At 69.1% G+C, this 56473-nt stretch carries 54 protein-coding genes (2 of these 54 running past the window's edge); 21 read left to right on the top strand and 33 right to left on the bottom strand.

The window, feature by feature from the left end; all coding sequences use genetic code 11:
* The 6 genes from IEY60_RS25885 to hrcA all read right to left on the bottom strand — a co-directional run.
* Positions 1-275, bottom strand: partial view of a hemolysin family protein gene (locus tag IEY60_RS25885; RefSeq protein WP_189033071.1) — the start only. 1057 nt of this gene lie to the left of the window's left edge; only the first 275 of its 1332 coding nucleotides appear in the window; its start codon is at positions 273-275; the stop codon falls past the left edge of the window.
* The gene (gene ybeY / locus IEY60_RS25880; RefSeq protein ID WP_189033070.1) at positions 272-826 is read right to left on the bottom strand and encodes an rRNA maturation RNase YbeY; all 555 of its coding nucleotides are present in this window, start codon (positions 824-826) and stop codon (positions 272-274) included. Before ybeY ends, IEY60_RS25885 begins: the two co-directional genes overlap by 4 nt.
* 118 nt (positions 827-944) lie before the next feature.
* Positions 945-2006 carry a PhoH family protein gene (locus tag IEY60_RS25875; RefSeq protein WP_189033293.1) on the bottom strand — a complete coding sequence of 354 codons (1062 nt, stop codon included), beginning with the start codon at positions 2004-2006 and terminating at the stop codon, positions 945-947.
* A gap of 197 nt (positions 2007-2203) precedes the next feature.
* Entirely contained in the window at positions 2204-2944 is a 741-nt protein-coding gene (locus IEY60_RS25870; protein ID WP_189033069.1) for a 16S rRNA (uracil(1498)-N(3))-methyltransferase, read from the bottom strand.
* A 4-nt stretch (positions 2945-2948) separates the two neighbouring features.
* The gene (gene dnaJ, locus IEY60_RS25865; RefSeq protein WP_189033068.1) at positions 2949-4103 is read right to left on the bottom strand and encodes a molecular chaperone DnaJ; all 1155 of its coding nucleotides are present in this window, start codon (positions 4101-4103) and stop codon (positions 2949-2951) included.
* A gap of 129 nt (positions 4104-4232) precedes the next feature.
* Entirely contained in the window at positions 4233-5267 is a 1035-nt protein-coding gene (gene hrcA, locus IEY60_RS25860; protein WP_189033067.1) for a heat-inducible transcriptional repressor HrcA, read from the bottom strand.
* Positions 5268-5412: 145 nt separating this feature from the next.
* Between hrcA and IEY60_RS25855 the strand changes: the two genes are divergently transcribed.
* Together IEY60_RS25855 and IEY60_RS25850 are read left to right on the top strand one after the other, a co-directional pair.
* Complete coding sequence (locus IEY60_RS25855) at positions 5413-5958, top strand: hypothetical protein (RefSeq protein WP_189033066.1); 546 nt, start codon at positions 5413-5415, stop codon at positions 5956-5958.
* Positions 5955-7526: a hypothetical protein gene (locus tag IEY60_RS25850; protein ID WP_189033065.1), complete on the top strand. Its 1572-nt coding sequence runs from the start codon at positions 5955-5957 to the stop codon at positions 7524-7526. Before IEY60_RS25855 ends, IEY60_RS25850 begins: the two co-directional genes overlap by 4 nt.
* 124 nt (positions 7527-7650) lie before the next feature.
* On the opposite strand, the gene IEY60_RS25845 is transcribed toward IEY60_RS25850, so the two are convergent.
* The 4 genes from IEY60_RS25845 to IEY60_RS25830 all read right to left on the bottom strand — a co-directional run bounded on the left by IEY60_RS25845 (position 7651) and on the right by IEY60_RS25830 (position 10377).
* Entirely contained in the window at positions 7651-7875 is a 225-nt protein-coding gene (locus IEY60_RS25845) for a hypothetical protein (RefSeq protein WP_189033064.1), read from the bottom strand.
* A 201-nt stretch (positions 7876-8076) separates the two neighbouring features.
* Positions 8077-8619 carry a DinB family protein gene (locus tag IEY60_RS25840; protein ID WP_189033063.1) on the bottom strand — a complete coding sequence of 181 codons (543 nt, stop codon included), beginning with the start codon at positions 8617-8619 and terminating at the stop codon, positions 8077-8079.
* A gap of 42 nt (positions 8620-8661) precedes the next feature.
* A complete protein-coding gene (gene hemW, locus IEY60_RS25835; protein ID WP_189033062.1) occupies positions 8662-9882 on the bottom strand; it encodes a radical SAM family heme chaperone HemW in 1221 nt (406 codons plus the stop codon).
* A 66-nt stretch (positions 9883-9948) separates the two neighbouring features.
* Positions 9949-10377: an SgcJ/EcaC family oxidoreductase gene (locus tag IEY60_RS25830; RefSeq protein ID WP_189033061.1), complete on the bottom strand. Its 429-nt coding sequence runs from the start codon at positions 10375-10377 to the stop codon at positions 9949-9951.
* A 435-nt stretch (positions 10378-10812) separates the two neighbouring features.
* On the opposite strand from IEY60_RS25830, the gene IEY60_RS25825 reads away from it, so the two are divergent.
* From IEY60_RS25825 to IEY60_RS25795, 7 genes are all read left to right on the top strand, one after another.
* Positions 10813-12606, top strand: coding sequence for a nitrite/sulfite reductase (locus IEY60_RS25825; protein WP_229740120.1), 1794 nt, complete (start codon positions 10813-10815; stop codon positions 12604-12606).
* 20 nt (positions 12607-12626) lie between these two features.
* A complete protein-coding gene (locus tag IEY60_RS25820) occupies positions 12627-13346 on the top strand; it encodes a phosphoadenylyl-sulfate reductase (protein WP_189033060.1) in 720 nt (239 codons plus the stop codon).
* Entirely contained in the window at positions 13325-14302 is a 978-nt protein-coding gene (cysD, locus tag IEY60_RS25815; protein ID WP_229740119.1) for a sulfate adenylyltransferase subunit CysD, read from the top strand. Before IEY60_RS25820 ends, cysD begins: the two co-directional genes overlap by 22 nt.
* Positions 14303-14384: 82 nt before the next feature.
* Complete coding sequence (locus IEY60_RS25810) at positions 14385-15680, top strand: sulfate adenylyltransferase subunit 1 (RefSeq protein ID WP_189033058.1); 1296 nt, start codon at positions 14385-14387, stop codon at positions 15678-15680.
* Positions 15680-16540 carry a sirohydrochlorin chelatase gene (locus tag IEY60_RS25805; RefSeq protein WP_189033057.1) on the top strand — a complete coding sequence of 287 codons (861 nt, stop codon included), beginning with the start codon at positions 15680-15682 and terminating at the stop codon, positions 16538-16540. Before IEY60_RS25810 ends, IEY60_RS25805 begins: the two co-directional genes overlap by 1 nt.
* A 32-nt stretch (positions 16541-16572) precedes the next feature.
* Positions 16573-16995: a VOC family protein gene (locus tag IEY60_RS25800; protein WP_189033056.1), complete on the top strand. Its 423-nt coding sequence runs from the start codon at positions 16573-16575 to the stop codon at positions 16993-16995.
* Between the two features lie 117 nt (positions 16996-17112).
* On the top strand, positions 17113-18081 hold the full coding sequence (locus tag IEY60_RS25795; protein WP_229740118.1) for a DUF8832 domain-containing protein: 969 nt from the start codon (positions 17113-17115) through the stop codon (positions 18079-18081).
* Positions 18082-18149: 68 nt separating this feature from the next.
* Here IEY60_RS25795 and IEY60_RS25790 read toward each other — a convergent pair whose 3' ends face one another.
* A complete protein-coding gene (locus tag IEY60_RS25790; protein WP_189033055.1) occupies positions 18150-18770 on the bottom strand; it encodes a TetR/AcrR family transcriptional regulator in 621 nt (206 codons plus the stop codon).
* 103 nt (positions 18771-18873) lie between these two features.
* On the opposite strand from IEY60_RS25790, the gene IEY60_RS25785 reads away from it, so the two are divergent.
* Both IEY60_RS25785 and IEY60_RS25780 read left to right on the top strand, forming a co-directional pair.
* Positions 18874-20292, top strand: a complete 1419-nt coding sequence (locus IEY60_RS25785) for a DHA2 family efflux MFS transporter permease subunit (protein WP_189033054.1) — start codon at positions 18874-18876, stop codon at positions 20290-20292.
* Between the two features lie 9 nt (positions 20293-20301).
* Positions 20302-21006 carry an SGNH/GDSL hydrolase family protein gene (locus IEY60_RS25780; protein WP_189033053.1) on the top strand — a complete coding sequence of 235 codons (705 nt, stop codon included), beginning with the start codon at positions 20302-20304 and terminating at the stop codon, positions 21004-21006.
* 54 nt (positions 21007-21060) lie between these two features.
* Here IEY60_RS25780 and IEY60_RS25775 read toward each other — a convergent pair whose 3' ends face one another.
* Positions 21061-21999 (bottom strand): helix-turn-helix transcriptional regulator, encoded by a 939-nt coding sequence (locus tag IEY60_RS25775; RefSeq protein WP_189033052.1) that lies wholly within the window; start codon positions 21997-21999, stop codon positions 21061-21063.
* Between the two features lie 90 nt (positions 22000-22089).
* Here IEY60_RS25775 and IEY60_RS25770 point away from each other — a divergent pair, with 90 nt between their 5' ends.
* A complete protein-coding gene (locus tag IEY60_RS25770; protein WP_189033051.1) occupies positions 22090-22512 on the top strand; it encodes a VOC family protein in 423 nt (140 codons plus the stop codon).
* A gap of 4 nt (positions 22513-22516) precedes the next feature.
* Here IEY60_RS25770 and IEY60_RS25765 read toward each other — a convergent pair whose 3' ends face one another.
* Together IEY60_RS25765 and IEY60_RS25760 are read right to left on the bottom strand one after the other, a co-directional pair.
* Positions 22517-23317, bottom strand: a complete 801-nt coding sequence (locus IEY60_RS25765) for an HAD family hydrolase (protein ID WP_189033050.1) — start codon at positions 23315-23317, stop codon at positions 22517-22519.
* 596 nt (positions 23318-23913) lie between these two features.
* The gene (locus tag IEY60_RS25760) at positions 23914-26175 is read right to left on the bottom strand and encodes an Hsp70 family protein (RefSeq protein ID WP_189033049.1); all 2262 of its coding nucleotides are present in this window, start codon (positions 26173-26175) and stop codon (positions 23914-23916) included.
* A 525-nt stretch (positions 26176-26700) separates the two neighbouring features.
* Between IEY60_RS25760 and IEY60_RS25755 the strand changes: the two genes are divergently transcribed.
* Positions 26701-27462, top strand: coding sequence for an SDR family NAD(P)-dependent oxidoreductase (locus IEY60_RS25755; protein WP_189033048.1), 762 nt, complete (start codon positions 26701-26703; stop codon positions 27460-27462).
* 59 nt (positions 27463-27521) lie between these two features.
* On the opposite strand, the gene IEY60_RS25750 is transcribed toward IEY60_RS25755, so the two are convergent.
* The 8 genes from IEY60_RS25750 to IEY60_RS36575 all read right to left on the bottom strand — a co-directional run bounded on the left by IEY60_RS25750 (position 27522) and on the right by IEY60_RS36575 (position 35118).
* A complete protein-coding gene (locus IEY60_RS25750; protein WP_189033047.1) occupies positions 27522-29108 on the bottom strand; it encodes an FAD-dependent oxidoreductase in 1587 nt (528 codons plus the stop codon).
* A gap of 15 nt (positions 29109-29123) precedes the next feature.
* Positions 29124-30128 carry an AurF N-oxygenase family protein gene (locus IEY60_RS25745; RefSeq protein WP_189033291.1) on the bottom strand — a complete coding sequence of 335 codons (1005 nt, stop codon included), beginning with the start codon at positions 30126-30128 and terminating at the stop codon, positions 29124-29126.
* A 316-nt stretch (positions 30129-30444) separates the two neighbouring features.
* The gene (locus IEY60_RS25740; protein WP_189033046.1) at positions 30445-30939 is read right to left on the bottom strand and encodes a BBE domain-containing protein; all 495 of its coding nucleotides are present in this window, start codon (positions 30937-30939) and stop codon (positions 30445-30447) included.
* 112 nt (positions 30940-31051) lie between these two features.
* Entirely contained in the window at positions 31052-32047 is a 996-nt protein-coding gene (locus tag IEY60_RS25735; RefSeq protein ID WP_189033045.1) for a sulfate/molybdate ABC transporter ATP-binding protein, read from the bottom strand.
* Positions 32044-32850: a sulfate ABC transporter permease subunit CysW gene (cysW, locus tag IEY60_RS25730; protein ID WP_189033044.1), complete on the bottom strand. Its 807-nt coding sequence runs from the start codon at positions 32848-32850 to the stop codon at positions 32044-32046. Before cysW ends, IEY60_RS25735 begins: the two co-directional genes overlap by 4 nt.
* Positions 32847-33647: a sulfate ABC transporter permease subunit CysT gene (gene cysT, locus IEY60_RS25725; RefSeq protein ID WP_189033290.1), complete on the bottom strand. Its 801-nt coding sequence runs from the start codon at positions 33645-33647 to the stop codon at positions 32847-32849. The genes cysW and cysT overlap by 4 nt, the downstream gene beginning before the upstream one ends.
* 122 nt (positions 33648-33769) lie before the next feature.
* Positions 33770-34819 carry a sulfate ABC transporter substrate-binding protein gene (locus IEY60_RS25720; protein ID WP_189033043.1) on the bottom strand — a complete coding sequence of 350 codons (1050 nt, stop codon included), beginning with the start codon at positions 34817-34819 and terminating at the stop codon, positions 33770-33772.
* Positions 34820-35028: 209 nt separating this feature from the next.
* Positions 35029-35118 carry an Ms4533A family Cys-rich leader peptide gene (locus IEY60_RS36575; protein WP_019045829.1) on the bottom strand — a complete coding sequence of 30 codons (90 nt, stop codon included), beginning with the start codon at positions 35116-35118 and terminating at the stop codon, positions 35029-35031.
* A 74-nt stretch (positions 35119-35192) separates the two neighbouring features.
* Here IEY60_RS36575 and IEY60_RS25715 point away from each other — a divergent pair, with 74 nt between their 5' ends.
* Positions 35193-36242 carry a M48 family metallopeptidase gene (locus IEY60_RS25715; RefSeq protein ID WP_189033042.1) on the top strand — a complete coding sequence of 350 codons (1050 nt, stop codon included), beginning with the start codon at positions 35193-35195 and terminating at the stop codon, positions 36240-36242.
* A 243-nt stretch (positions 36243-36485) separates the two neighbouring features.
* Here the strand turns inward: IEY60_RS25715 and IEY60_RS25710 are convergent, their stop codons facing one another.
* The gene (locus IEY60_RS25710; protein ID WP_189033041.1) at positions 36486-36755 is read right to left on the bottom strand and encodes a hypothetical protein; all 270 of its coding nucleotides are present in this window, start codon (positions 36753-36755) and stop codon (positions 36486-36488) included.
* A 117-nt stretch (positions 36756-36872) separates the two neighbouring features.
* Between IEY60_RS25710 and IEY60_RS25705 the strand changes: the two genes are divergently transcribed.
* Positions 36873-38843, top strand: a complete 1971-nt coding sequence (locus IEY60_RS25705; protein WP_189033040.1) for a glycoside hydrolase family 15 protein — start codon at positions 36873-36875, stop codon at positions 38841-38843.
* 3 nt (positions 38844-38846) lie between these two features.
* Here IEY60_RS25705 and IEY60_RS25700 read toward each other — a convergent pair whose 3' ends face one another.
* Positions 38847-40649 (bottom strand): P-loop NTPase family protein, encoded by a 1803-nt coding sequence (locus IEY60_RS25700; RefSeq protein ID WP_189033039.1) that lies wholly within the window; start codon positions 40647-40649, stop codon positions 38847-38849.
* 72 nt (positions 40650-40721) lie between these two features.
* Positions 40722-42626 (bottom strand): hypothetical protein, encoded by a 1905-nt coding sequence (locus tag IEY60_RS25695; RefSeq protein WP_189033038.1) that lies wholly within the window; start codon positions 42624-42626, stop codon positions 40722-40724.
* A 280-nt stretch (positions 42627-42906) separates the two neighbouring features.
* Here IEY60_RS25695 and IEY60_RS25690 point away from each other — a divergent pair, with 280 nt between their 5' ends.
* From IEY60_RS25690 to IEY60_RS25680, 3 genes are read left to right on the top strand one after another with little or no spacing between them, the layout of a single operon-like run.
* Positions 42907-43293, top strand: coding sequence for a hypothetical protein (locus IEY60_RS25690; protein WP_189033037.1), 387 nt, complete (start codon positions 42907-42909; stop codon positions 43291-43293).
* Positions 43294-43328: 35 nt separating this feature from the next.
* On the top strand, positions 43329-44021 hold the full coding sequence (locus IEY60_RS25685; protein WP_189033036.1) for a response regulator transcription factor: 693 nt from the start codon (positions 43329-43331) through the stop codon (positions 44019-44021).
* A complete protein-coding gene (locus IEY60_RS25680) occupies positions 44018-45280 on the top strand; it encodes a sensor histidine kinase (protein WP_189033035.1) in 1263 nt (420 codons plus the stop codon). Before IEY60_RS25685 ends, IEY60_RS25680 begins: the two co-directional genes overlap by 4 nt.
* A gap of 4 nt (positions 45281-45284) precedes the next feature.
* Here IEY60_RS25680 and lepA read toward each other — a convergent pair whose 3' ends face one another.
* Positions 45285-47132, bottom strand: a complete 1848-nt coding sequence (gene lepA / locus IEY60_RS25675; RefSeq protein WP_189033034.1) for a translation elongation factor 4 — start codon at positions 47130-47132, stop codon at positions 45285-45287.
* 105 nt (positions 47133-47237) lie between these two features.
* Between lepA and IEY60_RS25670 the strand changes: the two genes are divergently transcribed.
* Positions 47238-47789 carry a type II toxin-antitoxin system PemK/MazF family toxin gene (locus IEY60_RS25670; RefSeq protein ID WP_189033033.1) on the top strand — a complete coding sequence of 184 codons (552 nt, stop codon included), beginning with the start codon at positions 47238-47240 and terminating at the stop codon, positions 47787-47789.
* 60 nt (positions 47790-47849) lie between these two features.
* On the opposite strand, the gene IEY60_RS25665 is transcribed toward IEY60_RS25670, so the two are convergent.
* The 4 genes from IEY60_RS25665 to IEY60_RS25650 all read right to left on the bottom strand — a co-directional run bounded on the left by IEY60_RS25665 (position 47850) and on the right by IEY60_RS25650 (position 52044).
* Complete coding sequence (locus IEY60_RS25665; RefSeq protein ID WP_189033032.1) at positions 47850-48623, bottom strand: aquaporin; 774 nt, start codon at positions 48621-48623, stop codon at positions 47850-47852.
* 66 nt (positions 48624-48689) lie between these two features.
* Positions 48690-49532 carry a transglutaminase family protein gene (locus tag IEY60_RS25660; protein ID WP_189033031.1) on the bottom strand — a complete coding sequence of 281 codons (843 nt, stop codon included), beginning with the start codon at positions 49530-49532 and terminating at the stop codon, positions 48690-48692.
* Positions 49529-50506, bottom strand: a complete 978-nt coding sequence (locus IEY60_RS25655; protein WP_189033030.1) for an alpha-E domain-containing protein — start codon at positions 50504-50506, stop codon at positions 49529-49531. The genes IEY60_RS25660 and IEY60_RS25655 overlap by 4 nt, the downstream gene beginning before the upstream one ends.
* 5 nt (positions 50507-50511) lie before the next feature.
* On the bottom strand, positions 50512-52044 hold the full coding sequence (locus IEY60_RS25650; RefSeq protein ID WP_229740155.1) for a circularly permuted type 2 ATP-grasp protein: 1533 nt from the start codon (positions 52042-52044) through the stop codon (positions 50512-50514).
* 391 nt (positions 52045-52435) lie between these two features.
* Here IEY60_RS25650 and rpsT point away from each other — a divergent pair, with 391 nt between their 5' ends.
* Positions 52436-52696, top strand: coding sequence for a 30S ribosomal protein S20 (gene rpsT / locus IEY60_RS25645; RefSeq protein WP_019045815.1), 261 nt, complete (start codon positions 52436-52438; stop codon positions 52694-52696).
* A gap of 100 nt (positions 52697-52796) precedes the next feature.
* Positions 52797-53042 carry a hypothetical protein gene (locus IEY60_RS25640; protein ID WP_189033029.1) on the top strand — a complete coding sequence of 82 codons (246 nt, stop codon included), beginning with the start codon at positions 52797-52799 and terminating at the stop codon, positions 53040-53042.
* A gap of 6 nt (positions 53043-53048) precedes the next feature.
* Here IEY60_RS25640 and IEY60_RS25635 read toward each other — a convergent pair whose 3' ends face one another.
* The 3 genes from IEY60_RS25635 to IEY60_RS25625 all read right to left on the bottom strand — a co-directional run.
* Entirely contained in the window at positions 53049-54341 is a 1293-nt protein-coding gene (locus IEY60_RS25635) for an LCP family protein (RefSeq protein WP_189033028.1), read from the bottom strand.
* A 128-nt stretch (positions 54342-54469) separates the two neighbouring features.
* Entirely contained in the window at positions 54470-55441 is a 972-nt protein-coding gene (holA, locus tag IEY60_RS25630; protein WP_189033027.1) for a DNA polymerase III subunit delta, read from the bottom strand.
* Positions 55442-55528: 87 nt separating this feature from the next.
* On the bottom strand, positions 55529-56473 hold the 3' end of the coding sequence (locus IEY60_RS25625; protein WP_229740117.1) for a ComEC/Rec2 family competence protein. It continues 1608 nt past the right edge of the window; only the last 945 of its 2553 coding nucleotides appear in the window; its start codon lies beyond the right edge, outside the window — the gene reads right to left on this strand; the stop codon is at positions 55529-55531.

Below are 56473 nucleotides of genomic sequence, written 5' to 3'. Positions count from 1 at the left end.
AGGGCCGTGCCGGCGGTCCACAGCTCCAGGGTCGCCGCGGCGAGCAGGACGGTGGCGGTGATCTCGCACAGAATGCGCAGCAGCACCATGAGATTCACGTACCGCGGGCGGTCGTCGACGATCTTGCGCAGCCGCGCGGCGCCGGGCCGTTCCTCGCGGACCATGTCGTCGAGGCGGGCCCGCGACACCGTGTTCAGTGCCGAGTCGACCCCGGCGAACACCCCGCCGAGCCCGATCAGCAGGATCGCGAGCAGGATCTGGGTCAGTGAGGTCACGCGGGGCCCAGTGCGTCACCCGGTGCGGTGAAACCAGCCTTGCCGAGTAGTTGGGCGTCGCGCTCAGCCAGTTCGGCGCGGCGCTGTTCCTCGCGCAGGCTCACGTACCACTCCTCGAGGAGCTGGGCCTGCAGCGCGAACATCTCCTTCTCCTCCTCCGGCTCGGCGTGGTCGTAGCCGAGGAGGTGGAGCACGCCGTGCACGGTGAGCAGGGCCAGCTCGTGATCGAGCGAATGACCGGCCTTCTGGGCCTGGCCCATCGCGAACTCCGGGCACAGCACGATGTCGCCGAGCATCGACGGGCCCGGCTCGGGGCTGTCGGGGCGACCGCCCGGCTCCAGCTCGTCCATCGGGAACGACATCACATCGGTCGGGCCGGGCAGGTCCATCCAGCGCACGTGCAGGTCGGCCATGGTGTCGAGATCGACGAGCACCATCGACAGCTCGGCGGCGGGATGCACGTCCATCCGGCCGATCACGAAACGTGCGACGCTGACCAGGTCTTCTTCGGGGACGTCCATGCCCGATTCGTTGGCGATCTCGATGCTCACCTGTTCAGGGTACGGGCCTCGGTTTGCTGAATGAAACCGCATCGGTCCAGCGTGGCGCGGGTAACCCACCGCCGCCGCGGTCACGCGGTTCCGTGCGGGGAACCGCGTGACCCACGGACTACCTGCGGTCGGTCCGGCCCGCCGCGCGGCGCTGGGCCCGGTTACCGGGGTAGTGCGGACCCGGCACCGCGCGGGTGTCGGATTCGTACCGGTCGTAGGCGTCGACGATGTCGGAGACCAGCCGGTGCCGGACCACATCGGCGCTGGTGAGCTCCGAGAAGTGGATGTCCTCGATGTCGGTGAGGATCTCCGCCGCCGCGCGCAGACCCGAACGCTGCCCGTTGGGCAGGTCGACCTGCGAGATGTCACCGGTGACGACCATCCGCGAGCCGAAGCCGAGGCGGGTCAGGAACATCTTCATCTGCTCGGCCGTGGTGTTCTGCGCCTCGTCCAGAATGATGAACGAGTCGTTGAGGCTGCGGCCACGCATGTACGCCAGCGGCGCGACCTCGATGACACCGGAGGCGAGCAGCTTGGGGATCGCTTCCGGGTCCATCATGTCGTGCAGCGCGTCGTAGAGCGGCCGCAGGTACGGGTCGATCTTGTCGTTGAGCGTGCCGGGCAGGAAGCCGAGCCGCTCACCGGCCTCGACCGCGGGCCTGGTCAGGATGATGCGGGTGACCTGCTTGGACTGCAGGGCCTGCACCGCCTTGGCCATCGCCAGGTAGGTCTTGCCGGTACCGGCGGGACCGATGCCGAACACGATGGTGTTGGCGTCGATCGCGTCGACGTAGCGCTTCTGGTTCAGCGTCTTGGGCCGGATGGTCTTGCCGCGGCGCGACAGGATGTCCAGGCTCAGCACCTCGGCGGGCGATTCGGACACGCCTTCGGTGAGCATGGAGACCGTGTGCCGGACCGCTTCGGGGGTGATGACCCGATTACGGCCGGTCAGGGCCACGAGCTGCTCGATGACGCGCTCGGCCAGCGCCACATCGCCGGCCTTACCGGTGATGGTGACGGTGTTGCCGCGGACATGGATGTCGGCCGGGAGCAGTTTCTCCAGCTGACGAAGGTTCTGGTCGGCCGAGCCGAGGAACGGGAAGACAGACTCCGGGGCGAGTTCGATACTGGAACGCACTGTGCGCGCCGCGGGACCCGCATTGTTTCCGCCTGCGCCGATGCCTGTTACGGGGTTGGTGGTGGGGTCGCCGATCTCGCCTGAGTTCTTCAAAAGTGGCTATGGCCTGCTTCCGGTCTCGACTGTGTGTTCGATGAGCTCAGTTTAACGCGCGGCACCGACACCGCCCAGCGATATAACGGCGGGATCGGCCGAACCGCGATCGACCGGTGATCGCAGGTCACAGCCGGGTCCGGGAGCTACCAGCGCGCGGTGAGGGCGCCGAGGGCGCCCAGGGCCACCGCGGCGGCGGTCGAGGTGCGCAGCACGGTCGGGCCGAGCAGCACGATGTCGGCGCCCGCCTCGGCCAGTGCGGCCAGTTCGGTGTCGTCCAGGCCGCCTTCCGGGCCGACGATCAGGACTACGTCGGTGGTCTGCGCCAGCGGCAGCTCGGTGAACTTGCCGGTGCCGGATTCGTGCAATGCGGCGACGATCGCGCCGTCCGCCTTGGCTTTTCGCACCAGATCGAGCAGGTCGCGGGTGCGGTGCAGGTCGGCGACCTCGGGGATGTAGGCGCGCCGGGACTGCCTGGCGGCCGCGCGGGCGGCGGCCCGCCACTTCTCGATTCCCTTGGCGGCCTTGGCTTCCCAGTTCGCGACGCAGCGCGCGGCCTGCCACGGCACGATGACGTCGGCGCCCGCCTCGGTCATCAGCTCGACGGCCAGTTCGGAGCGATCCGACTTCGGCAGCGCCTGCACCACGGTCACCTGTGGGGTCACCGGGGTGGCCACCCGCCGCGTGCGTACCGCGAGTTCGAGCCGGTCCTTCTGGGCCGCAACGACTTCCGATTCGGCGAGCACACCCTGCCCGTCGGACAGGGTGATCGGCTCGCCGACCCTGATCCGGCGCACGGTCGCCGCGTGGCGGCCCTCCGGACCGTCCAGGACCGCGACGGCGCCCGGTTCGGGTACCTCGTCGAGGTAGAAGACCGTCGCGGCCACCGGGTCAGCGTCCGCTGAAGGAGGCGCGCAGCCGGGCGAACAGGCCGCTGTTGTGCTCGGACTGGGCCGACATCACCTCGGCGCGATCCTTGTCGCGCATGCCCTTGAACTTGCGCAGCAGGTCGGTCTGCTTGCCGTCCAGCTTGGTCGGCACGACGATGTCGAGGTGGGCCAGCAGGTCGCCGCGGGCGCCCGAACGCAGCCGGGGCATGCCGTGGGCGCGCAGCTGGATGACCTCGCCGGGCTGGGTGCCCGCCGCGATGGTCAGCTCGGTCGGACCGTCGAGGATGGTGTCGACGACGACCGTGGTGCCGAGAATGGCGTCGACCATCGGCACGCGGACGGTGCAGTGCAGGTCGTCGCCGTCGCGGACGAAGGTGTCGTGCGGCTGCTCGACGACCTCGACGTAGAGGTCACCGGCGTGGCCGCCCCCGGGGCCGACCTCGCCCTGAGCGGCCAGGCGCACGCGCATGCCGTTGGCGACACCGGCCGGGATCGGCGCGGCGATCTCGCGACGCGCCCGCACGCGGCCGTCGCCGCCGCACTTGTGGCAGGGATCGGGGATGGTCTCGCCCGCGCCGCGACAGGTCGGGCAGGGTCGCGAGGTGAGGACCTGGCCCAGGAAGGAGCGCTGCACCGACTGCACCTCACCGGCGCCGTCACAGGTCTCACAGCGCACCGGCTTGGAGTTGCCGTTGGTGCCTGCACCCTGGCAGATGTCGCAGAGGATGGCGGTGTCGACGGTCAGGTGCTTGGTGACGCCGACCGCGCATTCGGCCAGGCTCAGCCGGGTGCGGATCAGCGAGTCGGCGCCGGGCTGCACGCGGCCGCGCGGTTTGCGCGCGCCACCGCCCTGGCCGCTCATGCCGCCGAAGAACGCCTCGAAGACGTCGCCGAGGCCGCCGAAGCCCGCACCGCTGAATCCGGCTCCGCCGCCGCCGTTTTCGAGCGGGTCACCACCGAGGTCGACGATCCGGCGCTTCTCCGGGTCGGTCAGCACCTCGTAGGCGGTGGAGACTTCCTTGAACTTGGCCTGGGCGGCCTCGTCCGGGTTCACGTCGGGGTGGAGTTCGCGGGCCAGCTTGCGGTAGGCGCGCTTGAGCTCCTGGTCGGTGGCGTTCTTGCCGACGCCGAGCAGTCCGTAGTAATCCCGTGCCACTTGAGTTCTCTAGTCCTTGGTCGCTGTGGTCCAGCCGAGCGCCGGGCGCATCCTTTAGTCGAATCCACTCAACTTTACCGGCCGAAGTATCGACCTTAACAGTGCGGGTTGGCCGTTCCCGGCCCGCCGTCACCTTTCCGCCAGTACTTCTCCGATGTAGCGGGCAACCGTGGCCACCGACGCCATTGTTCCCGGGTAGTCCATCCGGGTCGGGCCGAGGACACCCATGCCGCCGAGGACGGCACCCGCCGCGCCGTAGCCGGTGGAAACAACCGAGGTGCCGCGCATCTGCTCGACCTGGGTCTCCTCGCCGATCTGCACCATCACCTGGCCTGGCTGCTGCGCCGCGGCGAGCAGTTTCAGCACGATGACCTGCTCCTCGAGCGCCTCCAGGACCGTGCGCAGGGAGCCGGGGAAACCGAAGTCGGCGACATTGCGGGTGAGGTTGGCGGTGCCGCCGAGGACGAGTCGTTCCTCGGGATGCTCCACCAGCGTCTCCACCAGCACGGTCGAGACGCGGACGAGCACGTCCTTGATCTTGGCCGGCGCGCGTTCGGGCAGGCCGGCGACCGACGCGCTGGCCACCGACAGCAGCTTGCCGTCCATCGCCCCGCCGAGCAGGCCGCGCACCGCGGCGAGATCGTCGTCGGAGATCACCGCGCCGAGGTCGACGATGCGCTGGTCGACCCGGCCGGTGTCGGTGATCACCACCAGCAGCAGGCGGGCCGGATTGAGCGCGACGACCTCGATGTGGCGCACGATCGAGGCCGAGACCGTGGGGTACTGGACGACGGCGACCTGGCGGGTCAGCTGCGCCAGCAGCCGCACACCGCGGCGCAGGACGTCGTCGAGATCGACCCCGGATTCGAGGAACTCCATGATCGCGCGGCGCTCGGCGCCCGAGAGCGGCTTCACCTCGGCGATCCGGTCGACGAACTCGCGATACCCCTTGTCGGTGGGGATGCGGCCGGAGCTGGTGTGCGGTTGGGTGATGTACCCCTCCGCCTCCAGCACGGCCATGTCGTTGCGGATGGTGGCGCTGGAAACGCCAAGGCTGTGCCGTTCCACGAGCGACTTGGAGCCGATCGGTTCCTTGGTGGCGACGTAGTCCGCAACGATCGCTCGCAGGACCTCGAACCGCCGATCCTCGGTGCTCGACGCCATCGACCCCACCTCCTCGCTCGTGCCGGGTACATCATCGCCCGCGTGTGCTGCTGTGTTCGCCGCACAGACTCGCACGCGGACGCTCGGAGCGTCTCGTTGTCCAGTCTAATTGTCCGGTCCCGGCTCGCCCGCTCACATCGCTGCTGTGGGCTGGGTTATCCACAGGCCGTGGTTTATCCACAAGTGGCAGACAGGGGCTGGCCGTGCTCTGCGCACCGGCGTACGTTCGGCACTGATTCAACTGTTTACCAGCGGTTTTCAGCGGTCGGCGGCGGGTCGAGAGGGGCTTGTGATGCAGCAGAACAGGAGCACCGCTGCCACGGTGGTGGCACTGGATCCGGCGCAGTTCGCCGGGTTCGATCGGGGGTGCGGGGAGTTTCTCCGGGTGATCGACCAGATCAGGGTGCTGGCCGGGGAGATCGGCGATCAGGAGCATTGGGGGCTGGGCGAAGGTGATGCGCGGCTGATATCCGGCGCCACGGTGGTGGCGCGGTTGCGGGCGAAGGCCGGCGGCGAGGGGAACAGCATCGGTGCGGTGATGGCGGAGCATGCGCGCGTTGTCGCCGGTATCCGTGCGGCGCATCGGGTGGTGCGGGATCGGATGATCGTCGCGGACAAGGAGTGGGCTGGGCGGGTCCGGTCGGTGGAATCGTCTGTGGGACACCATGATCCGTTGGAGTCGGCACCATGACCGCCGATGAGCCGCGTGGCATTCCAGGTGGTGGTGAGAATGCGCAGAGTTGGCGTCATCGGGAGATCGCCGCGGCTTTCGCGCCGCTCGAGGTGAGCGATGCCGTCGCGCAGGCGGACAAGTTCGCGCGGATCGCTCGCTTGTGGAAGGACGGGGTGGCGGCCTTCGAACGGGCCACGCGCGACTCGGCAAGGTGGTCCGGTGCCGCCGCCGACGCCTCGAGTGCGGCTGTCGGCAGCTATGTCGCGGAAGCTCGGGAGCTGACCGCTGTTCTGGACCGGTTCTCCGTTTTGGTGCGGACTGCGGCCGATGCGATCGTGGCGACCAAGTACGCGATCCCGGAACAGGTCGCGGTCGCCGAGATGGGTCCGCCCTGGCTGGCGACGGGTCAGGCGGAGTCGCATCGTGCGGCAATTGCGGCGCTGGAGGATGCGCGCCTCGCAATGCGTGAGCGGTATGTGGTGCCGTTCGGCGAGATCGATGCGCGGATTCCGGTGTTGCCCATGCCGAGTCGGCGGGGCGTTCCTGGTGGGGATTCCGATGATCGGCTGTTGCGCGGAGGCAGGTCGGCCGAGATCTTCGGCGAGAATTCCGGCAGTGGCGTCGAGGATGGGCTCACGCAGGTGAAGTCCCTGAACTCACCGCACTCGCCTCAGACAGCGAACCTCCCACCTACCGCGACCAGCCCGGAAGGCGTTGCCACTACTGCGCAAGGCGGAGGCGCAGCGACATCCGATGACGGCTCGACACAAGGTGGGGACTTGGCGGGAACGAAGGCAGGATCGGCGGGGCCAGATGTCAGCTCAGTGCAGGGCAGCGAATCGGCGGAGCCAGGGAACGACTCGGCAGGGTCTGGTAACTCACCGGGGCCCGGTGCCGACTCGACGATGTCAGGTGACAGCTCAACGATAGGCAGCGAACTGGCGGAGCCAGGAAACGACCCGGCAGGGTCGGATGACTCGGCCGGTCCGCATGGCGGCTCAACGGAGCGGGGCGACCACTCGGCGGTGCCGGGTGAAAGCTCGGTGAGGGCGGGTGACGGCTCGGTGAGGGCAAGCAATACGACGATGTCCACGGGCGGCACGAGTCCTGCTCCGGCCACGGCATTGATCGGCGGCCCTGGATCGCCGGGTGTTGCTGCGGGGGCACTCTCGTCGGTGGTGGACCCAATTGTGACGTCAGTGGGCCGCGATGGGTCGGCGCATCCGGGTGGCGCGCAGCCCGCCTGGAATGCGGCACCGACATCATCGGGTGATCAATCAGGCCGGGGCATTCCCTCTCTGCCGCTGCACGATGCAGAACAGCTGCGGCCGGGTGCCGGGCGGAGTATGGCGGGCGCGGTAGGACCTGTCGTCGGGGCGAACTCACCGATTGCGTCGTCGCCGGCCCGCATGCTCGATCGACTGTTCCACTGCGCCGTATCGCCCGGCGCTGGGCAAGCGCCGGACAGCGACGCCGAGCGCGTGCTCCCGGACTACCTGGTTACGCAAGCGAATACCGATGCACTGCTGGGCAATCCGCGACCGACGGTCAGCGGGGGCGTGATCGGGGGCGGGGACGGTGGGTAGTCGGGTGCGCAGCACCGAGCTGCGGCTCAGCTCTGACGGGGTCAGCGAGCCGAGGACACACCGCGGCCGCACGGTCGATTCGAGCGACCGGCGAGGGCCGCCCGGGAGGGCGGCCCAGACCGGGTCAGCTCCGGGCTGCGGAGGAGGCGGCGCCCACCTGCTTGCCCGCGAGGGCATCCAGGCCGAGCATCGCCAGCAGCGATACACAATCTTCCGCGTCGTTGGAATGCGACGCGACCGTGCGAGCGGCGACCGCGCACTGCCGCGCGTTCTCCGCCTTCTCCGCAGAGCGCGCTTCAGCGAATTCGCTCTGCTCGTGGACGAGGGTGATGTGCCGTTCGGTGGACATATAGCTCCCTAGGATCGAGTCGAAGCCTACGCCCCCAATCGTTATCTTCGACCCCGAACCCGCCGAACCTTCCACTTCGCGACCCCGGTGCGCAGTGCACTCGGTGAGGTGTGCATCACGTCATCTCATGACGCTGACCGGGCGATCATCGATGTGGCCTCGGGCACCTGTCCGCCCGGAAATTCGGGTCACGAATCGGTGTCAAGTGGCCCGTGTTCCCGCCGCCCGGAGCAACCGCAGCTGACCGATCTCGGCCACGTTCTTCATCAGTTCGGCATCGACCCAGGAGACCAGATGAGCGATCGTCAGTCCGGCGTCGGCAGGCCACGGATAGGCCGAGCCGGAATCCAGCGCGGCATCGTCGAGCGTGTCGACGATCTCGACCCAGTCCGCCCGCAAGTGCCGCAGCCACTCGACGGTGGGCGACCCCGGCCCCGGCCAGCCGACAGCGGTCCGCTCGCGCGGCGGCTGGTGCCGCACATGATCGATGGCCACGCTCCACCACCAGCCGATATGCCAGCTCAGCCAGCCGATCGTCGGAACCGGAATCGGATCGGGTTCGGTGTCCGCCCAGTCCGCGATCCAGCCGCCAGTGCCGTCCGGTCGCATGGTCCAGCACAGCGCGCCCGGTTCCCAGAGGAAATCCTCGGCCGACAACAGCTCCAGATGGAACTCGAACAGCGACCAGACCAGGTCGAACTGCCACCGCATCAGCTCACTCCGCGACGTTGCCACGCGGCGCATCGTGCCATGTCGGCTCGGGCGGCGGAAACCGGTTTTCGCGGGTCAGTCGAGCAGGTCGCGGACCACTCCGTCGGCGAGGAGACGGCCTCGATCGGTGAGGACGAGGTGGTCGTCAGCGACAAGGGCGAGGCCGTCGGCGAGGATGCGGTCGAGGGCGGGCCGGGCCGAGGGCGCGAGGGTCTGGAGTGGGAGGCCGGTGCGGAGGCGGACGGTGAGCATGAGGTGCTCGGTGTATCGCTCGTCGTCGGAGAGCGCTTCCCAGCCTGCGGCGGGCAGGCCGCCGAGGGTGACACGGTCGGCGTAGCGGGCGGGGTGCTTGACGTTCCACCAGCGGACACCGCCGACGTGGCTGTGGGCGCCCGGACCTGCGCCGAGCCAGTCGCCGCCGTCCCAGTAGCCGAGGTTGTGGCGGCAGCGGGCGGCATCGTTCGCGGCCCAGTTCGAGACCTCGTACCAGGACAGGCCCGCCTCGGCGAGACGGGTGTCGATGCGTTCGTAGCGGCCGGCGAGGACGTCGTCGTCGGGGGCGGGCAGTTCACCGCGACGGACCTTGCGCGCCAAGGCGGTTCCGTCCTCGACGATCAGGGAGTAGGCCGAGACGTGGTCGACACCGGCGGCGAGCACGGCATCGAGGCTCGCGTCGAGATCGGCATCGGTCTCGCCGGGGGTGCCGTAGATGAGGTCCAGGTTGACGTGCTCGAACCCGGCAGCCCTGGCCTCCTTCGCGGCGGCGACCGCGCGCCCCGGCGTGTGGGTGCGATCGAGCACCTTCAGCACATGCTGCGCCGCGGACTGCATGCCCAGCGACACCCGCGTGTATCCGGCAGCCCGGATGCGCTCGAAGAACTCGGGCGAGGTGGATTCCGGGTTGGATTCGGTGGTCACCTCGGCACCGGGCTCCAGGGTGAAGTTGGCGCGCACCGCGTCGAGGACCGAGGCCAGCACCTCGCCGCCGAGCAGCGACGGCGTCCCGCCACCGACGAAGATGGTCGACACCGCGGGCGTCTCGCTCGGCAATGCGGCGAACTCGCCCGCCGCGGTCGCCAGCTCGCCGCGCAGTGCCTCGAGCCACGACTGCGGCGAGGCCGAGGTCCCCAGCTCCCCCGCCGTATAGGTGTTGAAGTCGCAATACCCGCACCGCGTCGCACAGAACGGCACGTGCACGTACACCCCGAACGCGCCGCCCCCGAAATCGCGCAGCACCGGCCGATCGGCATCGGCCGGTGTCACGCCGGGAGCCCCGGAAGCAGCGCTGGTAGTCACCCCTCCAGTCTGCCGGGCCCTGGTGGACCGCCCCGCACGACCCCATCGAGGGAGCGACTCAGCGCGTCAATCCGTCACTACGGGGGTGTTCTGGTTGGCGGTGAGCAACCAGGCGCCATCTTCCTTGGTCATCACGTACATCGGCGTGCCCTGCCCGGACAGCTCGCCGTCGAGGGTGAAGTAGCTCTGCCGGATCTTGACGGCCGCGACATCGGGCCGCAGGAACAGCACGTGCTCGATCTCGTAGGTCGCCTTACCGTGCGTGGTCGCTCCGGGCAGCACCTCGGCGGTGAACTCGGCGATCGCGGGCCGCCCGAACAGCCGCTTGCCGTGGCCGGTGGTCCAGATCGCGTCGGCGCGGAAGACGGCGGTGAACTCGTCGATCAGTTCGTTGTCCTGGGCGTGGGCGATGGTGTCGACCACGGCCGTGATTGCCGCGAGTTCGGTGTCGAGCTCGGTGGGGGTTCGGCCTGTCACGGTGACGTCGTTGCTCATGCGACCCACTGTGCAACCTCAACAACACTCCAGGTCAACGTGCTGTGCCGCACGCCACACGAGCGCGATCGGGTGAATCACCGGTCGCTTCCGGCAGGTGATCTATGACCCCCGTCACAGAACGGGACAACCGTCCAGGGAATTTCCCCCAAAAGTGCGGGAAATATCTCCTTGCGGTCGGAACGACCCGGCTGACATGGCACAATAGCCCCATGCACGCAACTGGAGTACGACTCGTGGCCCGGCGCCACGTCGACTTCCAGCGTGTCTGCAGCGCCTGTTGTCGGCCCGGTTTCCACCGGTAGCGCAGCGGCGTCCACGCCCGGGTATCCCCCGGTGCCATCGACTCTCATCGGCCCGCTGACCACCTGACGCGAGCCAGCCCCTCGCGCCTTCAGCACGGATGTACCACCCACCCCGCAGGAGCGACCCCACATGACGTCGAGCACCGACGCCGCTTCGACCGAACAGTCGACGGCGCAGGCCCGCCCCGAGCGCCCGGCAGCCGAACGCCGCGTGCGGCCCGATCGGCCGCGCAGCGAAGCCCCCGTCGCGCCGCGCGAGCGCACCGGCAAGCCGGTCCGCCGCCGCTCCGAAGGCCAGTGGGCCCTCGGCTATCGCGAGCCGCTGAACCCGAACGAGCAGTCCAAGAAGGACGACAACCCGCTCAACGTGCGCGCGCGTATCGAGAACATCTACGCCAAGGGCGGCTTCGACTCGATCGACAAGGCTGATCTGCGTGGCCGTTTCCGCTGGTGGGGTCTCTACACCCAGCGCGAAGAGGGCTACGACGGCACCTGGACCGACGACGACAACATCGACATCCTCGAAGCCAAGTACTTCATGATGCGGGTGCGCTGCGACGCCGGCGCGCTCAACGTCGCCCAGCTGCGCACCATCGGCCAGATCTCCACCGAGTTCGGTCGCGACACCGCCGACCTCTCGGACCGCGAGAACGTCCAGTACCACTGGATCGAGGTCGAGAACGTCCCGGAGATCTGGCGGCGGCTGGAATCGGTCGGCCTGCACACCACCGAGGCGTGCGGCGACTGCCCGCGCGTTGTCCTTGGTTCGCCGCTGGCCGGTGAGTCCCTCGACGAGATCATCGACCCGACCTGGGCGATCGATGAGATCGTCAAGCGCTACATCGGGAAGAAGGAGTACTCCAACCTTCCCCGCAAGTTCAAGACCGCGATCTCGGGCCAGCAGGACGTGGTGCACGAGATCAACGACGTCGCCTTCGTCGGCGTGAACCACCCCGAGCACGGCCCCGGCCTCGACCTGTGGGTCGGCGGCGGTCTGTCGACCAACCCGATGCTGGCCAAGCGCGTCGGCGCGTGGGTGCCGCTCGACGAGGTGCCCGACGTGTGGGAAGCCGTCGTCTCGCTGTTCCGCGACTACGGCTACCGTCGCCTGCGCACCAAGGCCCGCCTGAAGTTCCTGATCAAGGACTGGGGCATCGAGAAGTTCCGCCAGGTCCTCGAGGACGAGTACCTCGAGCGCAAGCTGATCGACGGTCCCGCCCCGGAGCAGCCGGCCAAGCCGATCGACCACGTCGGCGTGCAGAAGCTGCGCAACGGTCTCAACGCCGTCGGCTTCTCCCCCATCGCCGGTCGCGTCTCGGGCACCATCCTGAGCAAGGTCGCCGACGCCGCCGAGAAGTACGGCTCGGACCGGGTCCGGTTCACCCCGTACCAGAAGCTGATCATCCTCGACATCGCCGACGACCAGGTCGACGCGCTGATCGACGAGCTGGAACCGCTCGGCCTGCAGGCGCGTCCGTCGATCTGGCGGCGAAACCTGCTCGCCTGCAGTGGCATCGAGTTCTGCAAGCTGTCCTTCGTCGAGACCCGTAAGCGCTCGCAGGTGCTGGCGCCGGAGCTCGAGCAGCGCCTGGCCGACATCAATGCCGAGCTCGACGTGCCGATCACCATCAACATCAACGGCTGCCCGAACTCGTGCGGCCGGTCTCAGATCGCCGACATCGGCTTCAAGGGTCAGCTCGTCGACGACGGCAACGGGAATCAGGTCGAGGGTTTCCAGGTTCACCTGGGTGGCAGCCTCGGCCTGGACAGCGGGTTCGGCCGGAAGCTGCGTCAGCACAAGGTGACCAGCGTCGAGCTCGGCGACTACATCGATCGCGTCGTCCGCAACTTCGTCAAGAACCGGGAATCCGGTGAACGTTTCGCGGTGTGGGCAGTGCGCGCCGACGAGGCCGACCTCCGATAGTCGATGAGGAGATCCCCACAGTGACAACGAATCTCGCCGCGAAGCTGTCCGAAGACGAGCTGCGCGCCATCGCCGAGCAGGGCGCGGCCGAACTCGGCACCGAGGCCTCGGCCGCCGACCTGATCGCCTGGACCGACCGCACGTTCGGCAACGGCTACATCGTCGCGTCGAACATGCAGGACGGCGTGCTGGTGCACCTGGCCGCACAGACCCGTCCCGGCGTCGACGTGCTGTTCCTCGACACCGGCTACCACTTCGCCGAGACCATCGGCACGCGCGACGCGGTCGAGGCCGTGTACGGGGTGAACGTGGTGAACGTGCGTCCGGAGCACAGCGTCGCCGAGCAGGACGAGTTGCTCGGCAAGGATCTGTTCGCCCGTGACGCCGCCGAATGCTGCAGGCTGCGCAAGGTCGTCCCGCTGAAGAAGTCGCTGACCGGCTACAACGCGTGGATCACCGGCATCCGCCGGGTCGAGGCGCCCACCCGCGCCAACGCGCCGCTGATCTCCTTCGACGAAGCCTTCGGCCTGGTGAAGATCAATCCGATCGCACCGTGGTCCGACGACGAGATGCAGGCCTACATCGAGGCCAACGGCATTCTCATCAATCCCCTGGTGGAGGAGGGTTACCCGTCCATCGGCTGCGCACCGTGCACGCGCAAGCCCGAACCGGGGTCCGATCCGCGCAGTGGCCGCTGGGCCGGCCTCGCCAAGACCGAATGCGGATTGCACCAATCATGACCATCACCACCACCGGGAGTGAGCCTGTGAGTACCGACACCACCGAACGCGACCTCGGCCTGACCGAGTTCGACACCCTCGCGGCGCTGGAGTCCGAGGCGATCCACATCTTCCGTGAGGTCGCGGGCGAGTTCGAGCGGCCGGTGATCCTGTTCTCCGGCGGCAAGGACTCCACGGTGCTGCTGCATCTGGCGCTCAAGGCCTTCTGGCCCGCGCCGCTGCCGTTCGCGCTGCTGCACGTCGACACCGGGCACAACCTGGACGAGGTGCTCGAGTTCCGCGACAAGGTGGTGGAGAAGTACGGGCTGCGCCTGCACGTGGCCTCGGTCGAGGAGTATCTGGCCGACGGCCGCCTCACCGAGCGCCCCGACGGCATCCGCAACCCGCTGCAGACCGTGCCGCTGCTCGACGCCATCACCGAGCACCGCTTCGACGCGGTCTTCGGCGGCGGTCGCCGCGACGAGGAGCGCTCGCGCGCCAAGGAGCGGATCTTCTCGCTGCGCAACGCCTTCGGCCAGTGGGACCCGAAGCGTCAGCGTCCCGAGCTGTGGAACCTCTACAACGGCAAGCACGCGCCGGGTGAGCACGTGCGCGTGTTCCCGCTGAGCAACTGGACCGAGCTCGACATCTGGCGCTACATCGCCCGCGAGGACATCGATCTGGCCAGCATCTACTACGCCCACGAGCGCCCGGTGTACCAGCGCGACGGCATGTGGATGACCCCCGGTGTGTGGGGCGGCCCGAACGACAACGAGGTGCTCGAGACCCGGTCGGTGCGCTACCGCACCGTCGGCGACGGCTCGACGACCGGCGCCATCATCTCCGACGCCGCCGACAACGAGGCCATCCTGGCCGAGGTCGCCGCGTCCCGACTGACCGAACGTGGTGCGACCCGTGGCGACGACCGCGTGTCCGAGGCCGCCATGGAAGACCGCAAGCGAGAGGGTTATTTCTGATGTCCGACCTATTGAGGCTGGCCACCGCCGGTTCTGTCGACGACCATGGGCACAGCCACGCTGGTCGGACGGAGGCGCGACGGTGAGCGACCTACTTCGCCTGGCCACCGCCGGTTCTGTCGACGACGGCAAGTCCACCTTGGTCGGACGGCTGCTCTACGACACGAAGTCCGTGCTGGCCGATCAGATCGATGCCGTCACCCGCGCCTCGGTCGACAAGGGTCTGTCGACCCCCGACCTGTCGCTGCTCGTCGACGGTCTGCGCGCCGAGCGTGAGCAGGGCATCACCATCGACGTGGCCTACCGCTACTTCGCCACGCCCAAGCGCTCTTTCGTGCTCGCCGATACCCCGGGGCACGTGCAGTACACCCGCAACACGGTCTCCGGCGCGTCCACCGCGCAGCTGGTGATCCTGCTGGTCGACGCGCGCAAGGGCGTCATCGAGCAGACCCGCCGGCACGCCGCCGTGCTGGCGCTGCTCGGCGTGCCGAAGCTGGTGCTGGCCGTGAACAAGATCGACCTGGTCGACAACCCGGCCGAGGTGTTCGCCGCGATCTCGTCCGAGTTCAACACGCTCACCTCGAAGCTGGGCTGGGCCGACGAGGACGTCCTCGAGATCCCGGTGTCCGCACTGCACGGTGACAACATCGCCAGCAGGTCGGCCAACACCCCGTACTACGACGGCCCCTCGCTCATCGAGCACCTGGAATCGGTTCCGGTGGACGCGGATTCGACCGGAACGCACGCGCTTGGCCTGCGTTTCCCGGTGCAGTACGTGATCCGTCCGCGCACCGCCGAGTACCCCGACTACCGCGGCTACGCGGGTCAGATCGCGGCCGGTTCGGTCTCCCCCGGCGACGAGATCGTGGTGCTGCCCTCGGGCAAGCGCACCACCGTCGAACGCGTCGACACCCCCGACGGTGAGCTGGCGGTCGCGCAGGTGGGTCGCAGTGTCACGCTGCTGCTCGCCGACGAGGTCGACATCTCGCGCGGCGACATCATCGCCTCCCCCGCCGACGCGCCGGAGCCGATCGACACCTTCGACGCGACCGTGTGCTGGCTCGGCGACAAGGCGCTGCGCCCCGGCGCGCGGCTGCTGCTCAAGCACGGCGCCAAGACCACCCAGGCCATCGTCGGCGCGCTCGTGGAGCGCTTCGACGAGCAGACCCTGACCGCGCAGGAGAGCCCGGAGTCGTTGGAGCTCAACGACATCGGCCGGGTCTCGCTGCGGCTGGCCGAGCCGATCCCGGCCGACGACTACCGCACCAACCGGCACACCGGGTCGTTCCTGCTGATCGACCCCGCCGGTGGCAACACCCTCGCCGCGGGCCTGGTCGGCGATGTGCTGACCTCCGTCGAGGTCGGTACCGCGGTCTGATGAATCGAACGCTCGCCCCGCTGCGCGGCCCCGCTGTGGGGCCGCGCAGCGGTGGCGAGCCCGCGCTGATCGCGGTCGCCCACGGCAGCCGCGATCCGCGTTCGGCGGCGACGATGGCGGCCGCGGTCGCCGAAATCGCCGCCGCCCGACCGGATCTCACCGTCCGGCTGGCGTTCCTCGATCTGAGCACGCCCCTGGTGGATCAGGTTGTCGACGACCTCGCCGCCCAGGGGCACACCGAGGCGATCGTTGTTCCCCTCTTGCTGGGCAATGCTTTTCACGCCCGCGTCGACCTGCCCGCGCTCCTCGCCGATGCCGGTCGCCGTCATCCCCGACTGCAGCTCACGCAGGCCGACGTCCTCGGCGCCGACCCGCGACTGATCGACGCGCTGGCCGACCGGGTCCTCGCGGCCACGGCTCAGCCGTTCGCGGACCAGATCCCGGCGCACCTCTTCGGCATAACCGGCTGTCTCCCAGGGGCTCTCAACCTCGCAGCGGGGCATGCGGGATCGCTGGGCGTGGCAGTCGCCGCCGTCGGATCACGTGATGCGGCCGCCAATGGGCGGACCGCCGCGGTGGCACGGCGGTTGGCGGCGCGAACCGGCGTCCGTACCGAAATGTGCTTCGCGACAGTAGAACCCGGCATCAGCGTCGCCATCGACCGGCTGCGTGCCCGTGGTGCCGAGCAGATCGTGGTGGCGCCGTGGTTCCTCGCTCCCGGGCTGCTCACCGATCGGCTCGTCGCCGCGGCTCCCGATGTCGTGCACGCGGGCGTCATCGGGGCGCACTCGGCGCTGACCGACGTGGTCTGGGCTCGCTACGACAGCGCGATCGTGGCTGAGCTCGAACTCACCGCCTGAATTCACGTGGCACCGATACAGTGGGGCCTGCCATGCCCGAACTTCTCGGAATCAATCACCTGACGCTCGCCACTCCCGACCTCGACCGGCTCGTGGCCTTCTATGCCGACATGCTCGGGGCGGTGCTCGCCTTCGAGCGCGCGGCGACTCCGTCCGATCCTCGGATAGCGGTGGTCGACGTCGGCGGCAACGACCATCTGATGATCGTCGAGACCGCGACCATTCCGCGCACCGACACCGACCCGCTGGGCCGGGCGGGCTGGGGACTGCGGGTGGGGACCCACGCACAACTGCGCGAGGTTCGCGATCGGATCCTGGCGGCCGGATGGCCGGTGGGGCCGATCGAGACGCTGCCCACGCAATGGACGATGACTGCGCACGATCCCGATGGGCGTCCCGTGGATATCCGAGCGCATCGTCCCCGCCCTACGTCGTCGGGCTCCCCCGCCGCTTAGCGACATCTCAGCCTTCACCTCCTGCGTGATCCAGTTCACAGCTCATCACCTTTACTGCATACCCCCCTGGGGTATACATTTCCTCTCAGAAGCACAGCGAACTGAGAGGCGAAAACGATGACCACCAACGCCCACGCCGGACAGCACACCCACGCCGGACACGCTGACACCGCGACCCAGCCCGCGCACGCGGGACACCAGGACAACCATGCCGGGCACAGGATCGATACCAACGGCCACGCGGCACACCAGCATCACGGCAAGCACGCCGCACCCGAGCACGCCCCCGTCGACGAGCACGCGGGCCACGCCGGGCACGGTGACGCCCACGCGGGCCACGCGGCGGGCACACCAGGCGGACTGCTGATCACCCAGGACGGGTACACCCTCGATCTCGAGACCACAATCGCCGAGCCGGGCGGCATCGACTTGCGGTTCCGGATCCTCGGGCCGGACGGGACCGCCGTCACCGAGTTCGATCCGATTCACGATCGCGAGCTGCATCTGATCGTCGCGCGGCGGGAGCTGACCGGGTTCTGGCACGTCCATCCGGTGCGCGAGGCCGACGGCACCTGGGCCATCCGCCTCGACCTGCCGGAGGCGGGCGCCTACCGCGTGTTCACCGATATCGCGCCGCGCGCACTCGGCCGGACGATCACTCTCGGCGCCGATCTCGCCCTCGCGGGTCACTATGCGCCGCAGCCGGTTCCAGCCGTCGGCCGGAACGCGAAGGTCGACGGCTACGAGGTGACCGTCGACGGCGAGTTGCGCGCCGAGGGCGATCTGCTGACGCTCACCGTGCGCAAAGACGGTGTGCCGGTGACGGATCTACAGCCCTACCTGGCCGCCTTCGGCCACCTCGTGATCCTGCGGGCAGGCGATCTCGCCTACGTGCACGTGCACCCCAATGGCGAGCCGGGCGACGGGATCACCCCGGCGGGGCCGGAGATCACCTTCCACACAGCGGTTCCCGGTCCGGGCACCTACCGGGCGTTCCTCGATTTCCGGCACGGCGACGTCGTCCGCACCGCCGCGTTCACCCTGACCGCGGGTTTCGCCGCACCGCAGCACGCACACCACCACTGATCACCGCCCCCACACGACGGCGTCGCTACCCGACATGGGTATCGGCGCCGTCCGCATTTGCACAGTTCTCAGACCTGCATCGACCCCGCGGACAGCAGCCGCGTCGCGATGGCGCGCGCGGCATCGACTCGCGCCGTATCACCGATCTGGCGGGCGATATTGGCGGCGCTGACGACCGCGTCGAGCTCGAAAACCAGGAGTTCGGCGTCGACACCGGCGAAGTCGCCGACCGTCTGGGCCTTGCGGATCTCCCCGGCCAGGATGGCAAGCCACTCGTCGTGGTCGGCGACCACGGCGTCGCGAACGGGCCCCGGCTTACTGCTGAATTCGGTCAGCGTGGCGACGCGGAAGCAGCCGCCGGGAAAGGGTGGCTGCTCGATGTGCGCGAACCAGCGCTCGATCAGAGCCCGTACCCGGCCCGCTCCGCGTGGTTCGCGCAGACTCGGCGCGATCACCCGTTCGATGAACACCTCACGAGCGGTCTGCACGGCGGCCAGCTGGAGCGCTTCCTTGGTGCCGAAGAGCGTGGCGATACCGCTCTTGCTGATGCCCAGGTCGGTGGCGAGCATGCCGATACTGAGGCCGTCGAGGCCTTCGACGGAGGCGAGCTCGGCGGCGCGGCGGGCGATGGTCGCCCTGGCTCGAGCGCCCTTGGCCAGTCGTTGATCGCCGGGCTCGGTCTGGGTCATGGCTGCCATTGTTCCACCACCTCTTGCCTAGGAGAACGATCGGTCGTACTTTAATGTACGAACGATCGTACGCTCTTTATCTCCTCCGTGAAGGAACCCCTCCATGACCGACGTTTCCGCGCGGCCCGAAGGTTCGCCGACCAGCACGGGCACCGACGCCGCGGGCCGCACGCTGGCCGTGGCGATCGGCGCCGCGTTCATCGCCCTGCTCGATCTGTCCGTGGTCAATATCGCCTTCCCGACCATCGCCACGACCTACCCCGGCACCCCGACCAGCACCCTGACCTGGATCGTCAGCGGGTACGCGGTCGCCTTCGCCGCGCTGCTCACCCCCGCGGGCCGCCTCGCCGATGTGCTCGGCCGGCGCAGGCTGTTCGCGTTGTCGCTGGCGGGTTTCGCCGTCACCTCGCTGCTGTGCGGGCTCGCGCCCAGCGCCGGATGGCTCATCGCCGGACGCATTCTGCAGGGCATGACGGCGGCGTTCATGGTGCCCGCCGCGCTCGGCCTCGTCCTGGCGGCCACGCCACGGGAGAAGATCGGCGCGGCCATCGGCGCGTGGTCGGCGGCGGGCGGATTCGCCGCGGTGGTCGGTCCGGCGATCGGCGGCGGGCTCGTCGAGAGCCTCGGCTGGCGGGCGATCTTCCTCGTCAACGTGCCGATCGCGATCGCGTTGATCGTGCCGGGTCTGCGCCTGCCGGTGGCCGAGGACACGCGTCGCGACTCCGCGCTGCCCGATCCGGTCGGCATCCTCGCCGTCGCACTGGGCCTCGGCGCGGTCGTCGCGGCCGTCACCGAAGGCCAGAGCTGGGGATGGACCGCGCCGGGCACGCTGATCGCGCTGATCGGCGGCACCGTGCTCGTGGTGTACGCGCTGGCTCGCTCGCTGCGTCACCCGGATCCGGCCGTGGCCGTATCGCTGTGGCGGAACCGGCAATTCGCGCTCGCCAACGCGGGCTCGTTCCTGTTCGGTGCGACGATGTTCGCCTGGCTGCTGGCCGGGCCGATGTTCCTCGACGAGGTCTGGGGCTACTCCGTGCTCCAGTCGGCGGCGGCGCTCACCGTCGGCGCCGCGGCCTCGATGGTCGCTTCGATGATCACGGGGCGGATCACCACCGCGTCAGGTCAGCGCTGGGCCGGCGTGGTCGGCGCGCTGATGTACGCCGCCGGGCTGGGGTGGATGAGTACCGACGCGTTCGGGCCCGATCCAGCGCTGTGGTCGGCGTGGATTCCCGCCGGGCTGCTCAGTGGCGGCGGTGTCGGCGTCGTCATCACCGTGCTCGGCACCGCGGCCGCCAGTTCGGTTCCCCCGCAGCAGTTCGCGGCGGGCATCGGCATGAACACGACCGCCCGCCAGGTGGGTGGCGCGCTCGGAGTCGCGATACTCGCCGCTGTTCTCACCGCCGTGTCCGACGACGCGGTGCGTGCCTTCCACACCGTGTTCGCCGTGGGTGCGGTGCTCGGTGTCGCGTCCGCCGTCTTGCTGGCCGTGCCCTCCGTCGCCCGTTCCACCACACAGGATTAGGAGTTCGAGATGTCTTCCACCACACCGTTGTCCGAACCGTTCACCGAGGCCGACGACCCGCTGTTGCTCGCCGCCGATCAGGCGGTCGCGCTGCTGCGTGACGCGCCATGGCGGCGCTTCGCCGTGCTGGGCGATTCGATCGCCGCGGGCACCGGCGACCCGAGCCCCGGCTACGCGTCCACCGGCTGGGCGGACCGGGTCGCGGCTACCTTGTCCGCGGCGAATCCCGCACTGGCCTACCGCAATACCGGGCGCGTCGGCGCCACCAGCACCCAGGTTCGCGAGCACCAGCTGCCCGGGATCCTGGAATTCGCACCGGATCTCGTGCACGTCAGCTGCGGCGGGAACGATCTTTTCGAGGCGGGAGGTGATCCCGGCCTGCTGCGGGAGAACCTGTCCGCGATGTTCACCGCGCTGACGGAGGCGGGGGCGCTGGTGTCGGTGTTCACGGTAGCCGACGTCTGGGGCGTCGAGCGGATGGCGCCGATGCGGGCGATGCGGCCGCGGATGGCCGCGATGAACGAGGTGATCCGCTCGGTCGCCACCGAATACGACGCGGTGCTCACCGAGTTCTGGGATCACCCGGTGCGGACGCGGGCGACTCTGATGAGTGCCGACCTCATCCATTTCACGACGAGTGGGCACGCGGTGGTGGCGAGTGAGGTCATCCGCGCCCTGGCCAGGCGGCTCGATCGCAGCCAAGGCACGCGCTAACCGCGCCGATGGTCCAGATTGCGACCGATCGGCGGGATAGCGATCGCGACGCAGTCAGCTGTTGCCGCGCACCAGCTCGGTGCCCAAGGTGACGAGTTCCGCCCGGACTTCCGGCGGCCCGACGACTTCCACGTCGGCACCCCAGCCCGCCAGTTGCCGGGCGACCATCTTCGCGGTGTCGGCCGTGATCTCGGCTCGGACCCGGCCGTCGTCCGCGGGCCCCAGCAGGGTGCAGTTACGGCCCTGCTGATCGGCCAGGATCGGGGCCAGCGCGGCGGAGACGAGGACCGTGGCGGCCACGGCGGCGCGACGCTCCTCCATCCGGGTCACGATCTGCGACCACTCGGCCTGCAGATCGAAATCTGCGGGGCGGTCGGCTGTTTCGTCGAGGAGAGTGACCTCGCCGATCCGGTCGAGGCGGAAGGTGCGGCGGCCGCGGTCGGTGCCCGCGATCAGGTACCAGACCGTTTCCTTCTCCACCAGACCCCAGGGGCTCACCGTGCGCACGGTGCGCTCCCCCGATCGCACGTACTCGATGCGCGCCCGCCGCCGATCCACCACCGCCTGTTGCAGCGACGACAGTGCGGCAGGCGGTTCCGGATCCGGACGGCCCCAGCGGGCCGGGTCGACGACCACCGCATCGGCCGCGGCGGCCGCGTCCTCGCGGAAGGTGTGCGGCAGCGCCCGCACCAGCTTGCGCAGCGCGGACTTCAGCTCGGGTGCGGCCTGCGCCGCGGGGCCTGCCAGCAGGAACAGTGCCCGCGTCTCACCCGCCGTCAGCCCGGACAGGTCGGTGCGGGCGCCACCGATCAACGACCACCCGCCACCACGCCCGGCCTGGGGATACACCGGAATACCGGCCGCCGACAATGCCTCCAGGTCGCGGCGCGCGGTCGCGACCGACACCTCGAGTTCGGTGGCGACCTCGGCGGCCGTCACCCGGCCCCGCGCCTGCATCAACAGCAGGGTGGCTACCAATCTGTCCGCTCGCATACTCGATGATTCTGCCGAACAAAGTGCTCATTCGGTGAGCAGTTTGGCTGGCAGAGTTGTTCTCACCACAACGACGACACAGGAGCAGACATGCTGCGCGGAATGGCCACCACCACCTACTACGCCGACGACCTCACCGCCGCCAAGGACTGGTACGCCGAATTCCTCGGCATCGCACCGTATTACGAGGTGCCGGGTGGCTACTACGAGTTCCGGGTCGGGCCGATGCAGGCCGAACTCGGCATCATCAATCGCGCCTACGCTCCCGCGGGGGCGCGCAATGCGCCCGGCGGCGGCGGTGTCGTGTTCTGGCATGTCGAGGACCTCGCCGCGACCTTCGCCCGCCTGCTCGAGCTGGGCGCCACCGAGTACGAGCCGATCACCGAGCGCGGTGAGGGTGCCGGGTTCGCGACCGCGGCGGTGCTCGATCCGTTCGGCAATGTCCTCGGGATCATGAGCAACCCGCACTTCGTCGCGATGACCGCCGACCGGGACGCGGCGGCCTCGGCCTGACGGCTCAGGCGGCGAACCAGCGTTCGAGGACGGTGGCGACACCGTCCTCGGCGACGTCGCCGGTCACCTCGTCGGCCAGCGCGAGCACCGCGTCGGGCGAGCCTGCCATCGCGACCGAATGCGCCGCCCAGCGCAGCATCTCGCGATCGTTGAAGCCGTCGCCGATGGCCAGTGTCGCCTCCGGTTCGACGCCGAGCGAGCGCCGGAGTCGTTCGAGCGCCCAGCCTTTGGACACCCCGCGCCGTGACACGGTGAGCCACGGGCCGAATTCACCGTGCACCCAGGAGGTATCGGGCACCACCAGCGTGGCGAGCAGCCGCACCATCTCCTCGGCGCTGCCGCCGGGCCACCAGCCGTTGAGCCGTGGCGTCGGCGCACTGCTCAGCATGTGATGATCGACCAGCAGGAACTCGCCGATGGAGAATTCCCCCGGTCCGTGGCCCGTCGCCCAGACGCCCTCGCCCACCCGTTCGGCCGCGAAGATCATGTCGGGGAACAGCGCCCGCAACGCGAGCACGGCGGGCCCTGGATCGAACGACTGCACCGCGACCGGTTCGCCGCGCGCGACGTCGACGTGCACGGCCCCGTTGGAACACAACGCGTGCCCTTCGGTGAGCCCCAATTCCTTCAGCACCGGCCGCGTTGTCAGCACGGTGCGCCCGGTCGTCACCACGACATGCGCCCCCGCCGCCACCGCGGCCCCCACCGCCGCCGCGACCCGCGCGCTGATCGCGAACCCCGTAGCCAACAGAGTTCCGTCCACATCGAGCGCAATCAATTTCGGCGCTCCCCCGAGTCCTGCCATTCCCCTATTGTGCCCGCCCCCACCTACACCCACGCGAAATTCACCACCGCTACCAGCAACAATCGCCGATCGGCCACTCCCCCTCCGCATCCCGGTCCCACCGCCTCAGCCGAACGACCCGACGCCGATCCACAGGCGTTGCAGATCAACAGAACAGCGAGGCCGCCGCCCACACAGGAACATCCGATTACACCGCAGGGCGGATCTCCGTTGAGGCAGCCACCACCGATCCCATCGACCCTGGTGTGCACATTCCGATGCGAGTGACCGCAGCTCATACCGCATGCGACTCCGCCACTCCGCCAGGGCGTGGCTATACGATGCGCATCGCTTAGCCACAGGGCGACGCCAACGATTCCGCCGCCACCGGTGCGGCTCGGCTCATTCCGTACGAGACGAAGGCGAGCGGCCGCCCTTTGCCGGAAAGATGTTGCGGGTGAATAGGACTGGCCGCTCAGCGGCGGATCCGTCCCGCCGCCGCCACGACCAGCCCCCGCATGGTGCAGTGGGAGCCGTCGGCCGACTCACCCAGTCATCGGTACGAATGCGAGGACTCGCCGTTCGCCGTGCGGTGTTCCGGCTGAGGGCCTGGCCATTCAGCGGCGGGAACCGCCTCCGCCTCCGCCGGCGCCGCCACCGCCGCCACCGCCAGCGCCGCCGCCCATGGAGCCGCCGGAAGACGCGCCACCCGAGGATGCTTTTCCGCCGGAGGATGCCTTCCCGCTCGAGTCGCCGCCGGAAGCACCACCACCCGACGCACCACCGCTGGAAGCGCCACCGCCGGAAGCACCGCCACCCGACACACCGCCACCGGAAGCGCCACCACTCGACGCACCGCCGCCGGAAGCGCCACCACCGGAAGTGTCACCGCCCGAGTCACTTCCGCCGGAAGCCCCGCCACCGGATGCGCCGCCACCTGAGGCACCACCGTCAGATGCGCCGCCACCTGAGGCACCACCGCCAGATGCGCCGCCACCTGAGGCACCACCGCCGGAAGCACCACCACCCGACGCACCACCGCCGGAAGCACCACCACCCGACGCACCACCACCGGAAGCACCACCACCCGACACACCACCGCCGGAAGCACCACTGTCCGAGCCGCCGCTGGTATCACCGCCCGACGCGCCGTCTGACGCGCCGCCTGCTGAGGTCCCGGTGCCATCCGTTGTTCCGCCGCTGGGCGCGCCCCCGTCGGTCGGGCCGGTGCCGGTTGTTCCGCCGGGCGAGGTACCCCCGGGTGCCGTGCCGCTGGTGTCGCCGCCATCGGTCGGGCCGGAAGGCGCTGTGCCCGTATCGCTTCCACCGACCGATCCCGAGGTGTCGGTGGAGGGCGCTGTCGTGCCGCCCGTCGGTGTGGTGGGGGCGGGGGCCGTGCCGGGAGTCGTGGCACCGGGGTCGGTGGGTGTGCCCGGCGTGGGGATCGAAGGGATGCCCGAACCGGGTCCGGGGATCGGTCCCGGGAGGTCGGGGGTGCCCGGGTTGGTGGGGGCGTTCTGGGCGGGAGCCCCGAGGTGGAAGGGCAGGGGGTTGATGAAGCGGGCCGGGTCGCCGTAGGTGGTCCTGGCCAGCGGTGAGCGACAGTCGTCGCGGGTGTCCTGGTGGCCGGGGCCGCCGCGCTCGCCGCCGGTGCGGGTGTTGTCGCGGCCGGCGGTCGCGGGGGCGACGATCATCTCGTAGGCCGTCTGCGCGGCGACGGCAGCTGCGCCCGCGACGCGGACCCGGCCGGTGAGCGGGTCGACGGCGCCGAGGAGACCGGAGGTCTGGGCGGCGACGAGGTCGGCGCTCATGTCGTAGAGCAGCGCGTCGGCGGGGGCGCCGAGGGCGGGGAAACGGTCGAGGACCGGGGTCAGGCCGGGGTCGAAGGGGCTGCCGAACACCGTCATCGCCGACATGGCGAGCGCGGACACCACTGCCGCGCTGGAGAAGACGGCGACATGCGGCGCCGAGGAACCACCCTGCTGCACGGGGGCGAACGTGCGGGCCGCCAAGGCTGCCGCGCCGGAGGCGACCACCTGGCCGGGGTCGGCGACAGTGACCAGCGGGACGCCGAGTTCGGCGAGCGTGCGCGCGACCTCGGGCGGACGCGAAGCCCCGCCGACTACCAGGATGCGCGAGAGGTCGGCCAAGCGCAGGCCCGCGGCGGCCACAGTCTTGCTGACCAAGGGGAAGGTGTCGCGGATGTGCTCGGATCGCAGCGCATCGATGTTCACCATCGAGGTGAGCATCTGCGTGGCGCGGCTCGACCGGGGCGAACGGGCGTAGCGGGCGACCATCTCCCCCAGCGGCTTGCCACCGAAGTCGGTGGAGCGCATCGGAGTTCCGACCATGGGATGGTGCGGCCAGTCCGGTCCGACGCGCAGAACGGTGAGGTCGAGACTGTTCGCACCCAGGTCGTAGACGAGGACGAAACCCGGAGCCAACGGCCCCTGGTCGGCCTCGAGCCATTCCGCGGCGGCGACCGGTTCGGGCGCGAGCAACACCTGCCCGGCGCCGGCCAGGTGCAGCGCCTGCCCGAGCAGCCCGACCTGTTTGTCGGAATACACTGCCGGATAGGTCAATACGGCACCGGCGGCCGGCTCGGCCAGCTCGATGAGCCCCGTGACCACCGCGGCGATCAGGTTGGTCGCCGAGTAGAACCGGCCACCGATCACCATCGGCTCCGGTTCGCGGCCCAGGTCCGCGAAATCCGTCACCGCCGAGGCGAATTCGTTGATCGCTCCGATGCGGGGCCTGCCCGCTTCGTCGAAGGTGAGTGCGGTACGCCGTATGCGCACCGTCGGTTTGGCCGGATCATCGGCTACTGCCGCCGTAATCGCATTGACCGTACCGATGCTGAAGCCCAGACCTCTGGTCATGTATTTGCTATCCCGTCAACGCACCGTGACCACGTCCAGCACGCGAGCGCACCATGTGGCCGCGGTCGTCTTCCAAACAGCTCGCACAGATTAACCGGCGCAAAGCCGAATTGCTGCCTGATTGATACGAAACACGTGACCTTTGACCCTTGTCGGATGGTTTTCGCAGGTTAATAGGGATGCGGACAAGCGTCCAGTCCCCTGAACGCTTCCGAATCGACTGACAGACTCCGAGATCCAGCTACTCGCGAGTAATCGACTTGAGCCCCTAGCGAAGACATTCTTTCGGTCTGTTATTGCCGTCAACTAATGCACTTACCGACCGGTAATCAATTCAATTACCGCCTATCGGATTTCGAATATCGCCGCGTTGCAGTGCTCCATATCGAAGTACTCGCCGAAACCTATGACGCATCAACGTCACGACCGATACCCGCCAGCACGGGCCTGCTCGCCGCGGTTGACTCGAAGTGCGGAGAGACACCGAGTCGAACTCCGAATATCAAGGGAGAGAAGGAAATACCTATGTCAACTCGTTTCGCCGACCAGGTCGTCCTCGTCACCGGCGCCGGTTCCGGCGTCGGCAAGGCGGTCGCGCAGCGGGTCGCGTCCGAGGGCGCCGCCGTGGTGCTCGGGTCCCGCGGCAAGGACCAGGGCGAGCAGGTCGCCGAGGAGATCCGCGCGGCGGGCGGACGCGCGCTGTTCGTTCCCACCGACGTCACGGTCGACGCCGACGTCGAACGCCTCACCCAGACCGCGCTCACCGAGTACGGCAGGCTCGACGCGGCGTTCAACAACGCGGGCGCGGTCACCGCGTTCGGCTCGGTCGCCGAGATCGACGACGCGGCCTGGCGCGCCGAGCTCGACCTGAACCTGACCGGGGTGTTCCACGGACTGCGGCACCAGGTGCCCGCGATCATCGGCTCCGGCGGCGGCACGATCCTGAACAACGCGTCCAACCTCGGGGTCGTCGGCATGGCGTCGGTGGCGCCGTATGTGGCGGCCAAGCACGGTGTCGTCGGGCTCACCAGGTCGGTGGCGCTGGAGACCGCGGCGGCGGGCCTGCGGGTCAACGCGCTCGTCTCCGGCGCGGTCGACACTCCGGCTTTCCGTGCTTCGATGGGCGCCACCCCGGAGGGCGAGGCGGCGATCGCGGCGCTACACCCGATCGGGCGGATCGCCCGGCCCGCGGAGATCGCGGCGCTGTGCGCGTTCCTGCTCAGTGCCGAGGCGTCCTTCGTCACCGGAGCCGCGGTCACCGTCGACGGCGGCTTCACCGCGCAGTGAACGACGAAGGCCCGCTCCGTCGCATGCGGACGACGTAGCGGGCCTTCGGGTTTCGCGAATCAGCCGCGAGCGAGCAGCCGCCGGAGCGGACGCTCGTGCGGCGCCGCGGCACCGCCTGCGCGCGCCTGGGGTCGGCGGGCGCGCACCAGACGATCGAACTCGCGTGCGTCACGAGCGGGCTCGCGCAGCTTGCCGGTGTTGAAATCCTCGGCGAGCTGCTGCACGGTCTCCTGCGCGCAGGACTTGTTGGTCCCGATGAAGCCGGTCGGGCCGCGCTTGATCCAGCCGGTCACATACGTGCCGGTGACGACCTCGCCACCCGCGGCGGTGAGCACCCGGCCCTGCTCGTTCGGGATGACGCCACGCGCGTCGTCGAACGGCAGATCCTTGGTCGGCACCCCGCGGTAGCCGACCGAGGTGAGCACGACGCCCGCCTCGAGCAGGTCGGTGTCGCCGGTCGGCACCGCGCTGGTGCGGCCGTCGGCGTCGGTGACCAGCTCGTTGCGCTCGACCCGCACGCCCGTCACCGTGTCGGTGCCGAGGATCTCCACCGGCGAGGACAGGTAGCGGAACACGATGCGCCTGCGCTCGCCGAACGGACGATTCGCGACGCTGTGCAGCAGGCGCAGCTTCTGCTCGATCTTGTACGGCAGCTCGGGGGTGACCTCGGGCAGCTCGCCCTCGATCGCGATGTCGATGTCGGCGGCCAGCAGGCCGACGAACTCGGGCACCGTGAACGCGGACTCGGCGGGGCCACGACGACCCAGGATCACGACCTCTTCGATCTTGCTCTCGCGCAACGCCTTCAACGCGTGCGGCGCGATGTCGGTGTTGGCCAGGGTGGCCGGATCGACGGTCAGGATTCGGGCGACATCGAGGGCGACGTTGCCGTTGCCGACGATCACGACGCGCTTCTGGTTCAGATCGAACTGGTCGTCGACGTGCTCGGGATGGCCGTTGTACCAGGCGACGAAGTCGGTGGCCGACACATTGCCGGACAGACCCTCACCCGGGATGCCCAGCTTGCGATCCGAGGACGCGCCCACGGCGTAGATGACGCCGTGGAAGTGCTCGAGCAGATCGGCGTGGCTGATGTGCTTGCCGATCTCCACATCGAGGTAGGTACCGAAATCCTCCTGCTTCGACATCACGTCGAACAGGTCGGCGACCTGGCGGGTGCGCTTGTGGTCGGGCGCGACACCCAGCCGGGCCAGACCGTAGGCCTGCGGCAGCCGGTCGAACATGGTGACCGCGACCCCGGGCTGGGTCAGCAGCTCGTCGGCGGCGTACATCGCCGACGGACCGGAGCCGACGATGGCGACCCGCAGCGGCGACCGCTGGGTGTCGATCGCGGGCGGCATCACGGGCCTGGCCAGGGTCGGCCGGTCGCGCTGGATGCGGTAGAAGTCGGCGTTGATCTCGATGAAGGGCTTCTGCTCTTCGGTGAGCTTCTTCGACGAGGTGATGGCGTCGACGGGGCATGCGGTGGCGCAGGCGCCACAGTCCACGCAGGCTGCCGGGTCGACGTAGAGCATCTCCGCGGTGAGGAAGTCCGGCTCGTCCGGGGTCGGATGGATGCAGTTGACCGGGCATGCGTAGACGCACGAGGCGTCGCTACAGCACGACTGGGTGACAACGTAGGGCATGGTTGCTACCGCGTCTCAGGCTGCGTGCTTGGCGGAGCGCTTGGGCTCCGAGCGGTACCGGCTGGACGGGCCGTCGATACCGAGCAGCTTCCACACCTTCTTGGCGATCGGGTTCATCAGACCGATCTCCTCGGCGAGCGCGCGCACGTCGATGAAGTAGTCGGCGAAGACCTGCTTGGCCTCCTTGGAACCGTAGAACAGCTCCTTGCGGACATCGGTCGGCATGTCGAACTGCTTGAAGAAGGTCTTCGGCGGAGTCGCGATGGCACGGCCGAGCACGAACATGATGATCGGCATGGCGACCGAGAGCACGAACTTGTTGAACGCGGGCTGCGCCGGAACGTTCTTCTTCAGGAACTCGTGGGCGAAGGAGATGTGGCGAGCTTCCTCGGCCACGTGGATCGCCATCACGCCGCGCATGATCGGGTGGATGTCGTCACCCGAGCGCAGGATGTCCTTCTGGATGTGGTCGATCGGCTCTTCGCCGGCGAGCACGGCCATGAAGAAGAAGTTCGGGAACAGCGCGCCGGCCGGGGCGGCCAGGTGGCGCAGCTGACGCACGAGCGGGTTCATGCCCGGCACGTCGGCGACGCGGTTGACCATCTCCTGGAACATCAGAGTGTGGTTGTGCTCTTCGATCATCTCGTGCGAGCAGTACCGGAACTCCGGGTCGTTGTTCTTCAGGTTGAAGATGTGCTGCATCATGCCGATGATCAGGATGGCCTCGAACTGCAGGCCGACCTTGGCGACATTGGCCTGACGGACCTTGCCGATCTCGATCTTCTGATCCAGCGGCAGGGCCTGGTACCAGGGGTGGCGGCCGATCGGGTCGGCGGAGGTGACCAGGACCCAGCGCTCCGGCTTGTGGTTCGGGTCGAACTCCGGGTTGTCCCAGTCGATGTCCTCGAACGGGTCGAAGTGCCGGTCGACGGACGCCTCCGACAGCATCAGCAACTTCTCGGCGTACGCCTGAGCCTCCGCGACTACGGGATCGACGTCAGGGGTGGTGGGCGCAGACATCGTCGTCACTGCCTCTCCTCAAGGGACGTTTACTGTTTCCAATAGTTACACCTACGAGAGGTCACGTCAACTCTGCGAGCGTCTCGATTCCGCGTGTTCGGCGCGTCGAAATGCCAGGACAACAAGCTACTCACCAGTAAAAATGGCTCTACCTGTGACACTGCGTCATGCACAGTCGTGCGGAGCCGGTCGATGGGCCCGGAAAATAAGTTCGTGCCGAACGCGCCGTTTCGCCGAACGGACCGCCGGTACCGGCTACCCTGCGCGGACGCAGGCTCGGCGACGCGCCGTGAACGCCAGCGAACGGCTCGACAACTCAGGAGACCCCGGGCGGAATGTTCGCGTTGTGCCGGAATACGTTGGCCGGGTCCCAGGCGGCTTTGATCGCGCGCAACCGGCCGTACTCGGCGCCGTAGGTCTGCGCGACCTGCTCCTGCCCGGTATCGCTCATGAAGTTGACGTAGCCCTGCTCGGCACGGGCGAACGGGCGCAACTCGGTCCAGAAGTCGCGCACCCACTCCCGTTCGGCGGCGAAACCGGCCGTCTCCGGGCACGCCCCGGAGATATTGACGACCACCCCCGGCGCCCGCGACCCCCCGAAGGCGGTGTCATCGTCGGTCAGCGCGCTGAACCGCCCGCACAGCGGCATCGTCGGCATCACCGACAAGGGCGAAGTGCGCCGCGGGTAGTGGCGCACCATCACCTCGGCGGCCGCGACATCGATCCGGTCCAGGTACAGCGATTTCTCGTAGGCGCGCATCCCCCACGGCGCGATGCCGTCGAACAGCTGCTGCAACGCCGGGTACGGCATCTCGGCGACCAGCTCCCCGCATGCTCGGCCCCGCCCGGTTCGGTGCGACCGCGGCCACACCGGACCCATATCGTCCCACCGGGTGTCTCCGGGGCAACAGGGCCGCGGGATCTCAGCTCTGCGGCAGATCCGGGATCCGGGTGGCGCGGGCGTAGACCGTCTCGCCCTCGCTCAGGTGCAGGGCCGCGGCGTCACCGCGGGTGACCTGCGCGGCGAACTGATCGCCGGTCGCGGCATTGCGCAGTTCGAGGCGCACCTCGAAACCCAGCCGGACGATACGTTCGACCGTGGCCCTGGTGACGCCCGCGGACTCCGCGGTGCCCTCGTGCTCGGCCATCGCCATGCTCGGATCGCGGCCGACGCGGATGTCGTGCGGGCGCACCAGGTGGCCGTTGAGCCGGGCCACCGCGCCGAGGAACGACATGACGAACTCGTTGGCGGGCCGGTCGTAGACGTCCTCGGGCGAGCCGACCTGTTCGATGCGGCCCTTGTTCATGACCGCGATCCGGTCGGCGACGTCGAGCGCCTCCTCCTGGTCGTGGGTGACCAGCACGGTCGTCACGTGGACCTCGTCGTGCAGCCTGCGCAGCCACTGCCGCAGGTCGGTGCGGACCTTGGCGTCGAGTGCGCCGAACGGCTCGTCGAGCAGCAGCACCTGCGGGTCGACGGCGAGCGCGCGGGCCAGCGCCATGCGCTGGCGCTGACCACCGGAGAGCTGCGCCGGGTAGCGATGCTGGAAACCGTCGAGGCCGACGATGCCGAGCAGCTCGTCGACGCGCTTGTCGATCTCCTTCTTCGGCCGCTTGCGGATGGTCAGGCCGAAGGCGACGTTGTCGCGCACCGTCATGTGCTTGAACGCGGCGTAGTGCTGGAACACGAAGCCGATGTCGCGCTTCTGCGGCGCCACGTGGGTGACGTCGTTGCCCGCGATCATCACGATGCCCGAGTCCAGCGACTCCAGGCCCGCGATCGAGCGCAGCAGCGTCGACTTGCCTGAGCCGGACGGGCCGAGCAGGGCGGTCAGCTCGCCGGAGGGGATATCGATGCTGACATCGTCGAGAGCGGCGAAGGAACCGTAGTTCTTGCGCGCGTTGGTCACGGTGATCATTCGGTGCCCCGCTTGCGTTCGAGGAGAGTCATCAGGAGAAGTACCACCAGGGCCATGCCCATCAGCAGGGTGGCCGCGCTGTAGGCGCCGAAGGTGTTGTGGTCGTTGATGTAGCGACCGTGCACCAGCAGGGTCAGCGTCTGCGACTTGCCGGGCAGTGCGGTCGAGACCATGATCACCGCGCCGAACTCGCCGAGCGCGCGGGCCACGGTGAGCACGACACCGTAGGTCAGGCCCCAGCGGATGGCGGGCAGGGTGATCCGCCAGAAGGTCTGCCAACGGGACGCGCCGAGGGTGGCCGCGGCCTGTTCCTGGTCGTCGCCGATCTCGTGCAGCACCGGCTCGACCTCGCGCACCACGAACGGCAGCGTCACGAAGATGGTGGCGATGACCATGCCGGGCAGGCTGAAGATCACCTTGAAGCCCAGTGATTCCAGCCCGCCGAACCAGCCACCGGCTCCCCACAGCAGGATCAGCGAGACACCGACGACCACCGGCGACACCGCGAACGGCAGGTCGACGATGCCCTGCACCAGGCTGCGCCCGGGGAACTTGCTGCGCACCAGCGCCAGCGCCGTGACGACGCCGAAGACCACGTTCAGCGGGACGACGATCGCCACGATGAGCATCGACAGCTGGAACGCCGAGATCGCCGCCGGCGTGGTGATCGAGTCGAGGAACGCCCCGATCCCCCGCTCGAACGTGCGCCACAGGATGATCACCAGCGGCAGCACGAGCAGCACGAGCAGGTAGCCGAGGGCCACCGTGCGTAGCGAGAGCCGCGTGAACAGGGACAGCTTCATCGGGCCGCCTCTTCCTTCCGCGCGGTGCGCTCGGCGAGCAGCCGCAGGACGAGCAGGCTGGCGAAGGAGATGGCGAGCAGTGCCACCGACACCGCGGCGGCGTTGATCGGCCGGTCCACCTCGATCTGCTGCTGGATGTACTGCGAGGTCATCTGGGTCTCGCGCGGGATGTTGCCGCCGATCAGCACGACCGAGCCGTATTCGCCGATCGCCCTGGCGAAGGCCAGGCCGCCGCCGGAGATGATCGCCGGGGCCAGCGTCGGCAGCACGATGCGGCGGAAGGTGATCCAGTTGCTCGCGCCCAGCGAGAGCGCGGCCTGTTCCACTTCCTTGTCGACCTCGATCAGCACCGGCTGCACCGACCGCACCACGAACGGCAGCGTGACGAAGGCCAACGCCACCACCAGACCGGGCTGGGTGGCGTTGAGGTGGATGTCGATCGGGCTGTTCGGGCCGTAGAGCGAGAGCAGCACGATCGAGGCGACGATCGTCGGCAGCGCGAACGGCAGATCGATCAGCGCGTTGACGATTCCCTTGCCGGGGAACTCGTCACGCACCAGCACCCACGCGATCAGGGTGCCCATCACGACGTTGAGCACGGCGACGACCACCGAGACACCGACGGTGATGCGCAACGAGTCCAGCGCCGACGGCGCGGTGACCGCGTCCCAGAAGCCGGACCAGCCGTCCTCGAACGAGCTGACGGTCAGCGCCGCCAACGGAAGCAGCACGATGACGCTGAGCCACAGTACGGCGATGGCGATGCCGAGCGGGCCCACCGAGCCGGTCACGCGCAGCCACGACCATCGCGGGCCTCGAAATTTACCGGCGACGCCGGGATCGGGGGTTGTCCCGCTCCCGGCGTGCCCACTGCTGTCAGTCACAGTTGTCCAGTATCGCGTGTGCGCTGGGTCACGACCTACTTGGTGGCCTGGTCGTAGATGACCGCGACCTTGCCGGTGCCCTGTGCGAACAGCTCCTTGTCGACGGCCTTCCAGCCACCGAGGTCATCGATGGTCCACAGCTTGGCCGGGGTCGGGAAGTCGGAAGCGAACTCGGCGGCGACCTTCGGGTCGACCGGACGGAAGCCGGCCTGCGCCCACGCCTTCTGGCCCTCGGGTGTGAACAGGAAGTCGCGGAACGCGGTGGCCTTGGCCAGGTTCTTGGAGTTCTTCAGCACCGCGACCGGGTTCTCGATCTTGAACGTGGTCGGCGGGTTGACGTGCTCGATCGGATCGCCGTTGCGCTCGGAGAAGATGGCCTCGTTCTCGTAGCTCAGCAGCACGTCGCCGGTGCCCTGCAGGAAGGTCTCGGTGGCTTCGCGGCCCGACTTGGGCTGCACCTTGACGTGCTCGGGGGAGATCAGCTGCGACAGGTAGTCCAGGCCTGCCTGCTGGTTCTTGCCGCCGTCGCTCTTGGCGGCGTAGGGCGCGAGCAGGTTCCACTTGGCCGAGCCCGAGCTGAACGGGTTCGGGGTGACGACCTCGACACCGGGCTTGATCAGGTCGTCCCAGTCCTTGATGCCCTTGGGGTTGCCCTTGCGCACGACCAGGGTGACGACCGAGCCGAACGGGATGCCCTTGCTCGCGTCGGCGTTCCAGTTCGACTCGACCAGGCCTGCGTCCACGAGGCGGGTGATGTCGGGCTCGACCGAGAAGTTCACGACATCGGCCTCGGCGCCGTCCTTGACCTTGCGCGACTGGTCGCCCGAAGCGCCGTAGGAGGCCTGGATCTGGACGCCCTTGCCCGCCTCGGTCTTGTTGAACTCGGGTACGACCTTGTCGAAGCCCGGCTTCGGCACGGCGTAGGCGTAGAGGTTGAGGGTCCCCCCGCTACCGTCGGCTCCGGAGGCGCCGTCGGTCGAGTCGCTGGCGCCACCGCCGCAGGCGGCCAGGGTGACCGCGGCGACAGCAGTGAGGGCGACAGCGGCGGCTCGGCGGCGCGAGCCGATCCAGGTGTTGCGAGACATCGGGTGAACCTTTCGGAAAGACCTGCCGGACAACGTCTTTCGTTGCGACAGGATTACGCTCGTCGATCGGTAGACCTGCCGTGCGATGGACACACGGCAGTTGGCGCGACTCGGGCCCACTGACCCCCGGAGTGACGGACTACGACTGCGAAAGGAAAAGCGCGCGCCAGTCTACTGGGCAAGAACGCGCAGACGTGTCCGGTGGCCGATCATCGACAGAGGATGTCCGCGACGGCGAGGTTGCCGACAGCGATCAACGCCAGTTCATGGCGGATCTGCGGGGCGACACTCGACGACACAGGCAGACTGTAGCAGATTGCGACATGATGATTCGAATCGACGAGAGTTCCACACCGAGGGGGGATTTCATCCTATGACCATGGCTCCAGACCGCGTTCGCGTGCGTTTCCCGGAGATCAGCACGCGCACCTGGGAGCACCCGGCCGACCGCACCGCACTGGTGGCGCTGCGCTCGCTGAGCGGCTTCGACACCGTGCTGAAGGCGTTGTCGAGCCTGCTGCGGGAACGTCAGCACCGGCTGATGTACCTGGCGACGGCCGTGCGGGTCGACGACCGCCAGTTCCGCACCCTGCACGAGCTGCGGGCGGACTGCGTCGGCGTGCTCGACGCGCAGACCACCCCGGAGATGTATGTCCTGCAGGACCCGTCGGTCAACGCCTTCACCATCGGCATGGACCGGCCGTTCATCGTGCTCACCACCGGCCTGCTCGAACTGATGGACACCGAGGAATTGCGGTTCGTCATCGGCCACGAGCTCGGGCACGCGCTGTCCGGGCACGCGGTGTACCGCACGATGCTCATGCACCTGATGCGGCTGTCGGCCTCGGTCGGCTGGCTGCCGGTCGGCGGCTGGGCGCTGCGGGCGATCGTGGCGGCGCTGATGGAGTGGAGCCGCAAGTCGGAGTTGTCCGGCGACCGGGCGGGGCTGCTGTGCTGCCAGGATGTCGAGGCCTCCGTGCGGGTGCACATGAAGACCGCCGGTGGCGCCTGGTTGCACGAGATGAACCACGGCGCGTTCCTCGACCAGGCCGACGACTACCTGCGCTCGGGTGACCTGCGCGACGGTGTCCTCAAGCTGCTCAACCTGGAACTGCAGTCGCACCCGTTCTCGGTGCTGCGCGCCGCCGAACTGCGCCGCTGGATCCAGTCCGGCGACTACGAGCGGGTCCTCGGCGGCAGCTACCCGCGCCGTGAGCACGACAGGAACGCGCGGATCAGCGACGAGGTCAAGGAGGCGGCCCGCAGCTACCGCGAGACCTTCGACCAGTCCGAGGACCTGTTCGTGCGTACCGTGCGTGACCTGGGCAAGGACGTGGGGTCGGCGGTGAACACCGTGGGTCAGGAGGTCGGGCGAACGGTCGCCGACCTGGGCAAGCGCTTCGACGACTGGCGCAAGAACTAATCCCAGCCCTACGACCCGACCTCGAGGAAGGGTCCGCCGCGCAGCGGCGGTTCGCGGCCGTCCCGCCGCTCAGGTGCCGTTGCGTAGGCGACGAAGGAGCAAGCAACGGTGCCTGAGCGGCGGGACACAAGGGGCCGCGAACTCGAGCGCGCCAGCGCTCCAAAGATCAGCGCGTGAAGAACCAGGCGATGACGACGAGAACGAGCAGGGCAACCAGGGCTAGCTGAACGCGGGAACGTGGCATCAGCGGGCACCGCTGCCGACGGTCGGGCGCGCGGCGGCGACGGGTACCGGCGGGGCCGCCGTCACCGGCACGGCAGCCGGGATCGACGGCTCGATGCGATCGTCGCGGCCGAGCAGCCGGAAGATCGCGCGCAGGGCGCGGTCGAGCACGAAGGCGATGGCGAAGCTGATCGGGACCATGCCGATCAGCACGACGAGGAACTGGGGGATGAAGGGCAGCCCGGCTACCCAGAGTTCGAAGCCGTCCCACCAACCTGCGATGCGTTGCACCCCGACCACACTAGTCGGTGACCGTGAACGGACGAACCGGCGTGGCTGTGACCGGCGAAACAGCGCTGTCGGCGCACTGTCGGTGGACGACGGCGGGCAGCGCCCTGATGATGGGGTATGGAGTCTTCCAGCGCTGACAGCCTGCCGATTCTGAGCCCGGTCTCCTCGAGCGGCCGTCGCGGCGCCTTCCCGCCGATCGACGACTACGCCTTCCTCTCCGATTGCGAGACGAACTGCCTGATCGCCAGCAGCGGCTCGGTCGAGTGGATGTGTGTCCCCCGGCCCGACTCCGCCAGCGTGTTCGGGGCCATCCTGGACCGCAGCGCCGGGCACTTCCGGATCGGGCCCTACGGCAAGCACGTGCCGGCCGCGCGGCGGTACCTGCCCGGCGGGATGATCCTCGAGACGACCTGGCAGACCGAGACCGGCTGGCTGATCGTGCGCGACGCGCTGGTTCTCGGCCCGTGGCACAACAATATGGCCCGCTCCAAGACCCACCGCCGCACCCCGATGGACTGGGACGCCGAGCACATGCTGTTGCGGACGGTGAAATGTGTCAGCGGCACAGTCGAATTGGAGATGAGCTGCCAGCCCTCGTTCGACTATCACCGTGGCGGCTCGCGCTGGGAGTACACCGGCAAGGTCTACGAGGAGGCGACCGCGGTCGCGGTGAACCATCCCGAGGCCGGACCGTACCTGGTGCTCACCACCGATCTGCGACTCGGACTGGAGGGCCGGGAAGCGCGGGCGCGCACGCGGATGAGCGAGGGCGATTCGGTGTTCGTCTCGCTGTCGTGGTCGGACCTGCCCGCCCCCGCCACCTTCGACGAGGCGGCCAGGAAGATGTGGACGACGGCCGAATGCTGGCGCCGCTGGATCACCCTCGGCGATTTCCCCGACCATCCGTGGCGCAGCTACCTGCAGCGCAGCGCGCTGACGCTCAAGGGCCTCACCTACGCCCCCACCGGCGCCCTGCTGGCCGCCGCCACCACCTCGCTACCGGAAACCCCTGGCGGGGAACGTAACTGGGACTACCGCTACACCTGGGTGCGCGACTCCAGTTTCGCGCTGTGGGGCCTGTACACCCTCGGACTCGACCGCGAGGCCGACGACTTCTTCAACTTCCTCAACGACGCGACCACCGGCGACAACGGTGACGCGCTGCCGCTGCAGGTGCTCTACGGCATCGGCGGTGAACGCCGGATCACCGAGGAGATCCTGGAAAACCTCACCGGCTACGACAACTCGCGCCCGGTGCGCATCGGCAATGCCGCCTACAACCAGGACCAGCACGACATCTGGGGCACCATGCTCGATGCCGTGTACCTGCACGTGAAATCGCGTCAGCAGGTGCCGGAATCGCTGTGGCCGATGCTGGAACGCACCGTGCACGCGGCGATCTCGCGCTGGCGCGAACCCGATCGCGGCATCTGGGAGGTGCGCGGCGAGCCACAGCAGTTCACCTCCTCGAAGGTGATGTGCTGGGTCGCCCTCGACCGCGGCGCCCGGCTGGCCCAGTTGCACGGCCAGTTCGAACGGGCCTACGAGTGGTTCGAGATCGCCGAGGAGATCCGCGACGACGTGCTCGCCAACGGCGTCGACGAGGAGGGCGTGTTCACCCAGACCTACGGCAGCCGCACCCTCGACGCGTCGCTGCTGCTGGTGGTGCTGACCCGATTCCTGCCGCCGGACGACTACCGTGTGAAGGCGACCGTGCTCGCCATCGCCGACCGGCTCACCGTGCACGGCCTGGTGCTGCGCTACGACACCGACACCACCGACGACGGCCTGACCGGCGAGGAGGGCACCTTCACCATCTGCTCGTTCTGGCTGGTGTCGGCGCTGGTGGAGATCGGCGAACTCGAACGCGCCACCCAGCTGTGCGAGCGGCTGCTCGGCCTGGCCAGCCCGCTGCGCCTCTACGCCGAGGAGATCGACCCGCACAACGGCAGACATCTGGGCAACTTCCCGCAGGCGTTCACCCATCTGGCACTGATCAACGCGGTGACCCACGTGATCAGGGCGGAGGATTCCCGTCAGGCCGGTCAGTTCCAGCCTGCGCACACGCCGTCGAACCGGCCTGCCTGAGCGTCAGTACGCGAGGCGTTCGGCGCGTTCCCTGATCCCGGCCAGCGTGCGCAGGCCGGCGTCGATCTCGGTGATGCGCAGTTCGCGGTGGTCGCCGTAGCGCAGGCCGGTCTCCTCGGCGGCGCGCAGGGCCTCCTCGGCGGTGCGGCCCACCTCGGCCGCGATCTCGGTGTAGTGGTCGCGCAGCACCCGCTGCAGGGTGCGCAGGCGGTTGCGGGATTCCTTGCCCACCTGGAAGATCACGTCGTCGGCCAGCCGGGCGACGGCCACCTTGGCCTCGGACTGCCTGCGCTGCTTGCGGTTGCGGCGGTCGTCCCACAGCGCGTTCACGCCGAGCAGCACGCCCGCGCCCGCGGAGTACCAGTTGACCAGCGACATCCCGAGCAAGCTGGTGGCCAGACCGACCATCAGGATGCCGCCGTAGGAACCGCGCAGCGCCGAGAGCGCCTGCTGTCCGACACTGGATTTCGCGCTTTCGAGCGTCTCCAGCGGCTGGACCGGCTCGAGCACGTCGCCGGGGTTGGTCAGACGCAGCTCGGGCAGCGGCGGAGTGCGGTTGTCCGGCGGGAACTTCGCGGCCACCTGCTCGGCAAGTTCGACGGCGCGGTAGTGCGCCATCACGAAGTTCTCCTCGACGGCCTCGCAGATCCGCGCGTCGAGCTCGGTCGCGAAATCGGACCACTTGCGCGCCGGATCGGTGCGGGCGATCTCGGCCTCGGCCTCGCGGACCAGGGTGCGTAGTCGATGCCGCAGATCGTGTTCGATGTCGGCGCTCAGCTCGGAGCTGCCGTCGACGAGGGTGACCTGCCAGGTGGCGGTGCGCTGCCGCAGCTGATCGGCCTCGGCGCGGGCGGCCGCGAGCCGCTGGGTGATCTCGGCGCGCCTGCGCGGATCGCGCAGGGTGTCGGCCTCGGCGCGCAGGGTGACGGCGAGCTGATCGGTGACCAGGGCGATATCGCGCACCGCGGCGGCCACGGCGACCGAATCGGCCTGGGCGACAACGTAGTCGTGCAGGTGATCGATGAGCTGGGGTATCCCGGATTCGATGTCGCGCTGCTGGTCGCCGGTCTCCTCGGCCTGCCGGTGCAGCAGCGCCGAGACCGGGGCGACCGCGAAGTTCAGCCCGGCGCCGTCGAGCAGCGCGCGGTTGCGCCGCTGGGTCAGCGACCAGTGCGGGTTGCGGTCGATCTTGGTGAGTACGCACACCACCGACGGGCACACCTGCTCGACCCGGCGCAGGTAGTCCAGCTGCGCCTCGGTCAGTTCGGCGGCGGCATCGGCGGCGTAGAGCACCACGTCGGCGGCGGCGATCATCGACCAGGCCGCGCTCTCGTGGGTGGCGGCGCCGGGGGCGTCCATCACCACCAGGCCGTCGGCCAGCAGCGGGCTCGGCTCGGCGAACTCCGCGCGCAGCACGCCGAGGGCGGTCAGCGCGGGGCCGGGGTTCAGCGGGTCGACGGCCACCCGCTCGACCCGGCCGCGCTGGGCCGACTTCACCAGCGTCGCGGTCGGCGCGGGCCCGTACTCGACGATCACCGGGACACTCGGCTTACCGTCGGTCGCGCTGACCGGCGTACCGACCATGCTGTTGACCAGCGTGCTCATCCCGGCTTGCGGTTCACCGACGACGACAAGGCGAACCCTGGTGTCGCTGAGCCTGGCTCGTACCATTCCGAGCCGCGCGTCGAGGTCGTCCCGGCCGCCGCTGCGGACCAGTTCCCGCAATTCGTCGACGAGGGACACGACCGGAGCCATCACATCCGGATGCTTCACCGTCGCGGCCTGCAGTCCGGCAGCGGCAGACAACCTGTTCCTCACTCTCGTTGCATGTGCCCGGCCGAGACTGGGACCACGTCAATTGGTCAGACGACCTGGTCGTCAGATGACGAAGTCATACCCATGCTGTTCGGCGGGAAACACGGCACCCGAAAGATCGGCGCCGCCCACCCCGGAATCGAACAGTCCGGCCGACACGCCATGGTAGCTGTCCGGCTGATGATCGAACTCGGCGGCGATCGGCTTGGTGTCGATGACCGGCGGCTTCACCGGGGCCACGGTCGGCTGCACGGTCACCACCGGCGGCGGGGTGACCACGGTCGGCGGATCGATGTCGACGGTCGGCTGCTTGGTCGGCATCGTCGGCTGCTGGGTCGGCGCGGTCGGCTGCTGGGTGGGCACGGTCGCCGTCGGCTGCGAGACGGTGGGGTCCGGGACGTCGACGGTCGGCGTGCTCGGGTTGGTCGAGGGCGCCGTGACGCCACCGGTGGTGCCGGGCTTGGTGACCACATCGTCGTCAGGGAAGGTCGGCTTGGTGCCACCGTTCCCCGCGGTCGGCGGCACTGTGACCTGGGGCTGCTTGGTGATCTCCGGCATCGTGGGGGCCGTCGTCGGCTTGGGCAGATCGGGCAGCTTCACCGTCGTCGGGGTGTCGAGGTCGACCGTCGGCTGCTTGGACGGCACCGTCACCGGGACCGTCGACGGGGAGCTGCCACCGGTGACATCCGGCACCACAACGGGTTTGGTGGGCGCGAACAGCGCGGGCACCGAGGCGGCGGGCGCGGTCAGCGGCGAGGCGGCGCCCGCACCGCCGAAGACGTTGGCGATCGGCGTCGACGCGGCATCGGGCTGGATGGTCGTCTGCAGCGGCGTGCTGACCACCGGGCTGGTGGCGACCGGCGCGGGCGCGACGGGCGCGACCGGAGCCGGGGCGGGCGCGATCGGCGCGGGTGCCGGGGCAGGCGCGGTCACGGGGGTGTGTGCCAGCGCGGGCGCCGGTGCGGGAGCGGGGGCCACGCCCGACGGCGCGGTGGTCGTGCCGGGCAGGCCGACGCCGGAGGACGAGGAACCGGGCAGGCTGGGTCCGGTGGGCGAGGTCATGCCGCCGCCCGTGGCGCCGCCGGTCGTGTCGCCGGGGACCTTCAGCCCGTCGCCGAGCCACTTGCCGTAGTCGTCGAGCTGATCGCCGACCTGGCCGACCTGGCCGGTGACCTTCATCTGCGAGGTGAACCACACACCGTCGAGGCCGACGTGCGCGTCGACCTGCCATTCGGTGTTCACCATGGCACCGAACCCGTCGAACATGTCGCCGATGCCGTCGAACGGTCCGTCGGCGGGCAGCGAACCGCCCGCGCCGGGCAGGGCGCCGGGTCCACCGGGCAGGCCGATGCCGTCGAAGCCGGGGATTCCGACACCGTTGCCGGGCAGCCCGTCGAAGCCGGGGATGCCGATGCCGTGGCCGGGCAGGCCGAAGCCGGGCGAGTTCGGCAGGCCGAGCTGGCTGTCCTCGTCGTCGCCGAAGCCGAGGCCGGGCCTGGCCGGTGCGGGCGCGTAGCCGGGGAGACCGAAGCCGGACGAATTGTCGCCGGCGCCGGGGATGCGGATGTCGGTGTCGCCGTCGGAGCCGGGAATCTCCGGGCGCCGCTCGGATTCGGTGGATCGCGCGACCATCGAGACGTCGGGCGCGGCGGGCGGGTGCGCGGCGAACGGGGCGGGCGGCGCGACGGGCACGGGCGCGGGCAGATCCGCGAGGTCGGGGAACGTCACGACGGGGCTCGGCGCGTCCGGGCTGGGGTCGGCGGGGACCTGCGAGGACCAGCCCGCGTAGCGGCTGTCGGCGTTGCTGTCTGCGTTGCTGGTGTTGGTGCCGTTCGCGGCGACCAGGGCGCCACCGGTGACGTAGGCGCCCGCGCGAGCTACCCGGGCGACGCCGTTGGCGACGCGGTAGGCGGTATCGGCCCCTTCTGCGCGCGCGGCACCCTCATCGAAACCCAGATCACGCGTCATCAATGCTCCAACACTCGCATCACTGTCGGCCCCCACAACGGTCGAGGCGAAGTGAAGATCATCCAACACTATTACCGGAACACCGAACTGTCGTTTCGACCAGAACGGTGGGTACCACCTTATGGCGAGCAACGTATTTCGGCGACCCAGCGGAATCGGGGGGTCGCGATCCCAAGAGAACTCTAACGATTGCTCAACGGAGCGTGAAGATCGGCTGCTTAGCGTCGGTTTCGCCGGTCGAGCCGACCGGCCGAAATCCCCACCGGAGGAGTCGAAGACCATGACCGTCATCACCCCACGCCGCCGTGCCCGCGCCGTAGCCCTCGTCGGCGGCGTCGCACTGCTGACCGGCACCATCGCGGGCGTCGCCGGCGCCGCGACCGCCGATCCCGCCGTGACCAGGGAGATCGGGCCCGAGCGGACGCTGATCCTCTGCTCCGCGCCCGGCGCGCCCGACCGGCCGCTGCTGCCCAACGGCGCGGCGCCGGGAACGCGCATCCACTTCGAGCACTTCCAGGGCGAGCCCGCCACACCGCTGCCCGCGCTGCCCGCGCTGCCCGCGCGGCCGGGTGATCCGAACGTAGAGCTGCAGGGCGGCTGCGAGCGCGTCGAGCGCGGCGACGCACCGGGCGGCGTCGTGGTGATCCGCCCGCCGCACGCGCGCTGACCAGGAGAAACAATGGATCGCACTAGGGTGGGCGGATGACCGGACAGCAGATCTTGGTCGTCGACGACGAGGTCAGGGTGCTGGCGTCGCTGCGGCGCGGCCTCGAACTCTCGGGCTTCGACGTCGTCACCGCCGGTGACGGCGCGCGAGCGCTCGCCCTGGTGCGTTCCGCCGCACCCGACGCCATGGTCCTCGACGTGAACATGCCCGAGCTCGACGGCGTCGGCGTGGTCACCGCCTTGCGGGCGATGGGCAACGACATCCCCATCTGCGTGCTCAGCGCCCGCAGCGCGGTGAGCGATCGGATCGCCGCACTCGAGCGCGGCGCCGACGACTACCTCACCAAACCGTTCGACCTGGGCGAGCTGGTCGCCCGGCTGCGCGCGCTGCTGCGGCGCAGTACCGCAACCGCTGTGCCGCAGGGCAAGACGGTGCGGGTGGGCGAGGTGGACATCGATCTGGCCGGGCACCGGGTGCACGCCGGCGGACAGCAGGTCGAGCTCACCAAACGGGAGTTCGAGCTGCTGGCGATGCTCGCCGACAATGTGGGCATCGTGCTCGGGCGCGAGCAGATCCTGTCCGCCGTCTGGGGTTACGACTTCGCCACCGATACGAACGTGGTCGACGTGTTCGTCTCGTATCTGCGGCGCAAGCTCGAGACCGGTGGCGTCGCGCGGGTCGTGCACACGGTGCGCGGCGTGGGTTTCGTCCTGCGCGAGCGCCCGTGAGCACCGGGTCGTGGTCGCTGCGGATGCGGGTGGCCGTGGTGTCGGCGGTGGTGGCCGCGCTGGTGGCGATCACCCTCGGCCTCACCTACGCGGCGCTGCTGAAGGTGGCGGGCACCCGGCAACTCGATCAGACCGTGTCGACGATGCACGTCCAGGTGGCCGAGCGCCTCGACGGTGTTCCCGCCCTGCCGATTCCGGTACCGACGGAGCTGCGCCCGTTCCCCGATGCCACCGCGCTGCCAGGGCCGCCGATGGGCGTGCCGTCCGACCCCGCGCTGGCTCAGGTCCAGGGCGCGCCCGGCCTGCTGGTCCGGCTGAATCCCGATCGCGACCTCGTCGACGCCGCGATCACCCGTAGCCAGCTGATCGGCCTCGGCATCGGCGTGGCCGGTGTGCTGGTGGCCGCCGGATTGGGTTGGGTGCTGGCCGGTTTCGCCGCGCGACCGCTACGCAGGCTGGCCACCGCCACCCACGAGATCGACACCCTCGACGAGCTCCCACCACTGTCGGGCCGCGGCGCCAGAGAAGCCGAGGAACTCTCCGACGCGATCACCCGGATGCTGGCACGACTCGAGACCGCGCACGGCGAGACCAGACAGGCACTGGCGGGCGCCCGCGATTTCGCCGCGGTCTGCGCGCACGAACTGCGCACCCCGCTCACCGCGATGCGCACCGACCTGCAGGTCCTGGCCGGTGACGAGCTCCCCGCCGACCAGCGCGGGGCCGTCCTCGCCGACGTGCTGGCCGCCGAACGCCAGATCGAGCGCACACTCACCGATCTGGAACGTCTCGCCGTCGGCGAGCTGACCGACGCGGACGCGTTCGAACCGTTCGAGCTGTGCGAAACCCTCGATCGCGCCGTCCAGAACGCCCGGCGCGCGCAACCCGGCGTCGACATCACGCTGACCGCCTGCGACCCGGTCCCGATGACCGGCCTGCCCGGCGGCATCATGCTGATCGTCACCAATGCGGTCGCCAACGCGGTCCTGCACGGACACGCCACCGAGATAGCGGTAGCGGCGAGCACCGGCGCCGACGGGATCGAGATCACCATCGACGACAACGGCACCGGGATACCGGAACACCTGTCCCCCACCGCCTTCGACCGCTTCGCCAAACGCCCCGGCTCCCCCGGTTCGGGCCTGGGCCTGGCCCTGGTCCGGCAGCAGGCCGAATTGCACGGCGGCACCGCCGAACTCACCGAAAGCCCGCTCGGCGGGACGCGCTTGCTGGTGCGCGTCACCGCCGAGCCGGGGTGAGGGGTTACTTGCCCTTCGGCTTGTCCGAGGCCGCGTCCGAGGACAGCGCGGCCACAAAGGCTTCCTGCGGCACGTCGACCCGGCCGATGGTCTTCATGCGCTTCTTGCCTTCCTTCTGCTTCTCGAGCAGCTTGCGCTTACGGCTGATGTCACCGCCGTAGCACTTGGCGAGCACGTCCTTGCGGATCGCCCTGATGTTCTCGCGCGCGATGATCTTCGAGCCGATCGCGGCCTGAATGGGCACCTCGAACTGCTGACGCGGGATGAGCTCGCGCAGCTTGGTGGTCATCTTGTTGCCGTAGGCCTGGGCGGCGTCCTTGTGCACGATGGCACTGAACGCGTCGACAGCCTCGCCCTGGAGCAGGATGTCGACCTTCACCAGCGCGGCCGACTGCTCGCCCGCCTCCTCGTAATCGAGCGAGGCGTAACCGCGCGTGCGCGACTTGAGCGAGTCGAAGAAGTCGAAGATGATCTCGGCCATCGGCAGCGTGTAGCGCATCTCCACGCGCGTCTCCGACAGGTAGTCCATGCCGAGCAGCTCGCCGCGGCGGCTCTGGCACAGCTCCATGATGGTGCCGACGAACTCGCTCGGCGCGATCACGGTGCACTTGGTCACCGGCTCGAAGGTCTGGCGCACCTTGCCCTCGGGCCAGAACGACGGGTTGGTGACGATGTGCTCGGCACCGTCCTCCATGACGACCCGGTAGATCACGTTGGGCGCGGTCGAGATCAGGTCGAGCCCGAACTCGCGCTGCAGCCGCTCGCGGGTGATCTCCATGTGCAGCAGACCGAGGAAGCCGCAGCGGAAACCGAAGCCCAGCGCCACCGAGGTCTCCGGCACGTAGGTCAGCGCCGCGTCGTTGAGCTGCAGCTTGTCCAGCGCGTCGCGCAGATCCGGGTAGTCGGAGCCGTCGACCGGGTACAGGCCCGAGTAGACCATCGGGCGCGGTTCCTGGTAGCCGGCCAGCGCCGAAGTGGCACCGTCACGCGCGGAGGTGACGGTGTCACCTACCTTGGACTGGCGCACGTCCTTCACGCCGGTGATGAGATAGCCCACCTCACCGACGCCGAGGCCCTGGGTCGGCTTGGGCTCGGGCGAGACGATGCCGATCTCGAGCAGCTCGTGCTGCGCGCCGGTGGACATCATCTTGATCTTCTGGCGCGGGGTCAGCTTGCCGTCGACCACACGCACGTAGGTGACCACGCCGCGGTAGGTGTCGTAGACCGAGTCGAAGATCAGCGCGCGGGCCGGGGCGTCGGCGTCACCGACCGGCGGCGGCACCTCGGCGATCACCTTGTTCAGCAGCTCGGCCACACCGACGCCGGTCTTGCCCGACACCCGCAGCACGTCGTCGGGCTCGCACCCGACGATGTGGGCGATCTCGGCGGCGTAGCGGTCCGGGTCGGCGGCGGGCAGGTCGATCTTGTTGAGCACCGGGATGATCGCGAGGTCGCGTTCCATCGCCAGGTACAGATTGGCCAGCGTCTGCGCCTCGATGCCCTGGGCGGCGTCGACCAGCAGGATCGCGCCCTCACAGGCCTCGAGCGCGCGCGACACCTCGTAGGTGAAGTCGACGTGGCCCGGGGTGTCGATCATGTGCAGGACATAGTCCTCGCCGTCGAGACTCCACGGCAGGCGCACGTTCTGCGCCTTGATCGTGATGCCGCGCTCACGCTCGATGTCCATCCGGTCCAGGTACTGGGCGCGCATCGCCCGCTCCTCGACCACACCGGTGAGCTGCAGCATCCGATCGGCCAGGGTCGACTTGCCGTGGTCGATGTGCGCGATGATGCAGAAGTTCCGGATCCGGGACGGATCGGTGAACGTCGTATCGGCAAAACTGGAAGCCACTCCACTCCTCGAGGGGTATCGGCGAACTGCGTCTATCGTCCCATGGGCCGAATCGCCCCCCTGTCACCGGTGCACCGAAGCGCGAGTCACCGTTATATTTCAGGGATGGCCAGCAGTTGGAACACTCTCGGCAAGCAACTCGGCGTCATCGCCAAGGAGCAGGGACCGAAGATCGTGCGCAAGCAGGGGCCGCGGCTGCTAGAGAAGCTGGTGGCGGCGCTGGCGGCCAAGCCGGAACCCGCCGTCGCGGTCCGCCCGACCGCGTCGACGCCGGTCCCCACCGCCCACCGGGCCCGGCAGATCGTCTACTGCCCACAGCTCGACGGCCGCGCCGATCCGGGCGAGATCGTGTGGACCTGGGTGCCCTACGAGGAGGACCCCACCAACGGCAAGGACCGGCCGGTGCTGGTCGTCGGCCGCGATCGCAAGACCCTGCTCGGGCTGATGCTGTCGTCCAAAGCCGAACGCGCGCACGACCGCAACTGGGTCGGCATCGGCTCGGGCCCGTGGGACCACGACGGACGCCCCAGCTGGGTGCGGCTGGACCGGGTGCTCGACGTGCCCGAGGACGGCATCCGGCGCGAGGGCGCGATCGTCGAGCGCAAGACCTTCGACCTGGTCGCGCACCGGCTCGTCGCCGAATACAGCTGGAGCTGAACACAACAGGAAACCCCGATCCCGCACGTGCCGGATCGGGGTTTCGTCGTTCGGTGACCGCTAGCTCGATACGTCCCTCGACCGCCCGAAGATCAACCCGTAGATCAGCGCCCCCAGCGCGCCACCGGCCAGCGGGAACACGATGAACACCCACACCTGGCCCATCGCCCCGTCCTGATAGGGCGCCACCGCCAGACTGCGCACCGGGTTGACCGAGGTGTTGTCGATCGGCAGCGAGACCAGGTAGATCACCGTGAGGGTGACACCGATCGACAGCCCGGCCAGCGGGACGTCGGAGATCTGATCGGTGGAGGCCAGCACGACGAACACCAGCAGCGCGGTCAGCATCACCTCGATGATGATGGTCGCCGCGAGGCCGTAGCCGTTCTGGACGACGACCTCACCGAGCGGACCGCGCACCGCCGAGGGGCTGTGCGCGCCCCAGCCGTTGGCGCCGAGCCCGTCGACCGACCGGTCGTAGGCGGGCAGATTCTTGGCCAGGGCGAACAGCACGAGCCCGGCCAGGAAGCCGCCGATCAGCTGGGCGATCACATACCCGGCGGCGCCGACGGCCGAGATCCGGCCGAGCAGCAGCTGTCCGAGCGTCACCGCCGGGTTGACGTGGCAGCCCGAGATCGGCCCGATCGCGTACACGAGGAACAGCAGCGCCAGGCCGAACGCGAAGGCGACGCCGAGCGAACCGACCCGGTCGCCCGCCAGCACCAGCGTGCCGACGCCGCAGATCACCAGGATGAAGGTGCCGAGTCCTTCGGCGGCCCACTTCTTCGGCTCGGATACGACCTCGGGTTCGACGAGTTCCTGTGCAGTGGGCATCGGCCACCACCTCTCCGGGAGGAATCATCCCCGCGGCGAGCGGGGTCCGCACGAGCGAAGTGGACATTACGCCAGGCGGGTGACCTCCACAACGACCTCGAGGTCGGTCGAGCCGCCGCCGGAGAAGACACCTTTCAGCGGTGGCACATCCGCGTAATCGCGGCCTACCCCGACCGAGACGTGCTGCTCGTTGACGGCCAGATTGTTGGTCGGGTCGTAGCCCCACCACTGCCCGGTCCAGGCCTCCACCCAAGCATGCGACTGCCCCGCGACCGTCTCGCCGATCCCCGCCCCCGGCTTCGGATGCAGATACCCGGAGACGTACCGGCTGGGAATTCCCATGCTGCGCAACAACACCAGCGTCAGATGCGCGTAGTCCTGGCAGACGCCACGCCGCTCGGCGAAGGCCTCCACCGCCGAGGTATGCACCGAGGTCGTGCCCGCGATGTAGTCCATTTCCTTGTGCACCCACTCGGCGGCGCGCACCACCGCCTTGGCCGGCTCCTCCCCACGCGAGAGCTGCCGGGCGACGGTCGCGAGCTTGCGGTCACGCGGCACATAGGCGGTAGGACTGAGCATTTCGTCGAAGCGATCGACGATCCGCCCGCCGCGCAGTTCGTCCCAGGTCAGTTCCTCGGTCGGTTCGGCGAACGGCTCGGTCTCCACCACCGACGACCCGGTGACCTCCAGTTCGGTGTGCGGCGCGTGCAGGTCGAACGCGGTGACCGCGGTGCCCCAGTAGTCGGTGTAGCGATAAGACCTGGTGGCGGGCACGGTTTCGACGCGATTGAGGATCACGTTCTGCCTGCTGTCCGCGCGCGGGGTCAGCCTGGCCTCGTTGAACGACCGCGTCACCGGCGCGGCGTAGACATACCCGGTGGTGTGCACCACCCTGATCCGCCAGCTCACAGCTCCCCCTCCACCTGCACACGCCCGTCGGAGCTGCTGCGCACATCGGTCCACGCCACCCACGGTGCGGCATGGAAGTACTGGCGTGACACGGCCTCGCTCACCTCGCGGCACGATTTCTGCAGCGCGAGCAGCCGGTTCTGCAGGTCCTCCAGCAGCACACCGGGCGGCAGGAATTCGAGTTCGCTGCGGGCCCGGCCGAGCACGCGCTGCGCCTCGTGCCGCGCGCCGACGCGACTGCCCGGCCGCTGGTCGAGCTCGGTCAGGCAGGCCTCGGCGACGCGCAGCGTGTGGAACACCGAGCGCGGGAAAAGCCGGTCGATCAGGATGAATTCGGCGACCCTGGCCGCGTCGAGTGCACCGCGGTGGGTGCGCAGATAGGTGTCGTGGGCACCCGCCGAACGCAGCACCGTCACCCAGGCGGGCGAGGAGGTGCGGTCGCCCGCGCGCGAGAGCAGCAGGCGCACCATCATGTCCACGCGTTCGATGGAGCGGCCCAGCAGCAGGAACCGGTAGCCGTCGTCGCGGGAGAGCGTCGAGTCGGTCAGTCCGGTGAACATCGCGGCCCGGTCCTTGATGTAGGAGAAGAACTCGTGCGGGCCGAGGCCGCGCGCCGCCTTCTCCGCCGCCGCCAGCCCGTTGTAGGTGGCGTTGAGGCATTCCCACATCTCGCTGGAGGTGACTTCGCGTGCGCCACGGGCATTTTCGCGGGCCTTGCCGATCGAGTCGCTGATCGAGACGCCGTGGTCGTGGCTGAACGCGACGAGGTCGGTCACCGACCACACGTCCAGGCGCAGGCCTTCGGGTGGTTCGATGCCGAGCACCTTCAGCAGCACGCGCGAGGTGCGGTCGGCGTCGACGGTGGCGTCTTCGAGCAGTTGGTGCACGGCGACGTCGAGGATGCGCGCGGTGTCGTCGGCGCGCTCGACGTATCGGCCGATCCAGAAGAGGGATTCGGCGTTACGAGCAAGCATGTGTGTCAGTCCCCGATCAGCCGCTGCGTCTGTTGTTGTTGCTGCTGTTGCTGATTGGCCTGCGGCGCGCTGAGCTCGCGGCCGATCTCGAACGAATCGGCCTGCGGCGGATCACTGACCAGTTCGGGGCCGGCCAGCTCCCGGTCGCCGCCGGACCGGCCTGCCAGTACCCAGGTGTCCTTGCTGCCGCCGCCCTGGCTGGAGTTCACCACCAGCGAGCCCGCGGGCAGCGCGACCCTGGTGAGCCCGCCGGGCAGCACCCAGATGTCCTCACCGTCGTTGACCGCGAACGGGCGCAGGTCCACGTGCCGGGGCGCCAGGTCGTTGCCGATCTTGGTCGGCACCGTGGACAGCTGCACCACCGGCTGGGCGATCCAGCCGCGCGGGTCGGCCTTGATCTTGCGCCGGATCGTCTCCAGCTCGCGCGGCGTCGCATCGGGCCCGATGACGATGCCGTAGCCGCCGGACCCCTCGACCGGCTTGACCACCAGCTCGCCGACCCGGTCGAGCACCTCCTCGCGTTCGTCGTCGAGCCAGCAGCGGAAGGTGTCGACATTGGGCAGGATCGGCTTCTCGCCGAGGTAGTACTCGATGATCGTCGGCACGTAGGTGTAGATGAGTTTGTCGTCGCCGACGCCGTTGCCGACCGCGCTGGAGATCACCACATTGCCCGCGCGGGCGGCATTGAGGACGCCGGCGATGCCGAGCACCGAGTCCGGCCGGAAGTGCATGGGGTCGAGGAAGGTGTCGTCGATGCGCCGGTAGATCACGTCGACCTGCCGCTCGCCCGCCGTCGTCCGCATGTAGACGACGTTGTCGCGGCAGAACAGGTCGCGGCCCTCGACCAGCTCCACACCCATCTGCCTGGCCAGCAGCGAATGCTCGAAGTAGGCGGAGTTGTGCACACCGGGGGTGAGCACGACCACGGTCGGGTCGGCCTCGTTCGGCGCCGCGGAAGCCCGCAGCGCCCGGAGTAGATGGGCGGGATAGTCGCCGACCGCCCGCACCCGGTGCGAGGAGAACAGATCGGGGAAGACCCTGGCCATCGTGCGCCGGTTCTCCATCACATAGGACACCCCCGACGGCGAGCGCAGGTTGTCCTCGAGCACGCGGAAGTCGCCGCGCTCGTCGCGCACCAGATCGATGCCGGAGACGTGGATGCGCACCCCGTTCGGCGGGACCAGGCCCGCGGCCTCGCGATGGAAGTGCTCGCACGAGGTGACCAGCCGCTTGGGGATCACCTGATCGCGCAGGATGTTCTGCTCGCCGTAGACGTCGGCCAGGAACAACTCCAGCGCGGTCACCCGCTGCTTGATGCCGCGTTCGAGCTTGGCCCACTCCGCGGCCGCGATCACCCGCGGCACCAGATCCAGCGGGAACGGCCGCTCCTGCCCGGACAGCGAGAAGGTGATGCCCTGGTCGATGAACGCCCGGTCCAGCGCGTCGGAGCGTTTGGCCAGATCGCCGACGTCGTTGGCCGCCATCGCGGCATGGATGCCCTTGTACGGAGCCCGTACCCGGCCCGCCGCGTCGAACATCTCGTCGAAGGCGTCGGCGAAGCGGCCGGGACCGTACCCCGCGAACAAACCGGTGTGGACCGGGTGACCGTTCGTTCGCACCAACGCCGGTGATGCGGATCGAGCCGAACTCGGCGCTGTGGTGGAGGTCATGAGAAAAACTGTGCATCACCCGGCAGCAAGGCCGTGTGAGACACAGGTAAATTTCTTGCATCACCTGAAACGGGTGAAATCCGGTAGGGCGCACGACCGTGCGGTCGATGCCCGATTTCGCCCGGCGGTGCCGAGCTGGTAACCTCGATCTTCGGCGCGGTGTTACCCGTAGTTCAGCACCATCTGCTGCATCGTGGGCGCGCGCCCGACGAGCTTTCAAGACATACCACCCAGCGACAGGAAACCAGAGGATACAGGCGTGGCCAACATCAAGTCCCAGATGAAGCGGATCCGTACCAACGAGGCGGCGCGCAAGCGCAACCAGTCGGTCAAGTCCGCGCTGCGCACCGCGATCCGCAACTTCCGTGAAGCTGCCGCCAGCGGTGACAAGGAAAAGGCTGCCGAGCAGCTGCAGTTCGCGAGCCGCAAGCTCGACAAGGCCGCTTCCAAGGGCGTCATCCACGCCAACCAGGCGGCCAACAAGAAGTCCGCGCTCGCGCTGGCTCTGAACAAGATCTGATCGGAGCGGGCCTGGTACCCGCTCAGCAATACTTCGCAAGACGCAGCCGCCGTGGCCTCGATGACCACGGCGGCTTTTGTCGTCGGCTACCATTCCGCGCATGTTGACGGTGTACGCGAATCAGACGGTGGTACGAGGCGACGACCTGGCCGAGGTGATCCGCGCTGCGGAGATCCTGGGGATCGGTCTCAAGATCGAGAACGTGATGGTGCCCGACGAGGACGGTGGCTTCACGGCCGCGTGGATCGTCACCAGGGAGGACGAGGTCCCGCTCTACGAGGAGTGGGAGGGCCGCTACGAGGACCTCGAGGACGACGAGGAGCAGCTCGCCGCCGTCGGCGACTGATCGGGCTCAGTTCACGCAGGGGATCTGCCCCGAGGTGATGTCGCTGCGGACCGGCTTGCCCGCGTCGGGAGTCCCCGGCACCGGCGTGGTCGTGCCGGTCTGCCAGGCGCCCGTGGATGTTTCCCCCGGCCAGGCGGCGGGCGGCTCGGTCCGCGCCGCCGTGCGCCGGGTCGTCGTGGCGGCGGGGACGGGCATCCCGAACGCGGCGGCGATCTCGCGGCGTATCGCCTGCCTGTCCACGATGTTCACGTCCTGACCGTTGACGACGTCGTAGCGCAGGACCGGCAGGGTGCGGAATTCGACCTGCGGGTTCTCCGCGGTGCCGAGGGTGCGCACGAATTCGGTCATGTTCCAGCCGTCCGACAGCACGATATTGCGGTGCGCGACATCCATCAGCTGCCCCAGCTTGCCCGGATCGGTGAGGGTACCCGCGCGACGCAGCTGCCGGGCCACCGAGGTGAGGAAGGCCTGCTGCCGGTGCGTCCGGTCCAGGTCGCCGTTCTCCAGACCGTGCCGCTGCCGCACGAAGGCCAGCGCCTGCGCCGGATCGAGGTGCTGGCGGCCGGCCGGGAAGTCGGCGCCGGAGAACTCGAGGTCGCGCACCGGATGATTCAGGCACACTTCCACCCCACCCAGCGCGGCGGCCAGATCGTAGAAGCCCGCGAGGGTGACCTCGGCGAACCGGTCGATCGGCACGCCGGTCAGCTCACGCACGGTCCTGACGATCGAGGCCCGCCCCGCCTCCCGTCCCGCCTGTTCCAGCCGCCGCTGGTCGGTGACGCCACGCGCGATCAGCTGGTCCTGCACGGCGGCCTTCTTCAACCCGTACGCCTCCTTGATCTTGGCGTGGGTGTAGCCCGGGATGCCGCTGACCGGCACGTAGTTGTCGCGCGGGATGGACACCGCGACGATCTTGTTCATCGCGGCCGGAATATGCACCAGGATCAGCGTATTGGCGTTGTACCCGCCCTCGTCCCCGTCACCGGCATGCAGCTGGTCGAGCAGCTCGCGCGGCAGCTCGTTGCCGTTGTGATCACGCCTGGTGTCCAGCCCGATCAACAGGACGTTGAGATCCCCTCCGAGCGAATGCGGCGCGTCCTCTTCGATGGCCTGCGACCGTAGAAAGCCCGCGTCGAAGGTGCCCGCGGTGGACCATCCGTACGCGGTGACCGCGACCACCACGGCCGACAGACCGGCCGCCATCCCCTTGACCACGCCCCTGGCCCACCAGCCCGCCGAACTGCGAGCGCGGCGAGTTTGCCCGCGCTCCCCGGTCCGGTCAACCGTCGGGTCGTCCATGTCATGATCAACTGTGCCAGCTCTGAGAGCGGGCAGACATCGCGATTCGGTCCCGATTGTTCGGCGGCCCGGCGTGTCGTCGCCGCCAGAGGAGTTCGGGGGTCAGGCGCGGCGCCCGATGTCGGGGTTCAGCCTGCGGCGCGGAGGTCGAGGATGCGGGAGAGGGCGTGTTCGAGGGCGTAGGTGGCGTCGGCGGCGCCGCCCTTGACGTCGGCGTTGAGGGTGGCGACCACCTGGAGGGCGGTGCCGATGGTGGCGGGGTTCCAGCCGCGGGACTGAGCCTGGGCCTTCTTGACCTTCCACGGCGGCATGCCGAGCTGCTGGGCGAGCTTGAACGGGTCGCCGCGGCCCGCAGAACCGACGCGGGCGATCGTGTGGACGGAGTCGGCGAGGGCGTCGGCCAGCAGGACATGCGGTACACCGCGGTCGGTAGCCCAGCGCAGGGCTTCCATCGCCGCGGGACGATCGCCTGCGACGGCCAGTTCGGCGACGTCGAAGCCGGTGACCTCGGCGCGGCCGGAGTAGTAGCGGCGCACCGCGTTCACGTCGACCTTGCCGCCGGTGTCGGCGACCAATTGTGAACAGGCGGCAGCGAGTTCACGCAGCTCCGAGCCGACGGACTCGATCAGCACCTGCACCACATCGGCGGCCACCCGAACACCGGCCGCCCGGAACTCCCCGCGCACGAACTCCATCCGCTCGGAGGCCTTGGTGAGCTTGGCGCATTCATGGACCACCGCACCCTGCTTCTGCAACGCGGGCACCAGCGCCTTGGCTCGGCCGCCGCCCGAGTGCAACACCATCAGCACCACGCCGGCGGGCGGGTCGGCCGCGGCATCGGTGATCACGGCGACCGCGTCCTTACCCGCCTCGGCCGCCGACTCGAGCACGATCACACGATCCTCGGCGAACAGCGACGGGCTCAGCAACTCCGCCAGTTCGGCGGTACTCGCGTCACCGGCACGCAGCCGATCGACCGGCACCGAATCCGGATCGGGCGCACCCGCCCGCACCTGGCCGGTCACCTGCGCCACGGCGCGTTCGACCAGCAGCTCCTCGTCACCGAGAACCAGATGTACCGCGGCAGGGCGTTCGCTCACCAGGCGATCCTACGTTCGGCCACCGACAGGCCGATCGCCCGCAGTGCATCGGTCGTAGGGGACCGCCGCAGGGCCCCCGGCGGGAGGTCACCGCGCCGGCGCGCTGGTGCCACTCGGCGAGCCTCGCGGACCTGCGCCTGTCTGGCGGCGGGAGGTCACCGTCCGTAGATCGGCGCTGGTGCCGAGGACGATGACATCACCGTGACGGTCGGTCCGGGCGATGGTGGCGCCGAGTGTGTCCAATGCGGCGGTGATAGTGGAGTGTGGATGGCCGAACGTATTGTCGGTTCCGGCACTGATCAAGGCCAGGCGGGGCCGGACCGCGCGGAGGAATTCCGGTGTGGTGGTGCGGGATCCGTGATGCGGCACCTTGAGGATGTCGGCGCGGATGTCGTCGGCGCGCAGGACTCGGGACTGTGCGGCGGTCTCGATATCGCCGGTGAACAGGATCGTGCCTACTGCGGTGTGCGCCTTCAGCACGAGGGACCGATCGTTGGCTTCGTCCAACTCCAGTACGGACGGAACCTCACGGCTCGGTGCGAGTACCGCCAATTCCACTGCGCCGAAGGTCAGCACGTGTCCCGCATGGAGTTCCATCAGCGGGATCCGGGCAGACTTCGCGATCTCGACGACCCGCTCGACACCGCCGAAATCGGTCCCGTGTCCATGCGAATGTCGCTGCGCCACGGCGATGCCGTCAGCGGTGCCGCCACGGAGCTCGCCGGGAGCTGTGGCTGCGGCATCGACGGTGCCGCCACCGAGCCCGCTGGGAGCCGTGGCTACGGCATCGACGGTGCCGCCACGGAGTTCGCCTGGGGCCGTTGCTATGGCGTCGACGGTGCGGCCGCGGAGTGCGCCGGACAGGCCGTCGATGTGGTCGGCGTGCGGGTGGGTGAGTATCAGGAGCCGGATGTGGGTGATGTGCAGCCGGTCGAGGCAGCGGCGGATCGGGCGAGGGTCGGGGCCCGCGTCGATGACCACCGCGGTGCCTGGTCCGACCGAGAGGGCGAGCCCGTCCCCCTGGCCCACGTC

The sequence above is a fragment of the Nocardia rhizosphaerihabitans genome, assembly GCF_014646295.1.
Classification (GTDB): Bacteria; Actinomycetota; Actinomycetes; order Mycobacteriales; family Mycobacteriaceae; genus Nocardia; species Nocardia rhizosphaerihabitans.
The sequence above is the reverse complement of the archived record's forward strand: the minus strand, read 5'-3'. Positions and strand labels throughout refer to the sequence as shown.

Excerpts from the sequence above, each read along its gene's own strand:
- hrcA (WP_189033067.1), bottom strand. The coding sequence starts at position 5,267 with ATGGCGTCGAGCACCGAGGATCGGCGGTTCGAGGTCCTGCGAGCGATC.
- IEY60_RS25850 (WP_189033065.1), top strand. The coding sequence starts at position 5,955 with ATGACCGCCGATGAGCCGCGTGGCATTCCAGGTGGTGGTGAGAATGCG.
- IEY60_RS25845 (WP_189033064.1), bottom strand. The coding sequence starts at position 7,875 with ATGTCCACCGAACGGCACATCACCCTCGTCCACGAGCAGAGCGAATTC.
- IEY60_RS25840 (WP_189033063.1), bottom strand. The coding sequence starts at position 8,619 with ATGCGCCGCGTGGCAACGTCGCGGAGTGAGCTGATGCGGTGGCAGTTC.
- IEY60_RS25830 (WP_189033061.1), bottom strand. The coding sequence starts at position 10,377 with ATGAGCAACGACGTCACCGTGACAGGCCGAACCCCCACCGAGCTCGAC.
- IEY60_RS25825 (WP_229740120.1), top strand. The coding sequence starts at position 10,813 with ATGACGTCGAGCACCGACGCCGCTTCGACCGAACAGTCGACGGCGCAG.
- cysD (WP_229740119.1), top strand. The coding sequence starts at position 13,325 with ATGCGGATTGCACCAATCATGACCATCACCACCACCGGGAGTGAGCCT.
- IEY60_RS25805 (WP_189033057.1), top strand. The coding sequence starts at position 15,680 with ATGAATCGAACGCTCGCCCCGCTGCGCGGCCCCGCTGTGGGGCCGCGC.
- IEY60_RS25800 (WP_189033056.1), top strand. The coding sequence starts at position 16,573 with ATGCCCGAACTTCTCGGAATCAATCACCTGACGCTCGCCACTCCCGAC.
- IEY60_RS25795 (WP_229740118.1), top strand. The coding sequence starts at position 17,113 with ATGACCACCAACGCCCACGCCGGACAGCACACCCACGCCGGACACGCT.
- IEY60_RS25790 (WP_189033055.1), bottom strand. The coding sequence starts at position 18,770 with ATGACCCAGACCGAGCCCGGCGATCAACGACTGGCCAAGGGCGCTCGA.
- IEY60_RS25785 (WP_189033054.1), top strand. The coding sequence starts at position 18,874 with ATGACCGACGTTTCCGCGCGGCCCGAAGGTTCGCCGACCAGCACGGGC.
- IEY60_RS25780 (WP_189033053.1), top strand. The coding sequence starts at position 20,302 with ATGTCTTCCACCACACCGTTGTCCGAACCGTTCACCGAGGCCGACGAC.
- IEY60_RS25775 (WP_189033052.1), bottom strand. The coding sequence starts at position 21,999 with ATGCGAGCGGACAGATTGGTAGCCACCCTGCTGTTGATGCAGGCGCGG.
- IEY60_RS25770 (WP_189033051.1), top strand. The coding sequence starts at position 22,090 with ATGCTGCGCGGAATGGCCACCACCACCTACTACGCCGACGACCTCACC.
- IEY60_RS25765 (WP_189033050.1), bottom strand. The coding sequence starts at position 23,317 with ATGGCAGGACTCGGGGGAGCGCCGAAATTGATTGCGCTCGATGTGGAC.
- IEY60_RS25760 (WP_189033049.1), bottom strand. The coding sequence starts at position 26,175 with ATGACCAGAGGTCTGGGCTTCAGCATCGGTACGGTCAATGCGATTACG.
- IEY60_RS25755 (WP_189033048.1), top strand. The coding sequence starts at position 26,701 with ATGTCAACTCGTTTCGCCGACCAGGTCGTCCTCGTCACCGGCGCCGGT.
- IEY60_RS25750 (WP_189033047.1), bottom strand. The coding sequence starts at position 29,108 with ATGCCCTACGTTGTCACCCAGTCGTGCTGTAGCGACGCCTCGTGCGTC.
- IEY60_RS25745 (WP_189033291.1), bottom strand. The coding sequence starts at position 30,128 with ATGTCTGCGCCCACCACCCCTGACGTCGATCCCGTAGTCGCGGAGGCT.
- IEY60_RS25740 (WP_189033046.1), bottom strand. The coding sequence starts at position 30,939 with ATGCCGTACCCGGCGTTGCAGCAGCTGTTCGACGGCATCGCGCCGTGG.
- IEY60_RS25735 (WP_189033045.1), bottom strand. The coding sequence starts at position 32,047 with ATGATCACCGTGACCAACGCGCGCAAGAACTACGGTTCCTTCGCCGCT.
- cysW (WP_189033044.1), bottom strand. The coding sequence starts at position 32,850 with ATGAAGCTGTCCCTGTTCACGCGGCTCTCGCTACGCACGGTGGCCCTC.
- IEY60_RS25720 (WP_189033043.1), bottom strand. The coding sequence starts at position 34,819 with ATGTCTCGCAACACCTGGATCGGCTCGCGCCGCCGAGCCGCCGCTGTC.
- IEY60_RS25715 (WP_189033042.1), top strand. The coding sequence starts at position 35,193 with ATGACCATGGCTCCAGACCGCGTTCGCGTGCGTTTCCCGGAGATCAGC.
- IEY60_RS25705 (WP_189033040.1), top strand. The coding sequence starts at position 36,873 with ATGGAGTCTTCCAGCGCTGACAGCCTGCCGATTCTGAGCCCGGTCTCC.
- IEY60_RS25695 (WP_189033038.1), bottom strand. The coding sequence starts at position 42,626 with ATGACGCGTGATCTGGGTTTCGATGAGGGTGCCGCGCGCGCAGAAGGG.
- IEY60_RS25690 (WP_189033037.1), top strand. The coding sequence starts at position 42,907 with ATGACCGTCATCACCCCACGCCGCCGTGCCCGCGCCGTAGCCCTCGTC.
- IEY60_RS25685 (WP_189033036.1), top strand. The coding sequence starts at position 43,329 with ATGACCGGACAGCAGATCTTGGTCGTCGACGACGAGGTCAGGGTGCTG.
- IEY60_RS25670 (WP_189033033.1), top strand. The coding sequence starts at position 47,238 with ATGGCCAGCAGTTGGAACACTCTCGGCAAGCAACTCGGCGTCATCGCC.
- IEY60_RS25665 (WP_189033032.1), bottom strand. The coding sequence starts at position 48,623 with ATGCCCACTGCACAGGAACTCGTCGAACCCGAGGTCGTATCCGAGCCG.
- IEY60_RS25655 (WP_189033030.1), bottom strand. The coding sequence starts at position 50,506 with ATGCTTGCTCGTAACGCCGAATCCCTCTTCTGGATCGGCCGATACGTC.
- IEY60_RS25650 (WP_229740155.1), bottom strand. The coding sequence starts at position 52,044 with ATGTTCGACGCGGCGGGCCGGGTACGGGCTCCGTACAAGGGCATCCAT.
- IEY60_RS25640 (WP_189033029.1), top strand. The coding sequence starts at position 52,797 with ATGTTGACGGTGTACGCGAATCAGACGGTGGTACGAGGCGACGACCTG.
- IEY60_RS25635 (WP_189033028.1), bottom strand. The coding sequence starts at position 54,341 with ATGGACGACCCGACGGTTGACCGGACCGGGGAGCGCGGGCAAACTCGC.